36 protein-coding genes (2 of these 36 cut by a window edge) are annotated in these 57,671 nt (G+C 61.9%); 28 read left to right on the forward strand and 8 right to left on the reverse strand.

Annotation, left to right across the window (positions count from 1 at the left end):
• The 3 genes in view from AKL27_RS01725 to AKL27_RS01735 are tightly spaced (at most 51 nt apart) and all read left to right on the forward strand, a layout consistent with a single transcriptional unit that may run on beyond the window.
• Positions 1-593 carry the final stretch of an NAD(P)/FAD-dependent oxidoreductase gene (locus tag AKL27_RS01725; protein WP_050460882.1) on the forward strand. 724 nt of this gene lie to the left of the window's left edge, so only the last 593 of its 1,317 coding nucleotides appear in the window; its start codon lies beyond the left edge, outside the window; the stop codon is at positions 591-593.
• Positions 594-633: 40 nt separating this feature from the next.
• Complete coding sequence (gene argH, locus AKL27_RS01730; protein WP_198155859.1) at positions 634-2,133, forward strand: argininosuccinate lyase; 1,500 nt, start codon at positions 634-636, stop codon at positions 2,131-2,133.
• Between the two features lie 51 nt (positions 2,134-2,184).
• The gene (locus AKL27_RS01735; RefSeq protein ID WP_050461139.1) at positions 2,185-2,880 is read left to right on the forward strand and encodes an SDR family NAD(P)-dependent oxidoreductase; all 696 of its coding nucleotides are present in this window, start codon (positions 2,185-2,187) and stop codon (positions 2,878-2,880) included.
• A gap of 47 nt (positions 2,881-2,927) precedes the next feature.
• Here AKL27_RS01735 and AKL27_RS01740 read toward each other — a convergent pair whose 3' ends face one another.
• On the reverse strand, positions 2,928-4,139 hold the full coding sequence (locus AKL27_RS01740) for an IscS subfamily cysteine desulfurase (protein WP_050460885.1): 1,212 nt from the start codon (positions 4,137-4,139) through the stop codon (positions 2,928-2,930).
• 258 nt (positions 4,140-4,397) lie between these two features.
• Between AKL27_RS01740 and AKL27_RS01745 the strand changes: the two genes are divergently transcribed.
• The 13 genes from AKL27_RS01745 (at position 4,398) to AKL27_RS01805 (ending at position 16,951) form a co-directional block, all read left to right on the forward strand.
• Positions 4,398-5,327: a LysR family transcriptional regulator gene (locus AKL27_RS01745; protein ID WP_050460886.1), complete on the forward strand. Its 930-nt coding sequence runs from the start codon at positions 4,398-4,400 to the stop codon at positions 5,325-5,327.
• 69 nt (positions 5,328-5,396) lie between these two features.
• The gene (locus AKL27_RS01750; RefSeq protein ID WP_050460887.1) at positions 5,397-6,884 is read left to right on the forward strand and encodes an NAD(P)-binding domain-containing protein; all 1,488 of its coding nucleotides are present in this window, start codon (positions 5,397-5,399) and stop codon (positions 6,882-6,884) included.
• Entirely contained in the window at positions 6,881-7,855 is a 975-nt protein-coding gene (locus AKL27_RS01755) for an ABC transporter permease (RefSeq protein WP_050460888.1), read from the forward strand. Before AKL27_RS01750 ends, AKL27_RS01755 begins: the two co-directional genes overlap by 4 nt.
• 29 nt (positions 7,856-7,884) lie before the next feature.
• Complete coding sequence (locus tag AKL27_RS01760) at positions 7,885-8,820, forward strand: ABC transporter permease (protein WP_050461141.1); 936 nt, start codon at positions 7,885-7,887, stop codon at positions 8,818-8,820.
• Complete coding sequence (locus AKL27_RS01765) at positions 8,817-9,812, forward strand: ABC transporter ATP-binding protein (protein ID WP_050460889.1); 996 nt, start codon at positions 8,817-8,819, stop codon at positions 9,810-9,812. The genes AKL27_RS01760 and AKL27_RS01765 overlap by 4 nt, the downstream gene beginning before the upstream one ends.
• On the forward strand, positions 9,805-10,869 hold the full coding sequence (locus AKL27_RS01770) for an ABC transporter ATP-binding protein (protein ID WP_050460890.1): 1,065 nt from the start codon (positions 9,805-9,807) through the stop codon (positions 10,867-10,869). The genes AKL27_RS01765 and AKL27_RS01770 overlap by 8 nt, the downstream gene beginning before the upstream one ends.
• 38 nt (positions 10,870-10,907) lie before the next feature.
• Positions 10,908-12,482, forward strand: coding sequence for an ABC transporter substrate-binding protein (locus tag AKL27_RS01775; RefSeq protein ID WP_050460891.1), 1,575 nt, complete (start codon positions 10,908-10,910; stop codon positions 12,480-12,482).
• A 21-nt stretch (positions 12,483-12,503) separates the two neighbouring features.
• Positions 12,504-13,838, forward strand: coding sequence for an acyl-CoA thioester hydrolase/BAAT C-terminal domain-containing protein (locus AKL27_RS01780; protein ID WP_050460893.1), 1,335 nt, complete (start codon positions 12,504-12,506; stop codon positions 13,836-13,838).
• Complete coding sequence (locus tag AKL27_RS01785) at positions 13,835-14,383, forward strand: CMD domain protein (RefSeq protein ID WP_050460894.1); 549 nt, start codon at positions 13,835-13,837, stop codon at positions 14,381-14,383. Before AKL27_RS01780 ends, AKL27_RS01785 begins: the two co-directional genes overlap by 4 nt.
• The gene (locus AKL27_RS01790; protein ID WP_050460896.1) at positions 14,380-14,970 is read left to right on the forward strand and encodes a peroxidase-related enzyme; all 591 of its coding nucleotides are present in this window, start codon (positions 14,380-14,382) and stop codon (positions 14,968-14,970) included. The genes AKL27_RS01785 and AKL27_RS01790 overlap by 4 nt, the downstream gene beginning before the upstream one ends.
• Positions 14,971-15,000: 30 nt before the next feature.
• Positions 15,001-15,378 (forward strand): glycine cleavage system protein GcvH, encoded by a 378-nt coding sequence (gene gcvH / locus AKL27_RS01795; protein WP_050460897.1) that lies wholly within the window; start codon positions 15,001-15,003, stop codon positions 15,376-15,378.
• A 120-nt stretch (positions 15,379-15,498) separates the two neighbouring features.
• Positions 15,499-15,756: a helix-turn-helix domain-containing protein gene (locus AKL27_RS01800; protein WP_050460899.1), complete on the forward strand. Its 258-nt coding sequence runs from the start codon at positions 15,499-15,501 to the stop codon at positions 15,754-15,756.
• Complete coding sequence (locus tag AKL27_RS01805) at positions 15,749-16,951, forward strand: type II toxin-antitoxin system HipA family toxin (protein ID WP_050460901.1); 1,203 nt, start codon at positions 15,749-15,751, stop codon at positions 16,949-16,951. The genes AKL27_RS01800 and AKL27_RS01805 overlap by 8 nt, the downstream gene beginning before the upstream one ends.
• Before the next feature lie 38 nt (positions 16,952-16,989).
• Here AKL27_RS01805 and AKL27_RS01810 read toward each other — a convergent pair whose 3' ends face one another.
• The 5 genes from AKL27_RS01810 to AKL27_RS01830 form a co-directional block, all read right to left on the reverse strand.
• Positions 16,990-18,573: a methyl-accepting chemotaxis protein gene (locus AKL27_RS01810; RefSeq protein ID WP_083438827.1), complete on the reverse strand. Its 1,584-nt coding sequence runs from the start codon at positions 18,571-18,573 to the stop codon at positions 16,990-16,992.
• Between the two features lie 75 nt (positions 18,574-18,648).
• Positions 18,649-19,638: a M14 family metallopeptidase gene (locus AKL27_RS01815; protein WP_050460903.1), complete on the reverse strand. Its 990-nt coding sequence runs from the start codon at positions 19,636-19,638 to the stop codon at positions 18,649-18,651.
• A gap of 119 nt (positions 19,639-19,757) precedes the next feature.
• On the reverse strand, positions 19,758-21,089 hold the full coding sequence (locus tag AKL27_RS01820) for an MFS transporter (protein ID WP_050460904.1): 1,332 nt from the start codon (positions 21,087-21,089) through the stop codon (positions 19,758-19,760).
• A gap of 279 nt (positions 21,090-21,368) precedes the next feature.
• On the reverse strand, positions 21,369-22,283 hold the full coding sequence (locus tag AKL27_RS01825; RefSeq protein WP_050460905.1) for a LysR family transcriptional regulator: 915 nt from the start codon (positions 22,281-22,283) through the stop codon (positions 21,369-21,371).
• A 51-nt stretch (positions 22,284-22,334) separates the two neighbouring features.
• The gene (locus AKL27_RS01830; protein ID WP_050460907.1) at positions 22,335-23,165 is read right to left on the reverse strand and encodes a VOC family protein; all 831 of its coding nucleotides are present in this window, start codon (positions 23,163-23,165) and stop codon (positions 22,335-22,337) included.
• Between the two features lie 340 nt (positions 23,166-23,505).
• Here AKL27_RS01830 and AKL27_RS26980 point away from each other — a divergent pair, with 340 nt between their 5' ends.
• The 11 genes from AKL27_RS26980 to AKL27_RS01880 all read left to right on the forward strand — a co-directional run bounded on the left by AKL27_RS26980 (position 23,506) and on the right by AKL27_RS01880 (position 56,000).
• Positions 23,506-23,883: a c-type cytochrome gene (locus tag AKL27_RS26980; RefSeq protein ID WP_083438828.1), complete on the forward strand. Its 378-nt coding sequence runs from the start codon at positions 23,506-23,508 to the stop codon at positions 23,881-23,883.
• Positions 23,884-24,832: 949 nt separating this feature from the next.
• The gene (locus AKL27_RS01835; protein ID WP_050460909.1) at positions 24,833-28,828 is read left to right on the forward strand and encodes an SDR family NAD(P)-dependent oxidoreductase; all 3,996 of its coding nucleotides are present in this window, start codon (positions 24,833-24,835) and stop codon (positions 28,826-28,828) included.
• The gene (locus tag AKL27_RS01840) at positions 28,825-39,735 is read left to right on the forward strand and encodes a non-ribosomal peptide synthetase/type I polyketide synthase (RefSeq protein ID WP_232310864.1); all 10,911 of its coding nucleotides are present in this window, start codon (positions 28,825-28,827) and stop codon (positions 39,733-39,735) included. The genes AKL27_RS01835 and AKL27_RS01840 overlap by 4 nt, the downstream gene beginning before the upstream one ends.
• A complete protein-coding gene (locus AKL27_RS01845; protein WP_232310865.1) occupies positions 39,732-50,351 on the forward strand; it encodes a non-ribosomal peptide synthetase in 10,620 nt (3,539 codons plus the stop codon). The genes AKL27_RS01840 and AKL27_RS01845 overlap by 4 nt, the downstream gene beginning before the upstream one ends.
• Complete coding sequence (locus AKL27_RS01850; RefSeq protein ID WP_083438798.1) at positions 50,344-50,634, forward strand: MbtH family protein; 291 nt, start codon at positions 50,344-50,346, stop codon at positions 50,632-50,634. Before AKL27_RS01845 ends, AKL27_RS01850 begins: the two co-directional genes overlap by 8 nt.
• A gap of 247 nt (positions 50,635-50,881) precedes the next feature.
• Positions 50,882-51,445, forward strand: coding sequence for a YcjF family protein (locus AKL27_RS01855; RefSeq protein ID WP_083438799.1), 564 nt, complete (start codon positions 50,882-50,884; stop codon positions 51,443-51,445).
• Positions 51,446-51,649: 204 nt separating this feature from the next.
• On the forward strand, positions 51,650-52,375 hold the full coding sequence (locus tag AKL27_RS01860) for a thioesterase II family protein (RefSeq protein WP_198155860.1): 726 nt from the start codon (positions 51,650-51,652) through the stop codon (positions 52,373-52,375).
• A 31-nt stretch (positions 52,376-52,406) separates the two neighbouring features.
• Entirely contained in the window at positions 52,407-52,973 is a 567-nt protein-coding gene (locus AKL27_RS01865) for a hypothetical protein (RefSeq protein WP_232310866.1), read from the forward strand.
• 15 nt (positions 52,974-52,988) lie between these two features.
• Positions 52,989-53,186, forward strand: a complete 198-nt coding sequence (locus tag AKL27_RS01870) for a hypothetical protein (RefSeq protein WP_050460913.1) — start codon at positions 52,989-52,991, stop codon at positions 53,184-53,186.
• 4 nt (positions 53,187-53,190) lie between these two features.
• Complete coding sequence (locus tag AKL27_RS01875; protein WP_050460914.1) at positions 53,191-54,837, forward strand: cyclic peptide export ABC transporter; 1,647 nt, start codon at positions 53,191-53,193, stop codon at positions 54,835-54,837.
• Complete coding sequence (locus tag AKL27_RS01880; protein ID WP_050460916.1) at positions 54,834-56,000, forward strand: prohibitin family protein; 1,167 nt, start codon at positions 54,834-54,836, stop codon at positions 55,998-56,000. The genes AKL27_RS01875 and AKL27_RS01880 overlap by 4 nt, the downstream gene beginning before the upstream one ends.
• Before the next feature lie 25 nt (positions 56,001-56,025).
• On the opposite strand, the gene AKL27_RS01885 is transcribed toward AKL27_RS01880, so the two are convergent.
• Positions 56,026-56,415, reverse strand: coding sequence for a DUF697 domain-containing protein (locus tag AKL27_RS01885; RefSeq protein ID WP_157056749.1), 390 nt, complete (start codon positions 56,413-56,415; stop codon positions 56,026-56,028).
• Positions 56,416-56,482: 67 nt separating this feature from the next.
• Positions 56,483-57,256: a 4'-phosphopantetheinyl transferase family protein gene (locus AKL27_RS01890; protein WP_050460919.1), complete on the reverse strand. Its 774-nt coding sequence runs from the start codon at positions 57,254-57,256 to the stop codon at positions 56,483-56,485.
• 170 nt (positions 57,257-57,426) lie between these two features.
• Here AKL27_RS01890 and AKL27_RS01895 point away from each other — a divergent pair, with 170 nt between their 5' ends.
• Positions 57,427-57,671: the beginning of a homoserine O-succinyltransferase gene (locus AKL27_RS01895; RefSeq protein WP_050460920.1), read on the forward strand. Its footprint extends 682 nt past the window's final position; 245 of the gene's 927 nt are visible here — the first part of the coding sequence; the start codon lies at positions 57,427-57,429; the stop codon falls past the right edge of the window.

Genomic DNA, 57,671 nt, shown 5'->3' on the forward strand with positions numbered 1-57,671 from the left:
CGACCAATGGCTACACCGGCGGCGTGGTGCCGTATCTGCAACGCCGCGTAGTGCCGGTCGCCAGTTACCAGATCGCTACCGCGCCGCTGGCGCCGGACCTGATGGCCAAGCTGATTCCGGGCCGGCGCATGATCAGCGATTCCAAGCGCAATCTGTTTTACATCCGGCCCTCGCCGGATGGCACGCGCATCCTGTTCGGTTCACGGCCCACCATCAACGATATTCCCGAAGCAGAAGCGGCCTTGTTGTTGCATCGCAAACTGGTCGAGGTGTGGCCGGAGTTGCAAGAGGTCCAGGTCAGCAATTGCTGGAAAGGCTATGTCGCCATGACCTGGGACAAGATCGCGCATATCGGCGAAAAGGATGGGTTGCACTATGCCGTGGGTTGCAATGGCAACGGCGTGGCGCTGATGACTTACCTCGGCTCGCGCATTGCGCGCAAGGTGCTGGAGCGGCCGGATGCTGCCTGCGCCTTCGACGAGGGCAAGTTTCCCGGCAGTCCGCTGGGCGGCGCCCAAACCTGGGTGGTGCCGTTCGGCGCTGCACTGTACCGCATCGGTGATTGTTTCGATGCCATGGGCCGGCGCAATTGACATCGGGCTGCCGGCGGCATGGCGCACAGGAGGACAGGACATGAGTGACATTGGAAAACGTCTGGGGCAACTGCCGGCAGATGAGATTCGCGAGTACATCTACCGGCCGCAACTGACACAAGTCGATGACGATGATTTCAAGGCCATGCTGGACCTGAATCAGGCGCATCTGGTGATGTTGTCCGAATGCGGCCTGATTGACTGTGCCACCGCCCGCCGGCTGGCGCAGGCATTGCTGCAGATGCGGCAACTGGGGCCGGACCGGGAAGCTGTCGATACCTTGCTGGAAGATGCCTATTTCGCCTTCGAAACACGGCTGGCGGCGCTGGCCGGCGCACATGCGGCGGGCGCCTTGCATCTGGCGCGCAGCCGCAATGATATCGGTGCCACGCTGGATCGCCTGCGCGCCCGCACTTACGCCTTGCGCATCGCCGACAGTTTGCTGGAAGTGCGCACGCAATGCGTGACCCGGGCGTTCGCTTTCACCGATGTCATCATGCCCGGTTACACCCATTTGCAGCCGGCGCAGCCGGTATCGTTTGCCTATTACCTGTCCGGTTATGAAACCGCGCTGGAACGTGACAGCCAGCGCTTGATGGAAGCGCTGGTGCGCATTGATGAAAACGCGCTGGGAGTGGCTGCGCTGGCCGGCAGCAGCTTTGCCATCGACCGCCACCGCACGGCGCAGTTGTTGGGCTTTGAACGCATTACCCGGCATGGACTGGATACCGTCGCCTCGCGTGATTTCATGCTGGAGTTGCTGTCGGCGGTCAACTTGCTGGGTGTGACCTGGAGCCGTATAGCACAAGACTTTCATGTGTTTGTCAGCGACGAATTTGCGACGCTGGCGTTTCCGGACCGGGTCTCGGGCATTTCCAGCATCATGCCGCAAAAGAAGAATCCGATTGCGCTGGAATTTCTCCGGGCGCAATCGGCCCGCGCTACCGGCGCATTGATGGGCAGTCTCACAGCGGTGCGTGGCACGCATTTTTCGGTGTCGCTGGATGCCATTCGCGAAGGGCTGAGCGATGGCTGGGCGGTGCTCAAACATACCCCGAACAATTTGTCCGTGTTGCGGCTGGTGATGGAGAGTGTGCAACCGCGCGAAGCCGGCCTGGCAGAGCGCTGCAATCGCAATTTTTCCACTGCGACCGACCTTGCCGATGGCCTCGTGCGGCACTGCGGCTTGTCGTTTCGCGAGGCACATCATATTGTCGGCGGTGCCGTCCGGCTGGCGCTCGATCAAGGCCGTGACGCCACCGGCATCGATGCGGCATTGCTGGATCAGGCGGCGCTGTCCGAGATCGGCAAACCATTGGGGTTGGCCGACAGCGTGATCCGTCAGTGCCTGGATGCGCAGCAGGCATTAGCCCACAGAACCAGCCCCGGTGGCGCGGCGCCGGCAGCGGTACTGGCGCTGCTGGCCGAGTCGCAACAGCGATTGCAGCAGAGCCGGATCAGGATTGCCGCACGCCGGCAGGCGCTGGTGCAGGCCGGAGCGGTACTGAATACCGCAATCGAAACGCTGGCGGGGCATTGAACAGGTGCTGCGCTGCAGGCAAATCGCATCAATGACATTAAAGGGATGTTCATGGAAAAAGTAGCTCTTATTTCCGGCGCTTCGCGCGGTATCGGTCTTGCCGTTGCACACGAATTGCTGGCGCGTGGTTACCGCTTGTCGCTCGGGGTGCGCAATCCGGCGCTGCTGGCGCCGGTCTTTCCCGAGCGCGCGCGGGTATTGCTGCTGCCTTACGAAGCGCGCGACCTGAACTCGCCCAAAGCATGGGTGGCGGCAACGCTGGCCGCGTTCGGCCGGATCGATGTGGTGGTCAACAGTGCCGGCATTTGCAAGCATGTCGGACTGGAGGAGGGAACTGAAGAATTGCTGGAAGAAACGCTGGATATCAATGTGAAGGCGCCGTACCGGCTGCTGCAGGCGGCGTTTGCGGCGCTCAAAGTGTCAGGCGAGGGACGCGTGATCAATCTGGCCTCGTTGTCCGGCAAGCGGGTGCGCAATCTGAACATCGGCTATCAGATGTCCAAGCATGCCGCCGTCGCTCTGAATCACGGTGTACGCCGTGCCGGCTGGGAGCACGGCATCCGCGCCACTGCCATCTGTCCCGGTTACGTCAATACCGAACTGGCAACCGCCATCACCGATATGCCGCCAGCCGAGATGACCAGCGCCGCCGATCTGGCGAGCCTGATCGCGACCACCATCGCCTTGCCAAACACGGCTTCGGTGGCGGAGTTGCTGGTCAATTGCGCTTACGAGAATCTGATGTAGGCCGTTCTCCTGAGGCCACCGTCATGACGGCGGCGGCCTCAGTGTGTTCAATGTGTTACTGCCGTCTGACCTTGCAACAACTGCCGCAAGGTGGCGACGGTATAGTCGATTTCGGTTGCGGTGGTATAGCGCCCCAGTGAAAAACGGATGGCGCTGCGCGCCAGCTTGTCGCTGCGGCCGATGGCTGACAGCACGTAAGAGGGCGCGGCGTTGGCTGAATTACAGGCTGAGCCTGCCGACACTGCGATATCCAGTAATTGACCGGCCACCGACACATCACTGGTCAGATCGAAACTCAGGTTCAGATTGTGCGGCACGCGCGCCTGTGCGCAACCGTTCAACAGCACGCCCGGCAATTCTCGCAGCCCGTTCCACAACTGATCGCGCAACACGCGGATGCGGGCGCTTTCCTGTTCCTGCACACTGGCCGCGAGCGCAAACGCTTCGCCCATGCCGACGATCTGATGGGTCGCCAGCGTGCCTGAGCGCATGCCATTTTCATGACCGCCGCCGTCGATTTGCGCTTCCAGCTTCAAGGCCGGGTTGTGGCGCACGAACAATGCGCCGATGCCCTTGGGGCCGTAAATCTTGTGGGCGCTGAACGACATCAGGTCGACCTTCAGTGTGCTGAGGTCGATGGCGATCTTGCCGGCTGCCTGCACCGCATCAACATGGAACACGATACCGCGCGCGGCGCATATCTCGCCGAGTGCGGCGATGGGCTGGATCACGCCGATTTCATTATTGACCATCATGACCGACGCGATGATGGTGTCCGGCCGCAAAGCCGCTTCGAATTGCGCTGTCGTGATCAGGCCATCGGCCTGCGGTTGCAGATAGGTGACGTCGAAGCCGGCCCGCTCCAGCGTGTGCATGGTATCAAGCACCGCCTTGTGTTCGGTAGCGACGGTAATCAAGTGTTTGCCGCGCCCGGCTTCGCGCAACACGTGCGCCGCCCCCTTGAGCGCCAGGTTATTGGATTCGGTGGCACCCGAGGTCCAGACGATCTCGGCCGCTTGTGCGCCGACCAGCGCGGCTACTTGCTTGCGCGCCTTTTCCACCGCAGCCTTGGCTTCCCAGCCGAAAGAATGCGAACTGCTGGCCGGATTGCCGAATTTCTCCGTCAGGTAAGCGCACATCCTGGCCGCGACCACCGGGTCGACCGGCGTCGTCGCCGAATAGTCCAGGTAGATGGGAAATTGCAGAGCAGCCTTGTCGCTGACAAGGCTGGCGGAAGTACAGGCAGAGGAGGCATTCATGGCAATGAATCCGAAATGGTGAGGTGTTGAGCTTACGGTGTAATCAATAGATGAAAAACAAATATAAATGCATTTTAATATGCGATTTATGACTAACAAGAAAAAACCCGGGACACATCGCTGACATCCTCGATTGCCATGGGCCGCCAACGCGGCAGCGCCTGGTGCTGATTTTTCGTATTAACTTATGCAAAATGATTATACTTAAACAGAATGAAGATATGTCTATAATCCGAAAATCATATAAATCATAATAATATGGACCTCAATCAACTGGAAGCTTTTTCGGCAGTGATGACGATTGGCAGCGTGACCGGCGCCGGGCGCAGTCTCGGCCGTTCGCAGCCGGCCATCAGCAAGGCCATCCAGGATCTGGAAGGCGAACTTGGCTATGCCTTGTTCGACCGCAACGGTCCGCGTGTGACGCCGACCGACAAGGCGTTTCTGCTGTACGAAGAGGTGGAACGCTCATTGGTCGGCTTGCGTACCATCCGTGAACGGGCGCTCGAAATCGGCCGTGAGGAACAGTTGCCGATCCATCTGGTGGCAACCCCGGCGCTGGCCTCGACCATCGCGCCGGCGGCACTGAAACTGATCGAACCCCTCGGTTTGCCGGAACATATTCATTTGCGCAGCGCCTCGGCCGAACAAGTCGTGCATGCGGTGCTGCACCGCACCGTCAGTCTGGGACTGACCAGCTTGCCGGTGGCGCATCGCGGCCTTGACCTGCACTGGATCGGCCAGGCGCCGTGCGTGGTGGTGCTGCGCGCCGACAGTGAACTGGCGCAAGCCGACGTCGTGACACTTGACGCCTTGCGCGATCAGCGCATCATCACCATGTCCAATCGCTATCGCTTGCGGCAGCGCATCGACATGGCGCTCGGTCAGGACAAGCCCTTGAATGTGGCCATCGAAACCAATACCTCATTCAATGCCATCATGGCCGCCCATGCGGGTCTGGGCGTGGCGCTGGTGGAACCGATCACGGCGCTGGGCATGCCGATTGAAGGCCTGGCGGTGCGGCCGCTGGCGGTCAACGTGCCGTTTTATTTTGGTGTCGTGACGCCATTCGGCAAGCCGGTCGATGCCGTCACGCAAGCCTTGATCGCGGCCATCGAAACGGCAGCGCGCACTATCTTGCACGGCTTCGTCAAGCGTGGCGCCGGCGATCACGACGATTTGCTGTAAGCAGCAAGAAACGATTAGCAGAATTGAACATGCAGAACATTCATCAGCCACAGCGAAAGGACGCGCATCGTGTCTAGTGCCATTTCTCCCGCCACTCAGGCATCCGGCGCCAGCGGCCTGGCCGCGCTGGAAGCGCGCTTGCAACAAGACCTGGCGTGGCTCGACCTGCCGGCCAAAGCCTGGGTCCCGGCCAAGACCGTGGATAACCAGCCGGTGCTGGACGTGGCCATCATCGGCGGCGGTCAGGCCGGTATGGCTGCGGCCGTGTCGCTGTTGCATATGGGCATCAATGCGGTGATCTACGATCAGGCACCGGCCGGCTTTGAAGGGCCATGGGCCACCACGGCACGGATGGAAACCCTGCGTTCGCCGAAGAAGCTGACCGGGCCGGCGCTGGGCTTCGCGGCGCTGACGTTCCGCGCCTGGTTCGAAGCGCAATTCGGGCTGGAAGCCTGGGAGGCGCTGGACAAGATTCCACGTCTGCAATGGATGGATTACTTGCGCTGGTATCGCAAAGTAATGGCGCTCGATGTGCGCAACGAGCACCGCATCGAAGCGATTTTGCCGCGCGCCGATGGCGTGGTGGAACTGCACATCAATGCGCCGGCCGGCAAGTCGGTGGTACTGGCGCGACGGGTGGTGCTGGCCACCGGCCGCGACGGTCTCGGCGGCGCCTATCTGCCGCCGCTGGCGCAGAACCTGCCGCGTGCCTTGTGGGCGCATTCGTCGGACGAGATGGATTACAGCAAGCTGGCCGGCAAGCGGGTCGGCGTGATCGGTGCCGGGGCATCATCGATGGACAGTGCGGCGACCGCGCTGGAGGCGGGTGCCGCCAGCGTCGATATACTGATTCGTCGCAGCGTCATGCCGCGCATCAATAAAGGCAAGGGCGCCGGTAACCCGGGGCTGACATATGGCCATGTGAATCTGCCGGATGAGTGGAAATGGCGCATTCGCCATTACATCAATGCCCAGCAGATTCCGGCACCGAGCGGCAGCGTACAGCGCGTTTCGAAGTTCGATAATGCGCGTTTCATTTTCGGTGCCCCGATCGAGCGCGTCGACGTGCTCGACAACAGCTTGCGCATCACCACACCGCGCGGTGTGTTTGACGTCGATTTCCTGATTTTCTCGACCGGCTTTCGCATCGACTGGAGCGTGCGTCCGGAGTTCGCCGCGATGGCACCGCACATCCGTAGCTGGCGTTCGCGTTACACGCCGCCGGCAGGCGACGAAGATGCCGAGCTGTGCGACTCGCCCGATCTGGGGCCGGTATTCGAGTTTCAGCAAAAAGAGCCGGGCAGCTTGCCGGGACTGGAGCGCGTACACTGTTTTTGCGCGCCGGCCACCCTCAGCCACGGCACGCTGTCGGGTGATATTCCCGCCATCAGCGACGGTGCGCAGCGACTGGCGCAGGGCATCGCTTCCTTGCTGTACGCCGAAGATGTCGACAGCCATTATCAGAACTTGCAGGCCTATGCCGAGCCGGAACTGACCGGCGATGAATGGACGCCCTCGGAACCGACCGCACAAGAACGCCGGGGAGCCGGGCAATGAGCAGCGCCATCTTGCGCAGCGTGATGCAGGCCCTGGCAGTCCTGCTGCTGATGACGGTAATCGTCTTCTTCGGCCTGCACATGATCGGCAATCCGGTCGATATCCTGATCGGTCAGGACGTCGATCAGGTCGATCGTCTGCGCATCATCAAGGAACTTGGTCTGGATCAGCCGATCTGGCGCCAGTATCTGGCTTTCCTCAATGGCGCTCTGCATGGCAATCTCGGCAACAGTTTTGTCTATAACGAACCGGCCATCAAGCTGATTTTCCAACGCTTGCCGGCGACGCTGGAACTGGCTTTCGCCGCGCTGATTCTGGCGGTGCTGATCGGTATCCCGCTGGGATTGCTGGCCGGCCTGTTTCCGGACAGCCTGTTTTCGCGCATGGTCATGACCGGCAGCATTCTCGGTTTTTCGTTGCCGACGTTCTGGATCGGGCTGATGCTGATCATGGCGTTCAGCGTCTCGCTCGGCTGGTTGCCGTCGGGCGGACGCGGCGAGACGGCGGAGCTGTTCGGCATCCAGTGGTCATGGCTGACGGCGGATGGTTTGCGCCACCTGATCTTGCCGGCGCTCAATTTGTCGCTGTTCAAGATTTCACTGGTGATCCGGCTCACGCGCGCCAACGTGCGCGAGGTGCTGCCGATGGATTTCGTCAAATTCGCGCGCGCCAAAGGATTGTCGCCGTTGCGCGTGGTGGTGATGTATGTGTTGCGCAATACGCTGATTCCGCTGGTGACCATCCTCGGGCTGGAGTTCGGCTCGACCATTGCCTTTGCCGTCGTCACGGAAAGCATTTTCGCCTGGCCCGGTTCCGGCAAGCTGATTCTGGATAGCATCAATGCGCTTGACCGGCCGGTGATCGTGGCCTACATGATGGTGATCGTGTGCCTGTTCGTGACGCTCAATCTGGTGGTCGATGTGTTGTATAAAGTATTGGATCCGCGCGTGCGGGTGGAGGCCAAGGCATGAGTGACATTTCCACGCCATCCAGGCCGCCCATGACGCAGCAGGAAGTGCGCGCCAAAGTCGCCGCCTTGTCGGCCTTTCAGGCGCCGCACCGGGAATCGCCATGGCGCCGCGTGATGCGCAATTTCCTGGCATCGAAAGGGGCGATGTTCGGCCTCGCGGTGGCCGTGCTGCTGATGATTGCCGCACTGGCAGCGCCGTGGCTGACACCGCAAAATCCTTATGACCTGATGCAACTGGACGTGCTGGACGCGCGCCTGCCGCCGGGCACCGTCAATGGTCTCGGCACCTACACCTATTGGCTCGGCACCGACGGTCAGGGACGCGATTTGTATTCCGGCATCTTGTATGGCTTGCGCATCAGTGTCGGCATCGGTATCGGTTCGGCGGTACTGGCCGGCGTGATCGGCACCCTGATCGGTTTGCTGGCGGCGTATGTCGGCGGCAAGGTTGATTCGCTGCTGATGCGTCTGGCCGATCTGGTGCTGTCGTTCCCGTCGATTCTGGTGTCGATGCTGATTCTGGCGTATCTGGGCAAGGGTATCTTCAACGTCATGGTGACGTTGGTGGTGCTGGAGTGGGCTTACTATGCCCGCACCGCACGCGGCCAGGCGCTGGTCGAGCGACAAAAGGAATACGTCGAAGCGGCGCGCGGTCTGGGCGTATCCGGCTGGAGCATCATGGTGCGCCATATCTTGCCGAACTGCCTGCCGCCGCTGATCGTCATCGGTACCTTGCAGATCGCGCGTGCCATCACGCTGGAAGCGACACTGAGCTTTCTCGGCCTCGGCGTGCCGATCACCGAACCATCGCTCGGTTTGCTGATCGCCAATGGCTATCAATACATGTTGTCCGGTGAATACTGGATCAGTGTCTATCCCGGCATCGCGCTGCTGGTGGTGATCGTGGCCATCAATATGGTGGGCGACCGTCTGCGCGATGTCATGAATCCGAGGTGGCAAAAATGAGTGTGCCAACTCTGGTGGTGCGCAACCTGCGCACGCATTTCTTTACCCCGGATGGTGTGTTGCCGGCGGTCGACGATGTGTCGCTGACGCTGGAGCGCGGCCGCATTCTGGGACTGGTGGGCGAATCGGGCTCGGGCAAGACCGTGACCGGTTTTTCCATCCTCGGTTTGCTGGATGCGCCGGGTCGTATCGTCGGTGGTCAGATTCTGTTTCAAGGGCAGGATCTGGTGACGCTCGACAAGAAGTCGCTGCGCAACTTGCAAGGCAACCGCATCGCGATGATTTTTCAGGATCCGATGATGACGCTGAACCCGGTCCTGCGCGTGGAAGCGCAAATGATCGACGCCGTGTTGGCGCACAGCAAGGTCAGCCGCGAACAGGCGCGTGAACTGGCGCGCGATACGCTGGGCATGATGGGAATTGCCAGTCCGGAGGAGCGGCTGCGCGCATTTCCGCATCAATTGTCGGGCGGCATGCGGCAGCGCGTGGCGATTGCGATTGCCATGCTGCACAAGCCGGATCTGATCATTGCCGATGAACCGACTACCGCACTCGATGTCACGATTCAGGCGCAAATCTTGTCCGAAGTACAAAAGCTGGCGCGCCAGCATGGCACCGCGCTGATCTGGATCACGCACGATTTGTCGGTAGTGGCCGGACTGGCCGATGAGATTGCGGTCATGTATTCCGGTCGCATCGTTGAGCAAGGCAAAGTCGCCGACGTGCTGGACCAGCCGCAGCATCCTTACACCCAAGGCCTGATCGGCAGCCTGCCGGGCAATAACCGCCGTGGCGAACGCTTGCGACAGATTCCCGGCCTGACGCCGAATTTGCTGCATCTGCCGCCAACCTGCGCGTTTGCCGCACGTTGCGAACGTGTCAGCGAAGCCTGCCTGACGCGGCCGGAGATCACCGAGGCACTGGCCGGGCATTTCGTGCGTTGCTTCCATCCGGCCGTGACGTTGAATGCCATGGAGGTCCGCCATGGATGAGGTAAAAGACAAGATGATTCCGCTGGTGGAAGCGCGCCATGTCGACAAGCGTTTTGGCGAACGCAAGCCGCGTCCGTTCGAACCGCAACTGATCGCGCGCGGCTGGATGCGTCCGGCCGCCGTCACGCGCGCGCTGGATGCGGTGGATTTGCACGTGATGCCCGGCGAAGTGGTCGGACTGGTGGGCGAGTCCGGTTGCGGCAAGTCGACCTTGGGCCGGATCGTCAGCGGCTTGTTGGCGCCGTCCTCGGGCCAGGTGCTGGTTGAGGGCGTTGATCGCAACCAGCTCAGCGCGCGCGAAGCCCATGCCACGCGCCGCAAGGTGCAGATGATTTTCCAGAATCCCTATGCCAGCCTGAATCCGCGTCTGCGCGTCGATCAGATTGTGGGGGAGGCGGCCTTGATTCACGGCATGACCGACAAGGCCGGACTCGATGATTACGTCAGTGCGCAACTGCTGCGCGCCGGTCTCGATCCGGAATTGCGCGACCGTTATCCGCATCAGTTCAGTGGCGGTCAGCGGCAACGCATCGGCATCGCCCGCGCGCTGGCGGTGCAGCCGCAGATGCTGGTGTGCGATGAAGCGGTAGCGGCACTGGATGTCTCGATTCAGGCACAGATATTGAATCTGTTTACCGATCTGCGCGAACAACTGGGACTGACCTATCTGTTCATCAGCCACGACCTCGGCGTGGTCGAGCATGTCTCGGATCGGGTGGTCATCATGTATCTGGGGCGCATCGTCGAAAGCGCCGCGGTAGATGAACTGTTTGCGCATCCGAATCATCCCTACACCCAGGCCTTGCTGGCAGAAGTGCCGCGGCTGCAGGCGCGCAACAAGTCGTTCACGGCGATCAAGGGCGAGATTCCGAGTCCGCTGAAGCCGCCGGCCGGGTGCCATTTCCATCCGCGCTGTCCGCAGGCAATGGCGCGTTGCCGGCAGGAAGCGCCGGCATTGCGGGAAGTGGCGCCGGGACATATGAGTGCCTGCCATTTGAATGATCAGCCGGGCCGGCCAACAATATTGCCAGTACCGATAAGCACTGTTATTTCGTAGTCCGTATCTCTTATCCACCACCATCGAGGATGATGAACATGAAAAAAACGCTCCTTTCCAGCCTGTTGGCTGTTGCGCTGCTGGGCACGGCGGCGGCCGGCGTGCAGGCACAGACGCTCAATATCGCGTTCGCCGATCCGCTGTCGTCGCTCGATCCGCAATTGAACAACCATGCCGGCGACCGCTCGGTCGATCTGCATTTCTGGGACTTGCTGGTTGAAAACAACTACAACAAGTTGCAGCCCGGACTGGCCGTCAGCTGGAAGAATATCGATCCCAAAACCTGGGAATTCAAGCTGCGCCCCAACGTCAAGTGGCAAGATGGCAAACCGTTTACTGCCGAAGACGTGATCTTTTCGTATCAGCGCGCACGCGCCGTGCCGGGTAGCGTGGCAACCTTCGCCGGTTATCTGCGCACGGTGGAATCGGTGACGGCCAAGGATCCGCTGACGCTCATCATCAAGACCAATATCGCCAATCCGGACCTGCCGCTGAACCTGGCTTCGGTGCATATCGTCAGCAAGCATGTGGGCGAGAAATCGCAGACTGAAAACTACAACAGCGGCGCCGCCGTGGTTGGCAGCGGTCCTTACAAGTATGTCTCATACACGCCGGGCGACCGGGTCGTGATGGAGCGCAACAACGACTACTGGGGGCCGAAACAGATGTGGGAAAAGGTCAATTACCGCTACATCAATAACGCCGCTGCGCGTACCGCCGCCTTGTTGTCGGGCGACGTTGACGTGATCGACAAGGTATCGGTATCCGATCTGACCAGGCTGAAGCAATCGCCGAACGTCAAGGTATTCGCCTATAACGGTTTGCGCGTGCTGTTGCTGCAACCGAGCTTCCATGAAGGCGCCAACAAGTACATCACCGACAATAACGGCAAGCAGCTCGACAAGAATCCCTTGCTCGACGCCCGCGTGCGCAAGGCACTGTCACTGGCGATCAACCGCAAGGCGCTGGTCGACCGCATCCTGCAAGGTGCCGCTACCGAAGCCAATCAATGGATGCCGGCCGATACTTACGGTTACAACCCGGACATCAAGAACATTCCGAACGATGTCAATCAAGCCAAGAAATTGCTGGCCGATGCCGGTTACCCGCAAGGGTTCAAGCTGACCATCCACGTCCCGAATGATCGCTATCCGCAAGCGCCGGAAACCATGCAGGCCGTAGCGCAATTCTGGACCCGCATCGGCGTCAAGACACAGGTGGAAGTGTTGCCATGGGCCTCGTATTCGGCGCGCGCCAACAAGAATGAATTTGCCGTCAGTGTCTTGGCATGGGGCAACGGCACCGGGGAAGCCAGCTATGCGTTGGTCAATGTGCTGGCAACCGCCGATGCCAAGAAGGGTCTCGGCGCGTCCAACTGGAATCGCTACAGCAATCCGGCCATCGACAAGGCGCTGGCCGATTCGACCGCAGAGTTCGACGCTGCCAAGCGTGAAGCGATTCTGCGCAATGCCGCCAAGATCGTCTCCGACGATGCCGGCGTGATTCCGCTGTATCACTATCAGAACGTCTGGGCCGCCAGGAAGGGCTTGAAAGTCACGCCTGCCAGCAGCGACCGCACGACGGCGATGATGGTGACGCAAGACAAGAAGTAATTGGCCGCAGAGGAGCACATCATGGTCGCGCTGAACATTACCGTCACCCCCGCCGATGACTTGATTGACGTGCCGCGTCGCATTGTGGTGACCGGTGCGGTACCGGGCGGGCTGGTGCAGATCGCCAGTCATACCTTGCGTGCCGGCGTGCCGTGGCACAGCAGCGCACGCTTCGTGGCCGATGCCAACGGCCACGTCGATGTCACGCTGGCGCCGGCGGTCGACGGCAGCTATGGCGGAATCTCGGCCATGGGCTTGCTGTGGTCGCAAACACCGGCGCAGGAGGGCAAGCGCGAACTGTTTCATGCCGATGTGCAACAGCCGCTGACGACCACCTTGCAGGCCAGCGCCGTCGGTGCTGCTGCCGCTGATGTTGCCGAAACGACTCTGGTGCAACGCTTGTGCGCTGATGGCGTTACCCGCACGGAAGTACGCGAACAAGGGCTGGTGGGCAGCTTGTTTCTGCCGCCGGCCGGTGCCGGCCCATTCCCGGCCGTGATGATTCTCAACGGGTCCGGTGGCGGCATCAATGAACCGCGTGCCGCCTTGTATGCGTCGCGCGGGTATGCCGCTTTTGCGCTGGCGTATTTCAAGGCGCCGGGCTTGTCCGATTACATCTCCAATACGCCGCTGGAATATTTTGCCAAGGGGCTGGACTGGCTGCGCGCAACCGTCAAGCCCCTGCATGATTTTGTCGCCCTCAGCGGCCAGTCGCGCGGCGGCGAACTGGTGCTGCTGCTTGGCGCCACGTTCCCGGACAAGGTGTCGGCGGTATTGGCGTATGTGCCGAGTGCGCTGGTGCACAGCGGGCAGAATGCCTGTGATCCGGCTGTCGGACGCGAAGGCCCCACCTGGTTGCTGGACGGCAAACCCCTGACGCATCAATGGGAAAACAATCGCTGTGCCAGCTGGGCGCCGTTTGACGAAGGGGCGCCGCCGCACCGGCATGCGCTGGCCATGCTGACCGCCTTGCAGGACAAAGAGGCGGTCGCCAGAGCGCGCATCCCGGTGGAAAAGATTCAGGCGCCGGTACTGTTGTTGTCAGCGACCGATGACGGTTCGTGGCCTTCGAGCGTGTACGCCAAGATGGTCAGCGACAAACTGGAAGCGGTGGCGCATCCGCATGCGGTGCAATGGCACGACTATCAGGATGCCGGTCATGCGATTCTGTTTCCCACCGTGCCGACCACCCAAATCAGTTACGCCCACCCGGTTTCAAAACGCATCAGCACCGGCGGCGGCCAGCCGGCTGCCAATGCTTATGCCGATCATCACGCGTGGCAACACGCCCAGCAATTTTTACGGGATGCGCTTGCTGCCAGGCAGGCATCCCTTATTCGAAAGGAAGTTTCATGACGACGCAAGTGGAATACCACATCGATAACGATGTCATCGACCAGTTGGCCGGCCTGCAAGCCGGCAGCAGCCTGCATGCGCTGCGCCATCAGCGCGAAAAAGTCGCGCAGGCCAGCCAGGGCAGTTACGACACCTTGTTCGACCCGGCGCTGGCCGGCATCGGTCTCGATGAACGTCTGCTGGTGGCGCTGTATGCTTGCCGTCTGGCCGGCGCGGCCGACGTTGCCGCGCATTACCGCGCCCGGCTCGAAGCCTTGCCTGCGGATGCTACGCAACTGGCCGTAGCCGCCGCTGGTGAACCTGAACAATTGCCGGCCGGGCGTCTGCGCGCCATGCTGATTTTTACCCGCGCCCTGACCGAACGTCCGGTGGAAGGCGACAAGGCCGCATTGCACACGCTGCCGGCGGCCGGCATCAGCACGCCGGCGGTGGTCGCATTATCGCAACTGATCGCCTTCATTTCTTATCAGATCCGTGTCGTGGCCGGACTGAAAGCGATGAAACCGGCAAGCAACCAACCTGACTGCGGCGGAGAACAAGCATGAGCACCATCATCAAATCGCACGGCTTCACCAACGAAGTGCTGGACTGGCAAGCATGGCTGGATGTCATCGACATCGGGCACGCGACCGAAGACCAGATCAAGGTATTGGAAGAAAGCCATCCCAAGGCCAAGGTCTCGGATTACTACCTGTTCCTCGGCCATCAGCCGGAAATCCTGCGCCAGCGCTCGGCTGCTTTCAACGCCATCATGTATGCACCGGGCGGCATGTCGCGTGCCGAACGTGAACTCGGCTCGATGGTCGTGTCGCGCATCAATGGCTGCGTCTACTGCGCGTCGGTACATGCGCAGCGCTTCGAACAACTGGCCAAGCGCAACGACACCGTGCAACAGGTATTCGACGACCCGTATACCGCCGGTACCGATGCCCGCGAAAAAGCCATCGCGCAATTCTCCATCGCGCTGACCGAACGTCCGAATCAGGTTGACGCCGCCGCCATTCAGTCCTTGAAAGAGGTCGGCCTGAACGAACAGGAAATTCTCGACCTGATCCATTCGGTCGCGATTTTCGCGTGGGCCAACCGCCTGATGCTCAATCTCGGTGAACCGGTTTTCCCGGCGGCCGCGTAATTCGACACCCCACGACAACAGGAGACAAACATGCTGATACCCGACAATCTGGTCTACGCCGATACCCATGAATGGATCAGGCCGGAAGACGACGGCACGCTGACCATCGGCATCACCGACTTCGGCCAGGACCAGCTTGGCCCGCTGGTCTACGTCCAGACACCCGATATCGGCCGGGTGCTCACGCGCGGTGCCGACGCCGGCGTGGTGGAGTCGAACAAGACCGCGTCGGATGTCCATGCACCGGTCGACGGCGAAGTGATTGCCGTCAACCCGCAATTGGCGAATACGCCCGATGCCATCAATGGCGCACCTTACGAGCAATGGATCTTCAAGTTGCGACCGGCTGCGGCGTTCGATGCCACGGCATTTCTTGATGCGGCGGCTTATACCAAACTGATTGCCTGATCGCCATGAACAGCAAGGCGGCAGCAGCGCCATGCCCGCAAGTGGCGAATGATGCAATGGAAATGTGAGGTATTTTGCACTATTTATTGATTATTTAAATAAATGTGCTAAATTCTTCACATGAACATCCTGAATCTCGCTCACATCATTGCCACGCGCCGCCGCGCGCTCCAGCTAACCCAGGCGGAGCTGGCCGCGCGCGCCGATATCAGCCGGCGCACCCTGATCGATCTTGAAAACGGGTCTGGTTCCAGTGACATCGGCTTTCGCAAGATTGAACGCATTCTCAATGCACTCGGGTTGAGCATTGCCATCATCGAAGAACCGAAACGTCCGACCGAATCCGAGCTCAGCGCCATCTTCGCCGACGATGAATAAATCCCAGCCCCGGCCGCAGCGTCTGAAACAATTGTTCGTACATACCAGCCAGGGTCTGGCCGGGCGCCTTGCGCGCGAATCCCAGATAGTTTTCGGCTATCGTACCGACGATCCGGCCTGCGAGATCAGCCTGACGATGCCGCTGCGCGCAGAAACCTACGCGGCCAACATCTTGCCGGGCGTATTGCGGCAGAATCTGCCGGAAGGATATTTGCTGCACTGGATTCATGCCCGTTTCAGCAAGACCATGAAAATGGATGACTTCAATATTTTGGCGCTGACGGGCAGTGACATGATCGGCCGCGTCAGTGTCAGTCTGGATGCGCTTGGCGTCGAACATGCAAAACCGGAAGACCTGAGCGCATTGCTGGCCTGGAAGGGGACTGAAAGCCTGTTCGACTATCTGGCGGAAAAATACGCCGGCAGCTCCGGCATTTCAGGGGTGCAGCCAAAGGTGCTGGCTTCAGCCTATGGCGGCAAGGAAACCGTCGACAAAGGCGCGATGAAAGACCGCAGCCTGATCATCAAGGCCAGCGGCGCCGATTTTGATGGTCTGGCAGAAAATGAATTCCACTGCATGACGATGGGCAAGCTGGCGGGGCTGGATGTGCCGCAGTTCTGGCTGTCCGAAAACAAGGAAGTCTTCATCATCGAGCGTTTTGATATCGATCCCCAGAGTGGGACATACCTGGGCTTCGAAGACATGACGGCGCTGACCGGCAAGCAGAATGACGGCAAATACGACTCCAGTTACGAAAACGTCGCCAAAGCCATCGATATTTTCGCTAGCAACCGATACAAGACCCCATCGCTGACGGCATTCTTCAAGTCACTGGTGCTGTCCATGATCGTTCGCAACGGCGATGCCCATCTGAAAAATTTCGGCTTGCTGTACACCACGCCACAGACCGATGACGTCCGGCTGTCCCCGCTGTATGACATCGTCTGTACCACGGCATATATTCCGCGCGACACCATTGCCTTGAAAATGAACAAGGAAAAGGCATGGCCCTCGCGCGAGCAGCTTATCGCGTTCGGCAAGGCACACTGCAAACTGGACCGGCCGGCGGTCATCATTGATGAAATACTTGACGTGGTCGCCTCGTATGTGCCGGCGATCGAGACCGGTGAAATATGGCAAAAAATGCAGCCTGAGATTGCCAAAGGGTTGACGGTCCTGAGCACGCCCCGGTGAGGATGGCAGACTGAAAACTGCGCAAGCCAGCCGCAGCGTCAGGCGAGGTTTGGCCGGACCGGCGTTGTCTGGCCGGCATGATCCAGTGCAAAAACACTGACCAGTTGCGTCAGCGCCGCAGCCTGATGTTGCATGGAGGTGGCCGCTGCCGCTGCTTGTTCTACCAATGCGGCGTTCTGCTGCGTCATCTCGTCCATCTGCGTGATCGCGATGCTGACTTGCTCGATGCCGCTCGATTGTTCGCGACTGGCAACGCTGATGTCGTTGACCACGCCAGCGACCTGTTTGATGCTGTCGACGATGCGCGTCATGGTGGCGCCGGCTTGCGCTACCAGTTGACTGCCGTCGTCCACATTCTGTACCGAGGTACTGATCAGTTGCTTGATTTCCCGGGCGGCGGTGGCGCTGCGCTGCGCGAGGCTGCGCACTTCGCTGGCGACCACCGCAAAACCGCGACCCTGTTCGCCGGCACGGGCGGCTTCCACCGCCGCGTTCAACGCCAGAATGTTGGTCTGGAACGCAATGCCGTCAATGACGCTGATGATATCGACGATCTGGCGCGACGAACTGTTGATGGCGGTCATGGTATCGACCACGCGACCGACCACGTCGCCGCCTTCGATGGCAATCCCGGAGGCGGTGGCGGCAAGACGGCTGGCGGTATTGGCGTTGTCGGCGTTTTGACGCACGGTAGACGTCAGTTCTTCCATGGCTGAGGCGGTTTCTTCCAGCGCGCTGGCCTGTTGCTCGGTGCGCATCGACAAATCGCTGTTGCCGCTGCTGATTTCACCGGAGGCCACCATGATGGTATTGGTGCCGGCGCGCACGTTGCTGACGATGTTGCGCAAGCTGCCGCGCATGTCGTGCAGGGAAGTCAGCAGTTGGCCGACTTCATCGTCTTTGCCGGAAGAGTGGCGGTCGCCGCCGAGTGCCGCCGTCAGATCGCCATCCGCGACCCGGCGCGAAATGCCGACGGCGATATTGACCGGACGCGTGATGCCGAGCGTCAGATACCAGGCGCAGAAGCAGCCGAACAGCAACGCCACGCCTTCCAGTATCAGCAACAGACGACTGCTGTCGTCGGCAATCTGCTCGATATGGCGGGTGGTCTTGTCAATCTCGCGCTGTTCCAGTTCCAGCAGCTTGAGCATCGCATCCTGATAGCTTTTTGCCAACGGGACGAACTCCTGATCCAGCAGGCGATTGCCTTCATCGATGTTGCCGCCGGATTTCAAATCGAGAATGCGGTTGTGGGAAGCGAGGTAAACCTTGCGCCGTTCAGCGATGTTGTGGAACAGCGCTGTTTCTTCATCGCTGCGCAATAATTCACCGATCTCTTTTTGCAGGCGCGAGGAATTGTTGGTCGAGGCCTTGGCTTCATCGATGAAATACGTTTTCAAGGTGGTGTCGGCACTGCGCGAAATGGCAATCGTGCGCACCACGCCGGCACGCAGACTGCCGTACCAGCTGGCGATCAGGCGCTCCTTGCGCGCCGACTGCTCAACCATTGCGCGCGTCACCTCCGCCACCACTTGCAAACGCCAGATGCCGATGGCGGTCACCACCAATGACAGCAGCATGATTACCGCAAATCCCAATGTCAGACGCTTACCGATTTTCATGCTGCCCCAAGCTTTCAACATTTCCCCCAATGACGATGTCGCAGGTACCTGGTTGCAAGTACCTCCGTACCACTGCTAACGCGTGACGATATGGCCCAGACGCACGACCGTCACGCCCGGTCCGAGCTGGCGCAGCGACGGCATGACGATCACGCAGTTGTCGTATGGCGTGAGGACTTCGCGCGCGCCTTCGCGGGCGATGACGGTGCCGGCCTTGGGGATCACTTCCATGCCGTGATAGTCGTCGCAGAATTCGAAATCGTAGGAGGTCGCCACCACGGATTCGGTGACGCGGTAAAACCGTTGCGGCGACGGCTCGCCGGCCAGCATGAAGGTGCTCAGATCGCTGGCGCGCATGACGCCGGTGGCAATCAGGAAGCGACAGGCCGAATCCATCGCCACATCCTTGCTGCGCGCAGAAAAGTGCTGGCCGGTCTCGATCAGCAGGGCATTCCTGGTGCTGGCCGGGTCGCCGAAATCGGCATAATCGCGCATGCGTTTGCCATTCGGATGGCCGGCGTCGATGATGACGTGTGCCGGCGCGCCGACATCCGCGGAGAACTGAATGCCCTTGTCGAGCGGGCCACTGACGATCAGTGGCGGCGCTTCTTCATGCATCGAATGCAAATCCAGCATGTAGTCGACACTATCGATGATCGGCCGCAACTGGCGTGCCCGGCGCAGTTCGATGCTGTCTTCGGGGCCATCGAGACGGACTGACGACCACACCCGGTTCATGTCTTCGTCTACATAACGCGTGGCGTCCGGATCGCGGGCGTCGAAACGGCGATACGCCTCGACGTTGGCGAATCCCAGAGAAACACGACCTTGCAATGGGCGCAGGGTATCCCGCATCTGCAACAAACGGTCCACCGTAATGGCGCCGCTGACTTCGTTGCCATGCATCAGCGCCAGAATCATCACGTGCGGACCGGCGACACCGCTGTCGATACTGTGGACGAAATCCACGCCGGTATTACCGTGTTGCCATTTGGCGATATCCGGAAATTCAACCTCCAGCGGATAGTGCTTCAATTGTGCGCGTACTTGTTCCAGGGTTTTCATACTATTGCTCCGACGTTCAGGCACCCGACATCAGCCAATGCGCGCGGGCGCAAGCGGGCTGAGTATCTGGTCTGAATAAGTGAAAGAATCTGCAAGAATCTATATTGAGAACGCCGCCATCACGGCTGACGGCCCATCCGGCGTCCCAGCGTGATCACTGCGACCAGACTGATCAGCGCCGTGGCCACGACATAGAAACTGGGGGCCATCTTGTTCTCGGTGGCGGCGATCATCCAGGTGACGATCAGCGGGGCGAAACCGCCGAACAAGGTCACCGAGAAGTTGTAGCTGAGCGCCAGACCGGTACCGCGGGTCTGGGTCGGGAATATATCCGACAGCATGGCAGGAATCGGACCCAGGCAGGCGGCAATCAGGACGCCGACGATGCCTTGCACGATGATCAGCGTGGTCACGGTCGGCCACATGTTGAGCATCATGAACAGCGGATAGGAGGTCAGGCCGATCATCAGCATGGAAATCGTCAGCACGCGGAAGCGGCCGTAGCGATCCGACAGCGTACCGAAAACCGGTGCCGTCAGCATCAGCACCAGCCCGGTGATCAGCGCGCCAATGAACGATGAAGTCGCAGGAATATGCAATTGCTTGACCGCATAAGTCGGCATGTAGAGCTTATGTACATAGTTGAAGGCGGTAGCGCCGGCGACCACGCCGATGCCGAGCAGCAGCTTGATGCGGTCTTGCACCAGCACCGTCATCAACGGTGATTTTTCCGGCTTGGCGGCGGCGATGATTTGCTTGAATTCCGGTGTTTCATCGATCTGACTGCGGATGTAGAGACCAACCGGGCCGACCAGCAGGCCGAAACAGAATGCCACGCGCCAGCCCCAGGCGTTGAGTTGGGCTTCGGTCAGGTAATAACTGAGCAGGGCGCTGATGCCTGCCGCCAGCACCGTGGCCAGACCTTGTGTCGACAATTGCCAACTGGCAAAAAAGCCGCGCCGTTTGGCATCGGCATGCTCGACCATGAAAGCCGTCGCCGCGCCAAATTCGCCGCCGGTCGAAAAGCCTTGCAACAGCCGCGCGACGATGATGATCATCGGCGACAACATGCCGATCTGCTCATAGGTCGGGGCAAAGGCAATCATTGCCGTGCCCGCCATCATGATCATGATCGATGCCGTCAGTGAAGCCTTGCGGCCGGCCCGGTCAGCGTATGAGCCAAGCACGATGGCGCCGAGCGGGCGAATCACGAATGAAATACCGAAAGTGCCGACGCTCAGCAGCAATGAGGTGGTCTCATCCTGGGCCGGAAAGAACAGCTTGCCGATCACCACGGCAAAGTAGCCGTAGATCAACAGGTCGTAGAACTCCAATGCGTTCCCGATGCTGGCAGCGCAGATTTCTTTCCATGGATTTTTGCGCTTTGCCGTGGCTGACCCGGCGCGCTGCGGCGCGGCGGCGTGCGATGGCGATTCAAATTTGGCGGACATGCGATGACTCCCGTTCTCTCTCAATGCGACGCGTACTTCATGCCATGGCGAGCATGTCCGCGCCGCTTATTCTATGGCTCGAAAGCTGCAAGTTATCTGGTGAATCGCCCCGGAATGGTGCGTGATGCACGCTATTGCGAGTTTTTTCCAAACAGACTTGAAGGCATTTCAAGAACTTTGTGGGAGTATAGTGATCGCGTTTTTGTGCTTATTGCCGTTTCGGCACAGCTTTGTGCTTTTTGCTGCAGGCCGGGAGCGGGGCGACCTGGCCGGGCGATATCAGGAGCGGTCGATGGCGTCCGAGGCGACGCCATCCCAGATCGCATTCACCAGCGCGTTGTCGTTGCCGCGCACACGGTAGAGTGAAATATCGAAATTGACCCGCATCTCCGGCTCGCCGATAACCAGCAGCCGGCGGTCGTTGACATCCTCCTGTACCAACCGTTGCGGCAGCCACGCCACACCGACGCCGCGCCGCGCCATTTCGTGGATCGATTCATAGGAATCGGCTTCATACACCATGCGCAAGGAAATTTTCTTGGGCAGGCCGGCCAGATGTTTGGCCAATACGCCGCGCAAGGTCAGCGATTGCGAGAACGCCAGCCAAGGCGTCGGCGTCGCGGCGTTAGCCGCTGCCAGCTTGAATTTCGGCCGCCCTTTGGCATCGGCAGCCACTACCGGCAACAGGATTTCACGCGCCAGTGTCAGCGATTCGTAGCGCAAGGGATCGATCAGCAGCCGGGTAGTGGGACTGGAATAAATCACCAGCAAATCGGCATCGCCGGCGCCCAGCCGCAAAATGACTTCTTGGGCGCCGCCGGTGCTGACCGATACCGGAAACGGGCCGAAGCGTTGATTGATGCTGGCATACCAGTCAGGAAAAAAGGTCCGCGCCAGCGTGCGCCCGGTGGCCACGCGCAAGGTTTGCTCAACCGGACTGGAGCCATCCTGCAATTGTCCTCTGGCGGCATACAGCACATCCGTCGCATGTGTGGCGGCGTCGAGAAACAACTGCCCGGCAGGCGTCAGCGATACCGGGTGCGAGCGCGCCACCAGCTCGGCACCCACCCATTGCTCCAGCGCCTTGATGCGGCGGCCGAAAGCAGGGTGCGTGATGAAACGATTTTCGGCGGCGCGCGAAAAGCTGCGCATACGCGCCAGTTCGATGAAGTCTTCCAGCCAGCTTAGTTGCACGACATGCTCTTTTCTTTAAAAACCGACTCTTGAACGCGGCTTGCCACAGGCTCAGTCAACAAATTCGAACAGCGTCCGAAAAGCCGGCAGCGCCAGCCTGAGCATGTTCGCATCTTCCTGAATTGGCAAGCCGAGCGCGCGAGCACGGGCGGAAATGACACTGCGGTCGCCGCCACGCCAGCGGATGGCGGCAAAAAATGCGGCGCGTTGCGGTGTATGCCCGGCAAGTGCGCCAAAGCGCGCCGCCAACGCGCCGGCGTCGGCAAATTCCAACGCAAAGTCAGAACCCCAGCACCCCATGCGGGCGTAATCACTTGCCGCCTGCGCCGGGTCCTGATCCACCACCAGCAGACTGGCAATCCCGCGCACGCCGTTGGGGTGAGGCAGCCATTCCGGGCGCCATACCAGTTCCGGCGTCAGATGGCGACAGGCATACACGCGGCCGGCCGTAAATTGGCCAGGGCGCAAACGGACCGTAGAAAAACGCGCATCCAGCGGTTCGCCCGCCACCAGCACCGGCCGCGAAAAATGCTGAATCGGCTGTGCATCCAGCCCCATGGCAAGCCAGTCGTCGTGGCAAGCCTGTATGTCGTCCACGGCGTAGACCAGGCCATCGATGCCGACCGGACTGTCGAGAATTTCCTGGCGGATCTTGTCGCTGTCGCGCGGCTGGCCGATCAATTCCAGATAACCACCGGCCAGAACGATCAGGTGATTGACCGAGCCGAGGGTGTGGTAGCCGCGCGGCGTCACAATAAAGCCCAGGCCTTCGAACAGTGCCTGCGCATCATCGATGTCGTAATGGGTGTTGATGACCAGATGGTCAAGCGCAGCGGGATTTTGACTGATACCGGATGGCAGCGGGAGATGGCGATGGTTCATGGGGATGGGTTCACACGGAGATTGAGCGACTGACACTATTGTTCAGGCAGTTGATTTGATTCGGAATTGTACAGATGGCGTAAATATGGCGCAGCGGGATTGTCATTGCATGAAAACCATCAGTCTGTTTTGGATTCGTTCGACGACGATTGTGCTGCTTTGTCCATGTATAAAAGGAGACTCTTGCCTGCCGGTGTGTCACAACGCGACATCGCCGTATGTTGTCGCACTATCGTCTAAAATGCCGCTGCGGCACCGGACGATGGGGATATACGGCGTATCCATGCATGCTTGCCATCTCACTACAACAGGACGTGACTTGTCCAATATTGCTTCCAACATGAAAATAGTAGTCATTGCAGCGCTGGGAATGTTATCGCTGATTCAAACATCACTATCCTGCGCGGAGAATGCCAACGGGAAAAATCTCTATCTGCAGCGATGTGCCATGTGCCACGGAACGGATATCAAAGGCACGGGATCATTGGCGAATAAAAGCAATCCTCCGACACCTGATCTTACAAAAACCGCGTTCAAAAAACGATTGCTTGATTATCCGGGCGTCATTGTGTCCTCGGTAGTACTTCGTCCAAACGGAGACTTGATTCCAAAAACGTTGAAAGAGAACGGCGTGAAGCTGCCGCCGTACTCTTGGCGAGTCAAGGATCTGCGCGACTTGAATGAATACATGAGCGGCGTGATTTCAAAAAGCCGGTGATGCTGATCAGGACATCGCGTCGAATATGAACCAGCTCCGGCCCAGCGGGGCTGGTTCATACGTCGTTTCAATGACGATGCTGCTCAAAAAGCCAGTTTCGCCACCAATAACCTGGGTAGATATCTGCGTCCAACTGATGGTCCAGGCCATCATATTCCCTGAAGAAAATGCGTTGACCGCCGCGCTTTCTAATAAAGTGAGTTAACCTCTGGTCGGCAAAAATCGGGTTCTCTGTATCAGTAAACGATTCAAGGGGAACATAACCACGGTTTTCGGTATACGCAAACGCCGGGCATCAAGTTCTCGCAGCGCCAACTCGCCTATGTGGTGTGTTTTCGTCATCCACACCCAGCCTGCCGAAACATGCCAACCTGAGTATTTAGCGCGCAATGGATGTCGCCAAGCTTTCAATCGTCTGCTGTACCGCAGGTCCCAAGTGGTCGTCAGCTCTGCATGCGCCAGACATCGGATGTTTGCTATATCTCCCACACCCGTCGCGCGGCGTTGCCGATCGCTCCTGACGGGGCGCAACGGTACCGGCATGCCGGTCGAAATCAACAAGGTTGCAAACAGGAAATATGTTCACATCAATCCCAGTGATGCGATACCGCCGGCCGAATGGATATGCACGTTGTTACGGTGCGCTATGCCGGAAACATCTGATTTGTCCGGATATATTTTGAAAAAATGAGACAAGCAGTCAATTCCCGTAGCGATTCAGTGGCAATATTGCGTGCAGAAAATATCTGCATTTTTGCAATGGCAAACTTAAGCATTCCACGATGTCGGCACGCCTCATGATGAGCGCGGGACGATGGTTCGTTGAGTCGCAAAAAATAATGGCAAGATCAAATCACCCTTGCAGGAGGGGGCTTTGCTTGTTAATCGGATCGTTTACCGTAATAAACAAGCTTGCCGATGACAGGTCGGGAATGCTCAGGGGAGCGGGATGCTGGAACGTATTGTGTCGGAGAACACTATCATTGCCGCGCTCAGAACACGGCTGCTGGCAGTGCCGACGGTCTCTGCCGTCCATCTCGTCGCTGCCTTGACGAAGGGGGAGGAGGCGGGCGTGGGCCTGGCCGCCTATGTCGTCGGCGGTCAGCGCAAGGCGTTGGACGCCGCCATCGCGGACGCGGGGTATCCGGGGCCGGTGGCGCTGGTGCGCGTGCACGCGTTGCCGCTGCGGCCCGACGGCAGCGTGGATGATGCCGCCCTGACCGCATTGCCGGCCTGGGGCGGGGCATCGTTGCCGCCGACCGCCGTCTATCGGCCGCTGGCGTCGCTGCGGCAGCGCATCCATCTGGCCGATCTCCTGCCGGACTACCCCTTGCTGAGTTCCACTGTGCAGGAAACGCCGCTCGCCAGGATGCCGGCGAACGGTGCTGTCGACAAGCTGGCGGTTTCCCGTCGCCGGCCGCTTCCCGCGCAGCCGCGAATGCCGGCCAATCTGGCCGATGCATTGGCGCGCGCGGCGCAGCATCCCGAACTCGGCATTGTCCACGTCGGCGCCGATATGCGTGAAACCCGGGTCAGCTATGCCGAACTGTTCGATCAGGCGCGCCGGATACTGGGCGCCTTGCGCGCGCGCGGCGTTCGCAGCGGCGATGTGGTTCTGGTCGATGCCACAGACAGCCGCAGCCTGCTGCCGCTGTTCTGGGCCTGCCTGCTCGGCGCCATGGTGCCGGCGCCGTTCAAGGTTGCGGCGGCAGCAGCGGGCGGCGTATCACTCAAACGCCTGCGCGACTCCTGGGAAGTGCTGGGGCGGCCGTTCATTGCCGCCGATCCCGCCAGCTTGCAAGCGCTGGCGCCGCTGGGCGCGGATGCGCTGAGCGGGATGGCCTTGCTGGATACGTCCGAACTCGGTCGCGCCGACCGCGCAATCCCGTCGCCGGCAAGCGATCTGCAGGCCTTGTCCATGGTGTTCATGACCTCGGGAAGCACCGGTCTTCCCAAGGGTGTCATGCTGAGCCAGGCCAATGTACTGGCGATGATCGGTGGCGTAGCCGAACGCGGCGCGGCGCTGACGCCCGGCGCGACGACCATGAACTGGATGCCGCTTGACCATGTCGGCGGCCTGGGCTTCTTGTCGATCTTGCCGCTGGTGCTCGGCATGAACCAGATACAGGTCGACACCGCCACCGTGCTTGAAGCACCGATCCGCTGGCTGGATCTGGCGCATCGGCATCGGGTCTGCATGGTCTGGACGCCCAACTTTGCGTTCGAGCTGTTGCTGCAAGCGGCTTCTGCGCCCGGCGCGACGCGCGACTGGGACCTGTCGGGCCTGCGCATGATCCTCAACGGCGGCGAGGCCGTCTCCGACAGCGTGCTGACGGCTTTTACCACACGTTTTGCAGAGAACAAATTACCCGCCGGCGTGATCTGGCCGTCGTTCGGCATGACGGAAACCGTCAGCGGATTCTCCATGTCGCCGTGGGTGCCAGGCAACGGCGCGGTGGTTTCCCTCGGCCTGCCGATCTGCGGCGCCGCGCATCGCATCGTCGACCAGCATGGCGAAGTAGTCCCGGAAGGCATCATCGGTGCCGTCGAGCTGTCCGGCGACTCCTTGTTCATGGGGTATTTCGGGCGCGACGACCTGACGGCCGAAGCAATGCACGGCAACTGGTTCCGCTCCGGCGATATGGGCCTCATCCGCAATGACGAGCTGTTCGTGGTCGGGCGCATCAAGGAAATGATCATCGTCAACGGCGCCAATTTCTACAGCAGCGAAATTGAAGAAGTCGTGGCGCAGACGGAGGGCGTAGAGCGCATCAGCATCGCGGCGGTCGGGGTGCGCGCGCCGGCTGCACGGACGGATCAGCTGGCCTTGTTTTTCCATGTTTCCGGCGTTTCCGATATTGCCGGTGTGCGCGATGACGTCCTCAGGCGCGTCATGCAAGACATGCGCATGCGCCTGGGGAAGCAGCTGTCGCTGATGCCCGCGTATTTCATCCATGTGCCGGCCGATCGCCTTCCGCGCACCAATTCCGGCAAGGTTCAACGGATAGAACTCAAGCGCCTGCTGGAAGCCGGTATCTTCGATACCGAGATCAAACAATCCGCCTGCCTGCTGGAGGCTGCGGGCACCATTCCCCACTGGTTCTCCGAACCGTTCTGGAAAGCTTGCCCGATCGCTGTCGCGGCAGGCGAGCCGCTCCACGGGCCACGCATCGCCGTACTGGGAGATGCCTCCGCCGGTGACACCGCGATCCGGGCGGCGCTGGCGCAAGCGGCCGGCGATATCGACTGGCAGCAGTTTGTACTGGAAGAACAACCCGATCCTTTGCCGTCCCTGAGCGGTCTTTTCAATGTGATGGCGCAGCAGGGATTGCCCGACGTCATTCTGGTATTGCCCGGCTGGGCACGCTTGCCCCGGCTACTCTGGCTATGCCAGGCGCTGGCGGCAACCGCGCGAGGCAGCCGGCCTGCAAGACTGATCGCATGCGGCGGCGCTGATGCCGCCGGGCACGCTGCGGCGGCCGCTTTTTTGCGGACGGCGGCAGCGGAAATCGACGGTGTACATTGCATGCATATCCAGTTCGCAGGCAAAGACCTCGTCAGTGACGCCGGCATGATTCTCGGCGACCTGCGCAACCCCACGCGCGAAACGGAACTGGCCTACTTCAACGGTGCCCGCCACCGGCGACGCTGGCGCAACGTCGAGTTATCCAAGGCGGACCGCCCGGCATTGTGCTCCGGAGGCCTGCATCTGATCAGCGGCGGACTCGGCGGCATCGGGCTGTTGCTGGCGCGGCATCTGCTCGATCGTCACGACGCAAAATTGTTGATTGTCGGTCGTACCGAACCGGCACAGCTCGACGCCGCACGCGCCACAGCGCTGCAGGAGCTGGAACGCAGCGGCCGCGTGCTCTATGTCAGCGCCGATGTGGCCGACGCCGCTGCCTTGGGGGGCGCCGTAGCGCAGGCGCGTGAGCGCTGGCAGTGCGGACTGGACGGCATCCTGCATCTGGCAGGCGAGGGCCGGCAGAGCGAATTGCGCCGCGAAACGGCGGTAGCGCTGGCGCAGATGATGCACGCGAAAGTTGCCGGCAGCCGCGCCTTGCAAGCACTGGCCGCAGCGCATCCCGGTGCCTGGCTGGTTCTGGTCGGCTCCGTCGCCGGCATGGTCGCGGGCCGGCAGGATGCTGCTTATGCCGCCGCGAACGCCTGGCAGGCGGCGCTGGCGGAACAACTGACCGCGTCTGGCAATACGCGCTGCCATTACCTGGGATTTTCGTCGTGGCGTGATACCGGCATCAGCAAAAATGGCGCCCCGGTATCGATGCTGGAAGCGGCAGGTTACTTTTCGCTGGAACCGGCATATGCCATCGCCAGCTTCGAGATAGCGTTATCGGCATCCAGGCCGGTACTGGCAATCGGACTTGATTCCCGGCACGCGCGCCAGGCTGCGCTGCAAGACGCCGCCATAGCTGTGGACGAACCGGTGGTATTTCAAACCGACCTCGCTTCTGACCGCAGCCTGAATCTGCGTGACCACTTCGGGCGCAGCTTGCCGGTTCCGGTGAGGATGGTGGATGCGATACCGCACGATGCAACGGGCGCCATCGATCGCGATCAACTGGCCCGGATGGCAGGAGGATTCCTGCAGGCCGGCCGGCCCGGCAGCGAGTTTGAGCGCTACATGGCGCAATTGTGGAAGCAGATCCTCGACCTGTCTGCATGCGGCGTGCACGACGACTTTTTTGCGCTGGGCGGCAATTCGTTGCGCGCAGCGCAAATCACGGCCGCCACGCGCGAACGCTTCCGTCTCAACACAACGACCTCCGATCTGTTGCAAAACCCGAGCGTGGCAGGATTTTGCGCCCACGTGCAGCGTGGCGAAAGCAAGCCGGGCATCACCGAAGCCATCGCTCGCCGCTGGCTGGAAATAGAACAAATGACACCCGAACAAAAAGCGGCACGCGTTGCTGCGAGGACTGTATGACGATCCCTGAAATGCCGGCGATGGAGACTGGATTGGATGCGGCACTGGATGCAGCGCTGCTGGCCGACCTGTTGGCCGAGGACGGTTTCGCACTGCCCTCGGAGGAGCCCGCAATCCCTCGCCGCGCGACGTCTGCGCGCGTGCTGGCGACACCTGCCCAGCAACGGCTGTGGACGGTCGAACGCATCGACGGCGTGACCGGCGAATTCAATTTGGGCATGGATATCCGTTTCAATGCCCCGATCAACGTTGCCGCGCTGGAACGCGCTTTGCTGGTGCTGCTGCAACGTCACGAAGGCTTGCGTGCCGGCTTTTTCGATCATGATGACGGCACCCTCGAGCAAACCTTCGCGCAAGTCGACAGTTTCTTCCTGACGCAGCATGCCGTGCCCGCGACGTCATGGCCGTCTTTTTTGTGCGAGGCGGTTGCACAGCCTTTCGACCTCGCTGCCGACTTGCTGCTGCGGGCGCAACTCCTGCACGACGACGATACCGGGGACGGCGCGAGCGCCTTGCTGTTGACCTTCCATCACAGCATCATCGATATGTGGTCGGGACATCTGCTGCTGCGCGAACTGGTCATGCTGTATGCGCGCGAGCTGGGCGAACCGGTGGCGCTACCCGAGCCGGTGCAGTTCGGCGACTATGCGACGTGGCTGCGCGAGCCGCAACAAGCCGCTGCCCGCGAACAGCTGCACGGCTATTGGAAGACGCGGCTGGCGCAGTTGCCGCTAGCGCTGGAATTACCTTTTTCAGGGCCGCGCGGGCAAGCCGGCGCGACATTGTGCGAACGCATCCCGGTAGTCTTGCCGGCGCCGCTGACGGCCGCCATCAAACGCTTTGCCGATGCCACCGGAACCACGCCGTTCGTGGTAATCCTGGCGGCGTTCCATGCCATGCTGGCGCGCTTTTCCGGCATGGATGACATCGCCGTCGGCGTTCCGGTCGTCAACCGCCCGCGCCAGCAGGAGCAAGAAATTGTCGGTTTCTTGAGTGAGACCATGGTGTCGCGCAATGTGTCGGCGCGCAGCCAAAGCTTCGGTACCCTGGCCGAACAGGTGCGCGATCACATGCTGGAAGACTTGCGCCATCAGGGGCTGCCGTTCGACGAAGTGGTCAAGCTCGTCAATCCGGAGCGCCGCACAGGGCTTGCGCCGCTGTTCCAGGCCATGCTGGTGTTGCAGACGATGCCGCCGCTGCAGGCGCAAGCAGGCGCGGTGTGTGCGCACGCCGCATCCGTGCCGCTCCCCGCCGCCCGGGCGGACCTGCTGCTGGAACTGGAAGCCGGCGCAGAACACATCGAGGGCGGACTGGAGTATCGCAGCAACTTCATCGATCCGCAGGTCGCCGCCGCGATGGCGGTATCGTTTGAAGTCTTGCTGGAAGCGGCGCTGGCCGATCCGCAACTGCCGTTGTCGCAACTGCCGCTTCAACGCAGCGACGCGGCGCGCGCGATGCTGGCGCGCCTCAATCCGCCGTTGCCATCAATGCCGGCGGCGCCGCGCACACTGAGCGCCTGGTTTGCAGAGCAAGCCGCGCGCACGCCCGATGCGGTAGCGCTGATCGACGCCGAAGGCGGGGGCGAAACTACCTATGCCGAACTCGACCGCCGTTGCGACGCACTGGCCGCATATCTGGCGCAACTGGGCGTCGTTGCTGAAACGCCGGTCGCCGTCTGCCTGCCTCGTTCAGCGGATCTGGCCGTGGCCATCCTGGCGACCCTGCGCGCGGGCGGCGCCTTCGTCCCGATGGATCCGAATTTCCCCGCCGAGCGCCTGCGCTACATGCTCGACAGCAGCGGGGCGACGGTACTGATGACGACCGGTGCGCCGGACTGGCTTGCTGCCGACGTTCCCGCAGCACAGCAGCCCACATTGGTTGATCCGTCACAGGCATTCCCGCAGGCGTGCGCACCGCCGGACGTCAATCGCCCCGACAGCCTGCTGTACATCCTCTACACCTCGGGCTCGACCGGTCGCCCGAAAGCGGTGATGGGCTTGCACCAGGGTGCGGTGAACCGTATCGCCTGGATGCTGGAGCGTTATCCGTTCGAACCACGCGACCGCTATTGCCAAAAAACCACGCCGACTTTCGTCGATTTCGTCTGGGAGCTGTTCGGTCCGCTGCTGGGCGGCGTGCCGTCCGTGATCTTGTCGGCCGCCCAGGTGCGCGATCCGCGGGCGCTGGCGGCGGCCTTGCAGCGTTACAGAGTCACGCGCCTGACGCTGGTGCCATCGTTGCTGAAATCGCTGCTCGATCATGTCGCCGACGTCGGCAACGTGCTGGGCGGGCTGCGTCACTGCATCTGCAGCAGCGAGGCGTTTCCAGGCGATCTGGCCCGACGCTTTCTGGGCCTGTTGCCTGCTTGCCGCCTGCTCAATCTCTACGGATCGTCGGAGGCATCGGCAGATTCGACCTGCTACGACGTCGACACCGCCGAAGGGCCACAGGTGCCGATAGGCAGGCCGATCCCCGGGAATTTGCTGGCGATTCTCGATCCGGCCGGCAATGTGTTGCCGGTGGGCGCCGCGGGCGAAATCATGATCGGCGGTATCGGGCTGGCGCGCGGCTATCTCGGTCTCGATGGCAGCGAGCCGCGCTTTGTCACGGTGCCAGCAGGCGTCGCCGGCGGTCGCGCATTCCGCTCAGGCGACCTCGGACGCTGGCGTCCCGATGGCGGCATCGATTACATGGGACGACTTGATCGCCAGATGAAAATCCGCGGCGTGCGCATCGATCCCGAAGAAGTCCGCGCGGCGCTGCGCAGGTGCGCCGGTGTAGCGGATGCCGTCGTCGTGGCGCGCGAAATCATTACTGACGGTAGCGACGAACTGATACTCATGGCATACGTCGAAGCAAACGAATCGGTGGCGCCGGCGTTGCGGCGACGCCTCCAGCAGATCCTGCCGACAGCCTTGCAGCCGTCCCGTTACGTCTTTATGCCGGCCTTGCCGCTTAACGCCAACGGCAAAATCGATTTTCTGGCTTTGCCTGCTCCCGGCCGACAAGCGACGGCAGCGGCACAAGCACCGCAGACAGCAACCTCGATGACGCTGGAAGAAAATCTGCTGGCGGATATCTGGCGTCAGGTGACCGGTAGCCGTCCGCAACATCCGCAGGCCAATTTCTTCCAGTCGGGCGGCCATTCGCTCAGTGCGGTGCGACTGGTCGCAGCGGTAGAAAAAAATCTGGGCGTGCGCCTGCCGGTAACGGCCGTTTTTGACGCGTCAAGCTTGGGCGGCATGGCATTGGAAGTGCGCCGTGCGCAGCGTGGCGCCGGACTGCCGGAGGTGCTGGCCGGCGGCCCGCACCGGCGTGCGCGCGCTTCGCTCAATCAGGAACGTCTGTGGCTCATCGAACAATCCGGACAACAACGCGGTGCCTACAATCAGGCGGTGGTTTACCGGCTGCGCGGCCAGCTGGACGCCGAACGTCTGGCGACTGCATTCAGGCGCGTGATGCAACGCCACGAAGCGCTGCGCACGCGGCTCGTCCTTGCCGACGGCGTGCTGTGGCAGGAGGTCGAAGTCTCGCCTGAATTCGACCTGAAAAGGATAGCTGTGGGCGACAACCGGCAGCAGATCGCGCCATTGCTACAGGAATTTTCAGAAAGATTTTTCTCACTGGCGGAAGACCTGCCGCTGCGCGCCGCCCTGATCCGGCTCGGGCCTGCCGAACACCTGCTGGCGATCGTCGCGCATCACACCGCCTTCGATGGCGGCTCCGGACGGGTGATTGTCGACGCGCTGGGACAAGCCTACAGCGATGCGCTGGATCCTGCTCCCGCAGCCTTGCAGCAAATCGATTTTTCCGAATGGCAGCGCCGTTGCGACGAACAGGGTGCTTTCGAGGTGCAGTACAACTACTGGCGCGACCAGCTTGCCGGTGCGCCTGCCGTGCTCGGACTGGCCTTGAGCCGGATGCCGGAACAACGTGACTTCCGCCTTGGCCGCGTGCCGGTCGCACTTGGCCGGGAGCGCAGCGAACGCCTGCAACAGGCGGCCAATGACGCCGGACTGAGCGTCTTCGCGTTGTTGCTCGGCGTGTGGGGATTGACGCTGGCGCATTTTGGCGGCGAGCAGGAAGTCGTGGTCGGTATTCCCGTGGCCGGTCGCAGCCGCAGCGGGCTGGACGACATCGTCGGCTTCCTTGCCAATACGCTGCCGATGCGCCTGGATTGCAGCGCCGCCAATCTGGCCGGGTTCGGCCGTCACGTCCAGCAACGCGTCGCCGCAGGACTGCAACACCAGGACATCTCTTTCAGCCGGATCGTCGAAGCCGCCGGCGTCGAGCGCATTCCCCAGCGGCCACCTTTGCTGCAGGCGATGTTCGTGCTGGCCGATCTGCGCCAGTGGCAATTGCAGCTGGACGCCATCGACGCGGTGGCGGAACCCTGGTCGGCGCCGCTGGCGCGCACGGATCTCAGCATGGCTTTGCATCAGGATGCGCAAGGCATCGCGGGAGAACTGGAATACGCCGCCGACGTCATTGTCCCCGCGCTGGCTGAGCGTATCGGCGCGGGCTTCGTGCATCTGCTGGACGCCTTGCTGACGCAGCCCGATGTGCCGCCGCTGTCGCACTCGTTGCTTGATGCACAGGCGCGTGCCTTGCTGGCGCAGTTCGGCCGGGCGCACACCGTGTTGCCGCCGGCAATCGTGCCGATGCGCTTGCACGACTTGCTGTACGCCAGCGTGCAGCGCAACGGCGACGCGCCGGCGCTGGCGACGCCCGAGGGCGAGCTCAGCTACCGGCAACTGGACCGGTTATCCGGCGACTTTGCTCGGCGTCTGCGTACCGCAGGCCTCAATCCCGGGAATCGCGTCGCATTGATCGGCGAGCGATCCATCGGCCTGATCGCTGCGCTACTGGGTATCTCAAAAGCCGGCTGTGTGTTCGTGCCCATCGATCCGGGCTACCCCTCCACACGTATCGGGCAGATGCTGCACGATGCCGGCGTCGCGCTGGTGGTTGGTGATCGTCCGGCAGACTGGAACGCGGCGCATTGGATGCGCTTGCCGGTATTGGAGGACTTGTCTGGCTTGCTCGGGCAGGACGAATCAAAGCATTCCAACGGCGCGTTCGACCAGGACTTCGCCGCAACCGCCTGTGTCATTTTCACCTCCGGCTCCACCGGCCGTCCGAAAGGCGTGGCGCTGGCGCATCATGCCTTGTGCCGTCTGGCGCAAAGCGCCGTGACTGAATTTTCTGTAACGCCGGAAAGCCGCATTCTGCAACTGGCCGCCTTCGGTTTCGATGTGGCGGTTTCCGATATCGTGTTTGCGCTGGCTGCCGGCGCCTGCCTGTGCCTGGCGCCGCGCGAACGCCTGTTGCCCGGTTCGCCGCTGCTGCAGACGCTGGACGCAATGCATATCACGCATCTGCAAATACCGGCGGCGCTGCTGGCGGCGATGCCGGCGGCGCCGTTGCCCCGCTTGCACACGCTGATTGTCGGCGGCGAGTTGTGTCCCGCTGCGACGGCGTCGCAATGGCAGCAAGGCCGCGATCTGTTCATCGCCTACGGTCCGACCGAAACGACGGTGACCGTAACCGCCGGCCGCTATGCGGGTGCTGACGCGCCTTTGCAGATCGGCCGCCCGTTGGGTGATGCACGCATCTATGTGCTGGACGAGCAGGGCGCGCCGGCGCCAATCGGCGTCGCCGGTGAATTGTGCATCGGCGGACCGGGGGTGAGCGCCGGCTACCTCAATAATCCAGCGCTGACGCAGGAACGTTTTCAGCCGGATCCGTATTCCGCCGATCCGCTGGCGCGCCTGTATCGCAGTGGCGACCGTGCACGCTGGCGTGAAGACGGCGCGCTGGATTTCCTCGGTCGCAGCGACCGCGAGTTCAAGCTGCGTGGTTTCCGTATTGCGCCGGCCGAAATCGAAGCCGCCTTGTTGCAGCAGGCCGGTGTGACTCAGGCGCTGGCGATGCTGCGCCCCGACAGCGCCGGAGAGCGACGTCTGGTGGCCTATGTCGTTGGTGCCGCCGACACGGATGCCGCGACGCTGCGCAGCGAACTGCGGCGTAGCTTGCCGTCCTTCATGGTGCCCGATTTCATCTCGATTCTGGACGGCATGCCGCTCACCGGCAACGGCAAAATCGATGTGAGCGCCTTGCCGCTGTCTGCCCTTGAGCGAGAAAGCTCCGTACCAGGTAATACCGAGAGCCGCGAGGGTAATGATTACCTGGCGCGTGTCGCCGGCCTGTGGCGGCAGGTGCTGAACCTCAAGGACATCGCGCCGGATGCCAATTTCTTCGACGTGGGCGGTCATTCACTGTTGCTGGTTCGTTTGCACGACCTGTTGACGGCTGAGTTCGGCACGGTGGCATCGATCAGCGATCTGTTCCGTTTTCCTACCATCCGCAGTCTCGCGGCGCATTTGTCCGGTCATGGAGAAATCCGGGAGACCGGGAAAACGGTGCGCGCGCCGTTGCCCGAGCAGGTGGACATCGCCGTCATCGGCATGGCGTGCCGTTTCCCGGGTGCGCCCGATATCGAGGCCTTCTGGCAACTGCTGGTTGAAGGCCGTGAAGGCATCGGTCGCCACGATCCGGCATCGCTGGCGGCGGCAGGACGCACTGCCGAGGTGCTGCAACAAGCCAATTTCGTTGCCGCCGGCGGCGTGATCGGGCAGGCGGATTGTTTCGATGCCGACTTCTTCGGTCTCGGTCCGCGCGATGCCGTCACGCTGGATCCGCAGCATCGCGTCGCGCTGGAATGCGCCTGGCACGCGCTGGAGCATGGCGGCTATGCAGCCGTGGAATCCCGAGGCGAGGTCGACGTTGGCGTCTTCGTGGGCGTGGGCGTGAATACCTATTTGCAGGGACAGTTGTTTGCCGCTGGCCCGATGCCCGAAAGCGCCGACAGCTATCATGCGATGTCGGGCAACGACAAGGATTTCGGCGCGACGCGGATTGCCTACCATCTGGACCTCAAGGGGCCTGCGCTGGCCGTACAGACCGCATGCTCGTCATCGCTGACGGCGCTCGACATGGCCTGCCGTTCGTTGCGCAGCGGCGCTGCGGGCATGGCGCTGGCGGGTGGTGTGGCAATACGCTTTCCGCAAGGCCGCGGTTATCTTCATGAGCCGGGCATGATCCTGTCGCCCGATGGGCATTGCAAACCGTTTTCCGCCGATGCGCGCGGCACCGTTCCCAGCGGCGGCGTCGGCATGGTGCTGCTCAAGCCGCTGGCGCAGGCGCAAGCCGATGGCGACAATGTGCTGGCAGTGATCCGCGGCAGTGCCGTCAACAACGATGGCGGGCGCAAGGTCGGTTACGCCGCTCCCGGCGTGGACGGCCAGGCTGCGGTGATTGCCTCGGCATTGAAGCAGGCCGGACTGGAGCCGGGCGACATCGACTATATCGAGGCCCACGGCACCGGCACCGAGCTGGGCGACCCGGTCGAAGTTACCGCCTTGACGCGGGTCTTCGGCGGACGGCAACGGCCGCTGGCGCTGGGTTCTGTCAAGAGCAACATCGGCCATGCCGACGCCGCCGCCGGCGTCGCCGGCCTGATCAAGACGATTCTGGCCTTGCAGCACGGCATGCTGCCGCCTAGTCTGCATTTTTCGGCGCCCAATCCACATGTCGATTTCACAGCAGCGGCGCTCAACGTGGTCGACACCCTGCAAGCGTGGCCCGTGCAGGAAAACGGCGGTCCGCGCCGTGCCGGTGTCAGCGCCTTCGGCATCGGCGGCACCAACGTGCACGTGGTGCTGGAACAGGCGCCTGCGCGCTTGCAAGCCGCCTCCGCAAGGATATCGCCGCAAGTGTTGCCGCCGGTGTTACAGGTATTGCCGCTTTCAGCGCGCACGCCGGCAAGCCTGCGCAGCAGCATGCTGGCGCTCGCCAATGTCTTGCAGAACCAGTCACAATTGGCCTTGTGCGACGTCGCCTTCACCTTGCAACAGGGACGTGCCGCCTTCGGCTGCCGCCACGCCATCGTTGCATCCAGCAACGAAGAAGCCATAATCGCGCTGCGTCTGGCAGCAGAACAGTCCGGCACGGCGCCGGTGACAACGGTCAAAGGAGCCGCGCGGCTTGCCTTCCTGTTCCCGGGACAGGGCAGCCAATATCCTCGCATGGCGCAAGCGCTGTATGAGAGCGACGCCGGCTATCGATCCTGGTTCGACCGCTGCGCCGTCGCGCTGTTGCCGCATGTGGGGCAAGATATCCGCACCGTGCTGTACGGCGTTGCGGCCGACGATTCCTTTGCTGTTGATGCACTCAGGCAGACCGCACTGGCCCAGCCGGTGCTGTTCTCGGTGATGTACGCGCTGGCGCGCAGCCTGCAGGCGCGCGGCGTCGAAGCCGTCGCCATGCTGGGACACAGCCTCGGCGAATACGTCGCGGCATGCCTGGCCGGCGTGTTTGCACTGGATGACGCCTTGGCGTTGGTTGCCCTACGCGGCCGCCTGATGCAGGCCTTGCCCGGCGGTGCGATGCTGGCAGTGCAAGCAGACGAAACCCAGGCCCACGCGCTGATGCGTGATTGCGGCAACGCGCTCAGCCTGGCTGCCGTCAACGGTCCCGGACAGTGCGTGTTGTCCGGCGCGACGGACGCCATTGATGCATTGCTAGCAAGGCTGAAAGAAATCAACGTGCCGGCCGTGCGCCTCGACACCTCGCACGCCTTCCACTCGGCAGCCATGGATCCGGTGCTGTCGGCTTTTGTTGCTCAGTTCGACCGCATCACCCTGAAGCCGCCGCAACTCCGCTTCATTTCGAATGTCACCGGTACCTGGATCAGCGATGCGGATGCCGTCGACCCTGATTATTGGGCGCGCCATTTGCGTCAGGCTGTACGTTTCGGCGACGGTCTCGACACCATGCAGCGCGACGGCGTTGACCTGCTGCTCGAAGTCGGGCCCGGCAACGCCTTGCAAAAGCTGGCGCACAGCGGTGGCTGGTCGGCGGCGCAATTGATTGCGCTGGGCATGAACCGGCAAGCGCCGCAGCAGGCATCTGCGCTGGAGGATATTGTGGTGCAGCTGTGGACGCGCGGCGCATTGATCGACTGGCGCAAAGGCAACGCAAGCCGGTCGGAAAGTGGCGATGCAGGCACGCCATCGCGCGTTGCGCTGCCCGGCTATGTGTTTGAACGCACGCGTCACTGGCCGGCGCCGCACTCGGCTGTCGCCGCGACGGTGAGTCCACAGGAGCGGCGCGCCGATATCGCAGACTGGTTCTACCTGCCGGGCTGGCAACGCGCGCCGCAGTTGTCGGCGATGGCAACATCAAGCGCGCCGGACGTCTGGCTACTGCTGGGTGCTGAAACCGTTGCCGGCCGCGCCTTGACGACCGGCTTGCGCGCAACCGGCCAACAGGTTGTCGAAGTCAGGGCGGCAGCCGCATTCGAGGCGTTCTCGTCGCAAGACTACGCCATTAGTCCCGCCAGTGAAGCTGATTATCGCCAGCTGTTGGACAGCGTCACACCGACCCGCGTCGTGTCTCTCTGGGCCAGTGTTGTACAGCCTTTCGAGACGGCGCAGGAACGTGGCTTTGCCAGCGTGATGCTGTTGGCGCAGGCCATCGGCGAGGACTCGCGGGCGCGCGCACTGCAACTCGACATCGTCACATGCGGTGCCGCAGATGTCAGCGGCGACGAGCCGTTGGCGGCCTCGCTCGGCACACTGCTGGGCCTGGCTAAAATCCTTCCTGTGGAATATCGCAGCCTGACTTGCCGTCTCATCGATATCGAGGCAGAGGGCTCCGCTCCTATGTTGCTGAACGAACTTTTGCACGCAACAACAGCGCCGCAGGTCGCGCTGCGCCGCCGCCATCGCTGGGTGCCGCAGTTGCAGCCGGTAAGACTCCCCGCGCCGGAAGCAGGCGGCGATCGCCTGCGCAGGCAAGGCTGCTACCTGATCACCGGTGCCTTCGGTGGCATGGGAGCGACCATTGCGCGCGATCTCGCCGCGCGTTACCGCGCACGCCTCGTTTTGCTGGGGCGCCATGTCGACCGCGCGCTGGTCGCCGAACTCGAAAAAGAGGGAATCGAGGTTTTCGCAAGCGCCTGTGACGTTGCCGACGCCGCTGCGCTGACGCCGGCGATGGCGTCGGCGCATGCACGTTTCGGCGTTATCCACGGCGTATTCCATTGCGCCGGCGTGGCCGATCTCGGCGGCATCATCCAGAACCGCAGCATCGCGTCGATGCATCAGGTGATGGCCGCGAAAGTGCAGGGAACGGTATTGCTGGATCGCTTGCTGGAAGGCGATGCGCTGGATTTCATGGTGCTGTTTTCGACGCTCGGCAGCTTGCTGCCGCAGGCCAAGTTCGGCCAGGCCGCGTATGCCGTCGCCAACGAATTCCTCGATCTGTTCGCGCATGAGCGCAATGCGCGCGGAGGCGGGTTTACCACCGTACTCAACTGGGACGACTGGAGCGAGGCCGGTATGACCGTCGCGGCTTACCGCCGTCATGGCCAGGCCGCGCCCGATAGCAAGGAAGCGATGCGTTCGCAGGAAGGCATTGAGGTCTTGCGCAGGGTGCTGGCGTCGCCGCACGCGCGCGTCGTCGTATCGATACGCGACTTGCCAGACCTGATGGCGCGCGCCGATGGGCTGTTGGATAAACTGTCCACGCCGACGCCTCTGTCTCCGGTCGGCACCGGCATGTCGGCGCTTGCGGACGCAAGCTGCATGACAGATACGGAAGCAAAGCTGGCCGCCACCTGGCGCAGCATTCTGGGTGTAGTGGACATCACGCGCGAAGCAAATTTCTTTGAACTGGGCGGGCATTCGCTGATCGGCATGCGCTTGCTGGCGTTCGTGCGCGAAAGCTTCGGCGTCGATCTGAACATCACCGCCGTGTTCGAGCATGCCACGCTCGCCGCGCTGGCCGGCCATATTGATCAATGCCGTTCCGGCGACGACGGCATCGAGGAGTTTACGATTTGAACGGTGTTGAACATTTGATGGCGCAATTGGCGGCGCTCGGCTTCACGCTGACCTGCTCAGGCAGTGATCTGCGCGTGCGCGGCCCGGCAGGCGCCTTGTCGCCGGCGCTGCGGGCAGAGCTCGGTGCGCGCAAGGCCGCGCTGATTGCGCATTTGCAGGCGGTATCCGAGTCGTCTCCCACAATGTCTTTCCCCGAGCTGGTACGCAGTCCGGTACAGCGGACGACGGCGCCGCTGTCGTTCAATCAGCGCCGTTTGTGGTTTCTGGATCGTCTTGAAGGCGGCGGCAGTGCCTTTGTCATCATGGCCGGATGGCGGCTCAAGGGCACGCTCGACCGGTCCGCGCTGGAACGCGCCCTGGGCGCACTCACGGCGCGCCATGAATTGTTGCGCAGCGTGATCCGCGATGAAGGCGTCGAGCCGGAGCTGCATATCCTCCCGATGACGCCGTTTGCGCTGACGGTCGAAACACCGGCTGCCAGAAGTAGCCACGCGTTGGCCGAGCAGGCACTGCTGGCACGCGAGGCGGCCATGCCTTTCGACCTGACTGCCGCGCCACCCTTACGCGTCAGCCTGTTGCAACTGGAGCCGCACCGCCATGTGCTGTCGCTGGCGATGCATCACATCGTTTCCGACCACTGGTCCATGGGCGTGCTGATCCGGGAACTGGGCATGCTATACGCACTGGAAACCGGCGCATCATCAATCAGTCCGGCCGCGCTGGCGATCCAGTATTCCGACTATGCCGTGTGGCAGCGTGCAATGTTCAATGAAGAACGACTGCAGCCTCATCTGCACTATTGGCGCCAACAGTTGGCCGGCGTCGTCACTGAACTGGCGTTGCCTCTGGACCGGCCGCGTCCTGCCGAACGCGGCAATACCGGCGCGATGCATCAGTTGCGTCTGGCGCGCGGCAGCGTGCAAAAGGTGCAGGCCTTTGGCTTGCGCCTCGGCGCGACACCGTTCATGGTGCTGCTGGCGGTGTATGCACAGGTCTTGTCGCGCTGGTCGGGACAGGATGAAGTGGTGATCGGATGCCCGGTCGGCAATCGCGACCGCAACGAGACGCATGGACTGGTGGGATTCTTCGTGGACACCATGCCGCTGCGGATCAGCTTGCATGGCGACCCCGACCTTGCCGAGCTGATCCGCCGCATAAGGACTATCTGCCTGGAGGCCTTCGAACACCAGCAGGCGCCGTTCGAGCGCATCGTCCAGGCGGTGCGTCCGGAACGCGCGCTGAACAAGGCACCGCTGTTTCAGACCATGTTCATGCAGCAAAGCGATGTCAGTGCGCAACTGGTCTTGGCCGGATTGCAGGTGGCAGCGGTGCCGCCGGCAGCAGGCGCTCCCGAACTGGATCTCAACTTTTTCGTACATCTCGACGGCGACGATTATCTCTGCGTGATGGAGTACGACGCCGATTTGTTCGATCAGGCCAGCATTGCCGAATTTTGCAATCAATACGCCTACGTGCTGCAGCAAGCCAGCGTCGATGCGTCCACGCCATTGTCCTGTATTCAACTTGCACCTCCATCCGCACCGGTGTTGCCGGCGCAAGCGCCGGCGCCATTGCTGCCGCAGATGATCGCCGACAGTATGCGGCGCCACGCTGACCGGATTGCAGTGGAAGAGGGCGCAATCCGGCTGACATATCGGGAACTGGGACTCAGGGTGGCACTGTTGGCGCAAGATCTGGCTGACGCAGGCGTGCAGCCCGGCGCCGTGGTCGGCCTCGGATTTTCTTCCTCGGCGTCGCTGGTGGTGGCGATGCTGGCCGCGTGGCGTGTCGGGGCGGGTTATGCTGTCCTGAGCCCGCAGCAGCCGGCAGCGCGGCGCGCACAGATGATCGCCGCTGCCGGTATTGCGCTGGTGGTGACAACCAAGGCCGAAGAGAGCGGCTGGCCGGTACCGGTGTTGTTGTCGGATTTGCGGGCATCCGTGTCAGATTCTTCATTCATGGCCGGGTGCGGCAGCGTCGGTGCCGGGTTTGTGCAACGGCAGGCGCTGGCCTATGTCTGCTTTACCTCCGGCTCTTCGGGGACGCCAAAGGGCGTGGCCGTGACGCACGCCAATCTCGCCAATCATGCACGCGCAGTGGCGCAGGATTTCGGTTTGCGCGAAAATGACCGGGTCATGCAATTTGCTGCCGCCGATTTCGATGTCGCTGCCGAAGAAATTTTCCCGACGTTGGCGTCCGGCGCTTGCGTGGTGATTCGCGCAGAGAGCGTCACCGACAGCATCGACGCGTTCCAGGAACACGTGGAGCAAGCAGGCTTGAGCGTATTGAACTTGCCGGCGGCATTCTGGCATGAGTGGGTCCGCGCGCTCGGTCAGACGCGCCGTGCACCGCCGGCTTGCCTGCGTCTGGTGGTGACCGGCAGCGACCGGGTGTTTGCCCGCCGCTGGCGCGAATGGCAGGCGCTATGCGCACATCCGGTTGCATTTCGCAGTGGTTATGGCCCGACTGAGGCGACCATTACCTCTTCCTTTTTCAATCCAGCCGACCAGCCGCTGCCTCCGGCCGCCGGCGTATTGCCCGTCGGCCGGGCGATTGTCAACGTCGTGCTGGAAATCGTCGATGGCCGGGGGCTGGCCGTGCCGCCTGGCGTGATCGGCGAAATCCTCATCAGCGGCGCCGGGGTCGCGCAAGGCTATGTCGGCCAGCCTGAGCAGACTGCCGCCGCGTTCCGGCCGCATCCGCTGGATTCCGCCTTGCGCAGCTACCGCAGCGGCGACCTGGGACGCCGCCGTCTTGACGGTACGCTGGAGTTCATCGGCCGCAAAGACCAGCAGGCCAAGGTACGCGGCTATCGTATCGAACTGGCGGAGATCGAAGCGGCCATGATGGCGCATCCCAAGGTTCGCGAAGCGGCCGTGCTGATGCGGGCTGATAGCGCAGACACTGCAGGTTCGGGCCAATTGCTGGCTGTCGCAGGCGGTGCTTCGGAACTGGAGCCGGGCCTGCTGCGTGCGTGGCTGGGCGAGCGCCTGCCTGCCTACATGGTACCGGCGCTGTGCGTCATATTGCCGCGGTTGCCGCGCACCGCATCGGGAAAAACCGACCGGCGCGCCTTGCTGGAGCTGGACATCACGAACGAGTTCGCGTCCCAGCACGATGCATCGGCCGTGATCGCCACCGCTACGGCGGCTGAGGCGCCGCTGGCCGCATTGTTCGCCCAGGTGCTGGACCGGCCCGCGGTCGGGCCTTGCGACAATTTCTTCGAGCTCGGCATCGACTCCATCCGCAGCCTGCAAGTCGTGTCGCGCGCACGCCAGTTGCAGCTGAACCTGACGGTACGCGACATTTTTCGTTTCCAGACGGTACGCGAGCTGATGCATGCGTTGCAATCGCGCCGGCAAGGAATGTCAGGCGACATGCTATCTCTGCCCGCCGCCGACGAAGACAATGAGGGGGAGGTGCAGGCGACGCCGATTCAGGCCTGGTTCTTCGAACAGGCGGGAGAACATCGCGCCCATTACAACCAGTCGATCGTGCTGAAAACGCCGGCGCAGGTCGATCCCGCTGCACTTGAGCGCGCGCTGGAGGCAGTAGTGGCGCGCCATCCGATGTTGCGCTTGCAAGCCAATGGAGAAATCCTGCAGATTGCCGCATCCGTACCGGGACCTGTCCTGCGCGTGCTGGACGGCGCTTCCGCCGAATTGCCGGCGCGCCTGGCAGCCTATGAGCAGGCCCAGCGCGGCATGGATCTGCGTACCGGCCGCGTGCTGCAGGCGGTCCTGGTCAAGCCTGCCGGACGGCTGATGATCGCAGTGCATCACCTGGCCATCGATGCCTATTCCTGGTCGGTGTTGCTGGATGATCTGAGTCTTGCCTACCCACAGGCATTGCGCGGCGAAGTTTCCTTGCCCGCAGCGACTGCGTCCTACCGCACCTGGTCGCGCAAATTGCACGCGCTGGCCGCCACGCCGGTGGCGCAAGCGGCGGTCGATTACTTCCTCACGCGTTTCGCCGATCAGGGGCTTTCCGTGTTGCCGGCGCATCTGCCGGCCGGAACCGCGGGCGCGGCAGAAATCTTGCCGCTGTCGCTCGACAGCGAGACCACGACGCTCCTGCTGCAAGTAGCACCCGGCGTTTTTCATGCGCGCGTGGACGAACTGCTCATGGCGGCACTGTTCATCGGCGCCGCTCGTATCGGCCTGAAGGGTTCTCTGTTGATCGATCTGGAGCGCAATGGCCGCGTCGACCTGTTTGAAGACCTCGATCTGTCCGATGTGGTGGGCTGGTTTACCGCCGTGCAACCGGTGCTGTTGCAGTGGCCGGAAGGAGAATGCGATCCTGCCGGGATCGTGATGCAAGTGTGTGAGCGCGTACGCGAATCGCCGTGCCAGGGGCTGGCGATGGGCGTCATGCGCTACCTGTCGACCGATGCCGGGCAGCGCGCCGCTTTGCAAAGTCTGCCGGCGGCAAAGATCCTGCTCAATTATCTCGGCAGGCTGGATATCGAAACTCGCGAATCGATCGAAACCGTCCACAGCGATGGCGGCAACGGCTTCTGCGCCCTCGACGAAGACAGCGGACAAGCACAGAGCGAATCCTTCGCACGCAGCCACGTCATTGAAATCAATGCGGGCATCCGCGCCGGCTGTCTCAGCGGCGCCGTCAGTTTTCCTGCGGGCGCCGCCGAGCGCGAACGCATCGGCGCGTGGTTGCGTGAAGTGATGGCAGCGCTGCGCGATATCGCCGCTGCCGCCGAGCGCCGTGCTTGCTCACGCCAGGACAGCGTGGAAGAAGAACTGCCCTTGACGCCTTTGCAGCAAGGCATTGTATTCCACAGCCTGCGCGACCCCGACATCTACTGCAATCAGCTCTGCCTGACACTGGACGGTGAACTGGACCCCGGTGCCATGCGCCGCGCGTGGGAACAAGCGCTGCAGCGCCACAGCATGTTGCGCACCAGCTTTCATTGGCGCGATCTGCCGGCCATGCGCCAGCGCGTGCACGCCGGGCTGGCATTGCCATGGTCCGCCGCCGACTGGCGCGGCCTGGAAGATACGGCGCGCGCAGCTGCGCTGGACGAGCTGATGCGCGCTGACGTGGCGCGTGGATTCACGCTGGAGCAAGCGCCACTGCTGCGATTGCAGTTGTTGCAGGTCGGCGATACGCGCCATGAGCTGGTATGGAGTTCGCATCACCTGCTATTGGATGGCTGGTCGGTGTCGGTGCTGCTGGCCGACATCTTTGCGCTGTATCGCCAGGCGCTGGGCGATTCCCGGATACGCCTGAAAGCGGCGCCACGTTTCTCCGACTATGTGCACTGGCAGGAGCGGCGCAGGGGGCATAACGGATCTGACGGGGGCGCACGCAACGACGACATCGCGTTCTGGCAGCGTGCCTTGCAAGGAATCGAAGAGCCGACCTCGCTGGCTTTCGCGATGCGGGCCGGCGATGCGATGCCGACGCGAGCCGACAAAAACGCGGAGAAGCAAGCCGAGATACCAGCCGCAGTCCACACAATGGAATTGTCCGCGGTGCGCACGCAAGCCGTGCAGAAGTTGGCGCAGCGCGCGCACACCACGCTCGGCACGGTGTTGCAGGCGGCTTGGGGATTGCTGCTGGCACGCTGCAGCGCAAGCCGGGACGTGGTTTTTGGCGTCACTGTCTCAGGCCGGCCGGCGGAACTCGAGGGCATCGAAGAGATGATCGGCATGCTCATCGCCACTGTCCCGGCGCGCCTGACGATTCCATCTGCAACACCGCTGACCGACTGGCTGGCGCAATTGCAGGAGCAGCATCTGGAGCGCGAGCAGCATGCCGGCGCGTCGCTGACAGAGATTCGCCAGGCGGCATCCTTGCCCGGCAATCAGGAGTTGTTCCAGACGCTGCTGCTGGTGCAGAATTATCCGAAGGCGCAATCCATGGCTGGCGGCGGAGTGAGACTGGCCGACGTGCAAGTGAGGGAACGCACCAACTATCCGCTGACACTGGTCTGCAATCCCGGCGCAAGCCTGCGCCTGGCCTTGCATCGCGACGGCAGCATTCCCGCTGCGGCCGCCGAACGTTTGCTGGCCCAGCTGGGACGCTTGCTGGACAATATGGCCGCGCATCCGGAATGGCCGGCGGCGCGCTTACTGGCGCTGGACGATCTCGATGCGCAAGCGGCATTGCTGGCGGGAAGAGGTCCGGTCGAAGCGATCGCACCGGCCTTCCTGCCGCAGCAAATCGATGAATGGGCAAGACATTCCCCGGGCGCCATCGCCTTGCGTGATCAGGAAGGCAGTCTGAGTTATGCCGCATTGCGGGTCGAATCGATGCGACTGGCGCGGCATCTGCGAACGCTCGGTGTGGGCAGCGAAAAGAAGGTCGCGCTGTGCTTGCCGCGATCCTCGCGTTACGTGATTGCGGTCATCGGCATCCTGCGCTGCGGGGGTGCCTTTGTCCCGCTTGATCCCGCCTATCCGGCAGCGCGCCGGCGCTTCATGCTGGAAGACAGCGGCGCGTGCTTGTTGATCGCGGATGGCGCGTGCGCAAGGGAATTGCAGGCCGAGGCGATCACGCAGGATCCGGACATGTTGTTTGCGGCGTCGGATATTGTTCCTGTCCTGAGCGCCCTGAACGATATCCCGGATGACCTCGACTTCCCACCGCCTGAGGCGCAGGCACTGGCTTATGTGATTTACACCTCGGGCTCGACCGGTACGCCCAAGGGCGTCGGCAATACCCACGGCGGCCTGCGCTCGCTGGCGCATGCTCAGCGCGGCACCTTCGGCTTGCTGCCGGACGCACGTGTGTTGCAGTTTGCTTCTTTGTCGTTCGATGCGTCGATCTGGGAAATGACGATGGCCTTCGGCGCAGGCGCTGCCTTGATCGTGCCCGACGCCGCTACCGCCCGCGTCGGTGACGGACTGGAACAGTTCATGCGGCATCAGCGGATCAGCGCGGCGACCTTGCCGCCGACTGCGTTGGCGACGATGGATCAAAGCCGCCTGCCGGATTTGCAGACACTGGTGGTCGCGGGCGAAAGCTGTGCACCCGAACTGGTCCTGCGCTGGGGGCCCGGACGGCGTTTCTACAACGGCTACGGGCCGTCCGAAGCATCGGTTGCAGTCAGCGTCGAGGCATGGTCTGACAGCGGCCCCAACAGCGGACAACTGCTGGTCGGCCGACCGCTGCCGAACATGCAGCTGCACGTGCTGGATGCCGACATGCAACTGCTGCCGCCCGGTGTCATCGGCGAACTCTATATCGGCGGGGCAGGGCTGGCGCGCGGTTATCTGAACCGGCCGCGCCTGACCGCTGCGAGCTTCTTGCCGGATCCTTACGGTGCGCCGGGGGCGCGCCTGTACAAAACCGGCGACCGCGGCTATCGTCTCGCCGACGGCAGGGTGCAGTTTGTCGGGCGCAATGACCACCAGATCAAGCTGCGCGGTTTTCGTATCGAGTTGAGCGAAATCGAGGCGGCGTTGATGCAACATGCCGAGGTACGCCACGCCGCGGTGCTGGTGCGTCATTACGGCGAGGGCGAAAACGACCGCCGTCTGACGGCCTGTCTGGAGACGCGCGCGCCGATAGCGAATGACGTCTTGCGGGATTTCCTCGCTGAACAACTGCCGCCGCACATGCTTCCCGCCTGTTTCATCGTGCTGCCATCCATGCCGCTGACCGTCAACGGCAAGATCGACCGCAAGGCGCTGGAAGCGATGCCGGAAACCACTGCGCAGCCATTGGAAGCCGCCGCCGGCGATTATGCCGGCGAGACCGAACGGCAATTGGCCGGTATCTGGGCGCAGGTGCTCAATGTGGCGCAGGTGCAGCGCGAACACAACTTCTTTGAACTGGGCGGCGATTCGATTCTCGCGATCCAGGTGGTATCCAAAGCCAACAGGCAAGGCGTCGCACTGACGCTCAACCAGATCATGGATCCCGATTCGTCGACGCTGGCAGCGCTGGCGGCACAGGTGGACGCCGCCGGACGGACGCTGGAACGCCAGCCGGCATCAGCACAAGTATCGGCGCCAACAAGCGGCCCAGTGCCGCTGACGCCGATCCAGCATTGGTTCCTGCATCAGGATGCACCCGATCGGCATCACTACAACCAGAGCTTCCTGCTGGAAGTGCCGGCCGGACTGGATGCACAGGCATTGCGCCTCGCATTGGAGGCCGTTTGCGCGCGCCATGATGCGCTGCGGCTGCGCTTCACGCAGGTCGACGGCGTCTGGCATCAACATCTCAGCGAGCATGCCGCGACGCTGCTGGAAGTCGTGCCGCCGCCAGCGGAGACGGCCGGCTGGCGCGCATTGCTGGAACAAGGCGCAGCGCACAACCAGACGCGCCTGAATATCGAACAGGGGCCCTTGCTGCGGCTTGTGCTGTACGTGGCACCGGCCGGCGAGCCCATGGCCCGCTTGCATGTCGTTGCGCATCACCTTGTGATTGATGCCGTGTCGTGGCGCGTCTTGCTGGAAGACCTGTTCGACGCCTACGCGCAAGCGCAGACATCTTCGTCCATCGGCTTGCCGTCTGCCTCCGGTAACGGCGCGCACGCTTCTTTTGTCCTGTGGGCGGCGGCAGTGGAACGCCATGCGGTATCTCCGCAAGCGCTGGGCGAATTGCGCTACTGGCTGGAACAGCCGCGCCATTCAGCGCGCTTGCCGTTGTTGCGTACCGATATCGCCGCGACGGCCGGCGCTGCGCAGACCACCAGCTTTGCATTGGACGAGAGCGTCACCAGCGTGCTGGTGCGGGAGCTTCCGCGCAGCCATGGCGCCCAGGTACAAGAGATTTTGCTGACCGCCTTGAGCGTGGCGCTGGATGAACTGATCGGCGGCTCAGCTGGAAGCGGCTCCGGTATCGGCATAGCGCTCGAATCTCACGGCCGCGACATTATGCTGGAAGGCATCGATGTCGGTGGCATCCCCGGCTGGTTCACCGTGCTGGCACCGTGGACCATGCCGCTCGGCGAGCATCGCATCGACAAGATCCGCGAAGCGCTCAAGGCGATGCCACGGCACGGCTTCAGTTTCGGGGTGCTGCGTTTCCTCTCGCCCGATGCGGCAGTACGCGCGATGCTGGCGGCATTGCCGGTGCCCGAAATCGCCTTCAACTACCTCGGCCAATGGGATACGGCCTGGCCCGACAGCTTGCCTGTACGGCCTGCACCGGAAGCCGATGGTGCAGGTTTTGCGCCCTCGACACCGCGTCCGTATGTATTGGAAGTCAATGCCTTGATTGCCGGCGGACGCTTGCAACTGGACCTCACTTTCGATCCGCGTGTGTTGCCGCAGGCCTTTGCGGATCGGCTATGCGCCGCCATGCGCGACTGGCTGCAGGCGCTAACGCGGGATGTTCCTGCCGCGGCGGCAGCGGCAGACGTCGCCGTGGCAGCTTGCGCTTTGGCACCGCAGCAAGCCGCCATGCTGGCGCATGCCATGGCGTATCCGGATTCTTCTGCCTATGTGGTGCAATTCACGGCGCGCTTGCCGGCGGAACTGGACAGCGGCAGCTTCATCGCCGCCTGGCAAGCCGCGCTGGTGCGGCATCTGTCGCTACGCGCCCACTTCACCATCGGCGAGAACGGCAAGGCGCGACAGCATTTCGGCGAAGCGGTGCCGCTTGCCTGGCAACGGGAGGACTGGACCGGTTTGCCGGACGAAGATCTCGGCGCCGCCATTGACGCTTATTGCCTGCAGGAGCGGCGGCGCGGCTTCGACCTGGCCAAGCCGCCGCTAATGCGTTTTTCCTTGCTGCAGACGGCGACCGGTCAGCATTTCGTCTGGACCTATCATCATATTCTGATCGACGGCTGGTCGATGCCGGTACTGCTCAGCGAAGTCATGGCCGCCTACGGCAAACAATTAACAGCGGTGCCGGCCCCGGATTTTCGTGTCTTCCTGCTTTGGCTGGAACGTCAGGATGCGGCAGCGGCGCGCGACTTCTGGCGCGCCGAACTGGCCGCGATGACACCGTCGCGCTGGCCGGCGGAGCAGGGGGTTGCCTGCAGCGGCCGTTTTGCGGAAATGACATGGCAACCGCAAGCCGGAACCGGTGCGCGCCTTGGCATGTTTGCGCGCCGGCATCGCTTGTCGGCGCCGAGCATTTTCATGTTGGCATGGGCGCTGGTGCTGGCACGCCACAGCAGGGCGGACGAGGTTTGCTTCGGCGTCACTTCGGTCTTGCGTCCCGCCGAGGTCGACGGTATCGAAACCATGGTCGGGAATCTGATCAACACGCCGCCCTTGCGTTGCAAGATCGATCCCGACACTGGTTTTGTCGAGGCCTGCCTGCAGTTGCAGCGCCGGCGCGTCGCGACCACCGCGCACGCGATGCTGGCGTTGCCGGAAATTGCACAGTGCGCCGGTTTGTCCGACGGCGACGCTTTGTTCGGTACCGCGCTGCGCATTCAGAACTATCCCTTGGGCGAGGTCGGAAGCGGCAACGCCGCGCTGCAGGTGAGCGACGTCGCCATTTGCGACTACTGGCATCACCCATTCAATCTGGAAGTCACACCGGGAGATCATTTGAATCTGATTGCAGTGTATGACGCAGGACTGGTGCCGCAGGTGAAAGCCGAGGCCATGCTGCGCTCTTACGCCATGCTTCTTGAATCACTGGACGAATCGGCGTTGGGACTTCTGATGGAGGGGATGCATGGCTGACAGGCAAACCGCCGACGAGATCGCCCCGGGCGCAGATACCTTCGTGGTCGTGGCGAACGGGCAGGGCCAGTATTCGGTCTGGCCCGCACAACGCAAGTTGCCGGCCGGATGGCGCGTCGTAAGCGAGCCGGCGTCACAGGAGTGCTGCCTGGACCGGATTGACGACTTATGGATCGATATGCGGCCGGCCGGACTGAAGCACACACAGGGTGAACCAGGGTTCGCAGAACGGACGGAAACAGATATTTCTCCGGGTGATCAGCAAGGAGGAGCTTGCATGTGAGATGAACTCAGATGGCAACTACGTTTTTTGTTGGGAATTTGTTGAATATATTGGCGCTATGCCCAATAATTTCTGCGGCCCGCGTATATTGTGCATGCGTTGTCCGTGTATCGAGCATTGACCATGTGTTCGACTGATTTCCCGATATTGACGCTCTGTCATATGCGGCAGAGTCTTTTCCCGAAGCCTTGAGCTATCCGTCAGGTCTCATGCGCGTCAGGGCGTTTAATTTATGAAGGAGATGGCAATGAAAACTACCGATCAGGCAGAAGAAACGATCACGGCAGAAGCACCAGCAGCAGACCAGGCTACCGAGCAGGCCGCAAAACTGACCCCGGCCGAAGTCCAGAACGAGGCGCTCCATTCCATCAAAAATCACGCAATGACTGCCATGGGCGTGGGCATCCTGCCGATTCCGGGTCTTGACCTGATCGCGCTGACCGGCGTGCAACTGAGCCTGCTGCGCAAGATAGGCAACCTGTACGGTTTCAGGCTGTCCGATGAAACCGGCAAAAAACTGCTGGGTGCGGTGCTCGGCGGGTACTTGCCGCTGATGATTGCCGGACCGGTCAGCAGCGTCCTGAAGTTCATCCCGGGCGTCGGCATCGCCGCAGGCGTCCTGGCGCAATCGACGCTGGCGGGCGCAACTACTTATGCGGTCGGCAAACTGTTCCTGCAACACTTTGCATCGGGCGGCAGCTTGCTCGACGTCGATACGAAAGAGATGGGGCAAAAGCTGAAGCAGCATGTTCAGGAGGGCAAGGAGTTCCTGAAGAAGCATGCTCCCGGGGCCAAGAAAGACACAGTCTGATTGCTGCCGGCACGATTTGCGGGGAATCCGGCAGGAAATCCTGCAAGAAACTGCGTGCCGGGAGTGAATGCACTTCCGGTATTTTTTACGCGCCCCCTGGCGGCCGCATGCATCCCGTGGAATGACTATTTTTCGATGACTGCACCAGAGAAATCACGTGCTTGGTTTCCTTTCGGCATGGGCCGGGAGGATGCGCACACACGCTTGTTTTGCCTGCCCTTCGCGGGCGGAGGCGCATCGAATTTTCTACCCTGGCGCGCCCGACTGGCAGAGGCCGGCATCGGCGTGGCCCCGGTGCAGTATCCCGGCCACGAGACACGCCTGGGCGAAACGCCTTTGCACGCATGGGAAGACATGCTGGCGGCCTTGCAGGAAGCGCTTGCCCCCGCGCTTGATCGTCCCTATGCCTTGTTCGGCTACAGCATGGGCGCGCGTCTTGCCTTTGCGCTGGCTGCCAGACTGGTCGCCGCCGGTACGCCGCCGGTGCAACTGATCATCGCGGCGCACCTGCCGCCGGATATGCCGTCGCCGGCCTTGCAGGCAGCGGGCATGGATGACGAGTCGTTCAAAGCGCTGTTGCTGCAATACGGCGGGATTCCTGTGGCGATGGCGCGCGAACAGGGGTTCTGGGATCTCACGTTGCCGGTCATGCGGGCCGACTTTGCGCTCGCCGCCGCGCCGCTGGACCTCGACGCGTATACCAGCGCTGGATCCGCAGCGTATCCGATCGCGGCCTATGCCGGCGTCGACGACGTGCATGCCGGTGCCAAGGCGATGGCCGGCTGGCGGCGTTTCACAAGCGCCGGTTTCGTCCTGAGAGAATTTGCCGGAGATCATTTTTTTCTCCGCAGCGCCGATGTCTGTCCGGCGTTGAATACCGACCTGGCGCTGGCGCGGTCGGCCGATTTATCATCACTTGTCTCCGTCTGAGCGGAGCCGCACAATGAACAACAAAAGAATATTGCTGCCGGTCGTCGCGCTGCACGCAAGAAGGACCAGCCGGTCGACACTGATCGCAACGCTGGTCGGATTAGCCGCACTGACCGGTGTGCTGCCGGTGCAAGCCCGTGCACAGGACGCCAGCCATCATCTTGGCGCGGGTGCTTTCGTGTCTGATCAGCCGCTGCAGGAGCTGCTCAAGAAACGCCGTCCGAAAGGGCTGATCTACCTGGCGGTGCCGCAGGCGATCATGGTCGCCAGTGAAGGCGGCAACAAAAAGCCGAGTTGTTCGCCGCAGATCCAGTTGACCAATTCGTCCAACCAGACGCTGGAAGAGCTCGTCGTCGGCATCCGCTACAAGAAGGCGGGCAAGACCATCGGCAGTACCTTGTCGCGCTTTTATCTGATCAAGACCGGCAAGCAGGACGTGCACTATTTCCCGAGCGTGCTGGACACCTCCGCTTGCGAAGAAACGACCGGCGAAGCCGAAGTCATTCAATGCTTGTACGAAACCGGCGAGAGCTGCGCCCAAGACGTGCGGGCGTTGGAATACGGTGCAGTGCCACTAAAAATTCAAGACAAGAAATAACAAGGAGCCGTCATCATGCCTGTCGCATTTTTAATCTATGTCGTGTTGTGCCTGCTGGTTGCATTCATCGCGCGCAGAAGCAAGCTTGGATCGCTGCGCACGCTGGTGCTTGCGTTTTTGCTGACGCCGCTGGTGGCGTTTATCTACGTATTGCTGTTCGCTGCCCTTGACGACAAGAGCAAGCCATATTCCCACGAGCCGGCAGAGCGCTGATCTGATGCGTCTGACCGAACTTCTTGTCCGCGATGCGCGGACCTCGCTGCAACGCCTCGGACTGATGGCGCTGCTGGCCGGCGCGGCCAGCACCGGCATACTGGCGATCGTCAATTCTGCGGCCGCCTCGCAGGCCGGCCACGGCAACCATCTGGTTGCCGTCGCGCTCTACGGGATCGCCTTGCTGGTGTATATCTTCAGCCAACGCTATGTCTTGCAGACGACCACCGACGAGGTTGAGCGGATCGTCGACGAGCGTCGCCGCAGCCTGATCCGCAAATTGGCCGACTGCGAACTGCTGGGGGTCGAAAAGATCGGCCACGGCGCCATTTTTTCCGCCATCAACGCCGATACGCAGACCATCTCGCAGACTGCCGGCAGCCTGATCCTCGGCGTCCAGGCGGTGATGATGATCTTCTGGACCACGATCTACATTGCAACCTTGTCGCTGCCTGCACTGGCGCTGGTGGCCGTGGTTCTGCTGGTGGCGGCACGCCTGTACCGCAAGCGCGGCGAACGCGCCGGCATCGACTTGCGGCGCGCCCACGAAGAAGTGGTCGCCCTGCATGAAATGGTCGAAGGGCTGCTGGCCGGTTTCAAGGAAGTGAAGCTGTCCAGCCGGCGTGCCGCCGAATTGCTGCAGGATGCGGTCATGGTGTCCGGCCGGACGGCGTTCTTCCGCTCCCTGGCGCAGCGCGCGCTGGGCGTGAATTTCGTTTTTTCGCAAGTCGCCATATTCATCTTGCTGGGCACGCTGGTGTTTATCTTGCCGGCATTGAGCAGCACCTTCGCCGACAGCACGGTGAAGGTGCTCACGGCAGTGCTGTTTCTTGTCGGCCCGGTGTCCGGCGTGATTTCTGCTGCGCCGCAGATCACGGTAGCCAATGCGGCAGCAGAGAATCTGTTGAAACTGGAAAAATTGTTCGACGAGAACGTCGAAAAAGGCATCGTCGCCGACGACGCGCGAGAAGTCGCGGCACCGGCATTTTCAGATTTCAGCAGCATCGACTTGCGGCATCTGACCTTTGCGCGAGGCGAGGGCAGCGAACGCTTTGTGGTCGGCCCGATCGACCTGAGCATACGGCGCGGCGAGACTTTGTTCATTACCGGCGGCAACGGCTCCGGCAAGACGACTTTCATCAAGATGCTGACCGGCCTGTATCCGGCGGATTCCGGTGAAATCCTGGTTGACGGCAGGCTGGTGGACAGGGCCGACATGCAGCGTTATCGCAACATCTTCGGCGCAGTGTTTTCCGATTTCCATCTGTTCCCGACGCTGTATGGCGTCGAACGCATCGACCGTGAACGCGCGGCAAGCCTGATCGATGAGATGGAAGTCGAAAACAAAGTGCATCTGGACGGCCGCCGCTTTTCCACCGTCGATCTGTCGACCGGGCAGCGCAAGCGGCTCGCCCTGGTGGCGACACAGCTGGAACATCCGCCGATCATGGTGCTCGACGAATGGGCCGCCGATCAGGATCCGCATTTTCGCGCCAAGTTCTACCAGCTTGTCTTGCCGCGCTTGCGCGCCGCCGGCATCACCGTCATCGCCATTACCCACGACGACAAATATTTCCATCACGCCGATCGCCGACTCCACCTTGAGGACGGTCGCGTTACCAGTATCTCCAGCAAGGGAGCAGCAACATGAGCACCATCGAAGAATTCCACCCTCCGGCAGCATCCGCCTGGCAACGATTGCGCCGGCGCCTGCAGTTTTTCAGCAACGACCTGCTGATTGTGGCCATCATCCTTGTGGTGTTGCTGGCGTTTCTGCTGCCGTCGATGATCGTCACGATTCCGGCCGGCCATCTCGGCGTGTTGTGGAAACGCTTCAGCGGCGGCACCGTGATCGACCACGTCGAGAAGGAAGGCACACATCTTATGCTCCCGTGGGACGAGATGTACATCTACGACGCGCGCCTGCAGAGCGTGGAACGCGAATTCGAAGTCTTGTCGTCCGACGGCCTGAAGCTGATGGCGACGCTGGCCTGGCGATTCCGGGTGATCCCCGAACACCTCGGCGAGCTGCATAAATACGCCGGCCCGGAGTACGCCGAGACGCTGCTGGGTCAGTCAGTCGGCGCCCGCGCCCGCGACGTGATTGCGATCTATCGTCCGGAGGATATCTACACCAGCCATCGCTTGGAAATCCAGAACCAAATATCCGAATCAGTGCGCTATGACATCAAGAATCGCTTCAACACGGAACTGCGCTCCGGCCAGAATTGGATCCTGATCGAAGACGTGCTGGTCAAGCGCATCGTGCTGCCGGACGGTGTGGAAGACGCCATCGTACGCAAGAATGTGGCGCGCCACGAGGTCGAACAGTATGCCCTGATTGTCGAGAAGGAACAGCAGGAGAGCGAACGCAAGCGCGTGGAAGCGCTCGGCATCCGCAACTTCCAGGAAATCATCAGTGGCGGTATGTCGGATGCCTACCTGCGCTGGCGCGGCATCGAAGCGACGCTGGAGCTGGCCCGGTCGGAAAACGCCAAAGTGGTCGTGATCGGCAACGAAAAGACCGGCGGCTTGCCGTTAATTTCGATCAACGGCGATGGTGTGCCGCAGGAGAAGAAGAACGCCAAGGGCAAGCCAGCTACGCCGCGCGCCGATCTGGGCAAGGGCGACACTGGACTCGAACTGAAATCTGGAAGCCTCACCGGCAAGGGCGCGGGAGTGCCAGAAAAGCGCTCTTCAATAAAGCGTGAACCCGCCGCCGGTAAACCAGTTGCGCCGATCCCGGACTTGCAGGCGCGAGAAAGCCATCACAAGGAGCAACGCCCCTCGCTCGACCAATCTCCATTACGTTAGGCCGCCCGGGCGCCGGGTCAAGCTATCATTTCAGACAATGAGGCTTGATTTCGGCAGGCGAGGGCAGATCAATGCGTCCGGTGGCGATCAGGCGCTCCAGCAGCACTTCACCGAGAACGTAGGTATATGCCGCGCTCAGGCCCACCGATGGCAGCGGGCCGGCAAAGTAACTGGCGAAAGAGAGGTAGCGCAATGCGGTCGCGCTGATGCTGCCTGACGAAAATCCTCCCAGGATGCCGCTAATGACGTCGCGCGCCGCACCACGATTAAATTCGGCACCGTAAATTCCACACAGCTTCTTCGCCATCCTGATCTGCACCGACATAGACGCGACCATGTCGAGCAAAGGCACGGGAATGACCATGCTGACGCCGGCCATGGACGTGTGCCGGACGATCACTTCCTGCGCGTGCAAGCGACACTATCCGGTTTTGGTAATTGGGGTGGGTGCATTCATGTTTTCTCCTCCGGACGGTGGACGATCACGTCGATCCGGTGCCAATCTTGAGTTGCCAGATGTGAATCTGGCTGCAGTCGCCATGAGCGGAAACCGCGCCGACATGATCTGGCGTCGGCGGCAGATCGACGCAATGCCAATTCGGCAACTCGGTGCCGGGCGGGGCATGCCTGAGCCAGTCGATCGTGCCGATGCCGCAGTCTACGGCATAAGAATCCAGTGGCAGCGACAGGCCGTGCCCGACGGCCTTTGCCACCGCCTCCTTGCGGATCCAGCAACGCATCATCGCCTGCGGCGGATCGGATGCATCGAGTATCGATTGCCGTTCCTGCGGATGGAGCAACCCCGCGATGTCGGCAAAATCGGCGGGCGCCTGCGAAGACTCTATATCGATCCCGATCTCGCAATCGCGCGCCAGCGCCAGCCACACCTGCATTCCCGAATGGCTGATATTGCCCTGTAGCGAGGCACCGGGAAAGACCGGTTTCCCCCAGGGGTTAAGATCGAATTCCTGTATACCGCGCATGACGCCATAAGCAAGCGCAGCTTGGCGCAGCAGGGCGCGGCCATACAAATGCCTTAGCGCATCCCCGGTGTACAGGAAACGTCCGGCGCGCTCTTGCTCCGCCACAGACGTATATTCGTAGCAGCAATTCGGTATCGCAGCAAACAGCGCCGGCGCCAGCGTGACGCCGATACACAGCGCGGCATGGGGAGGCAGCACGGGAAACGCAATTTCCAGCGCAGCTTGAGCGGAAAGTACTGCCGGAGGGATCATCTGCAAAACGGGTGCAGCCATGGCGAATGGTTTCGATTATCGGTATGGTTGAACAAAGATGGCGTAGTTGAATTCAGCTGACAGTGTCTGCGCGGGGACGACTGCCCGACGGTTTTTTAAAAGGTGAGACGCACGGTATAGCCGCTAAAAATACCGATGATACTATGCCGGATAAAAGACCACGGACGCCCATGCCCATCAAAATCCCCAAAGGTTTGCCTGCACTATCCGCGCTCGAAAAGGAGGGTGTCATGGTAATGGACGAGGCGGGCCCCACATTTCAGTATCACCGGCCGTTGCGCATCGGTTTGCTGAACCTCATGCCCGACAAGATCAATACTGAAATCCAAATTGCCCGCCTGCTGGGAGCCACGCCATTGCAGGTCGAACTGACTCTCATCAAGACTTCCAGCTACGTTCCCAAGAACACTTCAAG

It is taken from the genome of Herbaspirillum autotrophicum, assembly GCF_001189915.1.
Classification (GTDB): domain Bacteria; phylum Pseudomonadota; class Gammaproteobacteria; order Burkholderiales; family Burkholderiaceae_D; genus Herbaspirillum; species Herbaspirillum autotrophicum.

Excerpts from the sequence above, each read along its gene's own strand:
- argH (WP_198155859.1), top strand. The coding sequence starts at position 634 with ATGAGTGACATTGGAAAACGTCTGGGGCAACTGCCGGCAGATGAGATT.
- AKL27_RS01735 (WP_050461139.1), top strand. The coding sequence starts at position 2,185 with ATGGAAAAAGTAGCTCTTATTTCCGGCGCTTCGCGCGGTATCGGTCTT.
- AKL27_RS01740 (WP_050460885.1), bottom strand. The coding sequence starts at position 4,139 with ATGAATGCCTCCTCTGCCTGTACTTCCGCCAGCCTTGTCAGCGACAAG.
- AKL27_RS01745 (WP_050460886.1), top strand. The coding sequence starts at position 4,398 with ATGGACCTCAATCAACTGGAAGCTTTTTCGGCAGTGATGACGATTGGC.
- AKL27_RS01755 (WP_050460888.1), top strand. The coding sequence starts at position 6,881 with ATGAGCAGCGCCATCTTGCGCAGCGTGATGCAGGCCCTGGCAGTCCTG.
- AKL27_RS01760 (WP_050461141.1), top strand. The coding sequence starts at position 7,885 with ATGACGCAGCAGGAAGTGCGCGCCAAAGTCGCCGCCTTGTCGGCCTTT.
- AKL27_RS01765 (WP_050460889.1), top strand. The coding sequence starts at position 8,817 with ATGAGTGTGCCAACTCTGGTGGTGCGCAACCTGCGCACGCATTTCTTT.
- AKL27_RS01770 (WP_050460890.1), top strand. The coding sequence starts at position 9,805 with ATGGATGAGGTAAAAGACAAGATGATTCCGCTGGTGGAAGCGCGCCAT.
- AKL27_RS01775 (WP_050460891.1), top strand. The coding sequence starts at position 10,908 with ATGAAAAAAACGCTCCTTTCCAGCCTGTTGGCTGTTGCGCTGCTGGGC.
- AKL27_RS01780 (WP_050460893.1), top strand. The coding sequence starts at position 12,504 with ATGGTCGCGCTGAACATTACCGTCACCCCCGCCGATGACTTGATTGAC.
- AKL27_RS01785 (WP_050460894.1), top strand. The coding sequence starts at position 13,835 with ATGACGACGCAAGTGGAATACCACATCGATAACGATGTCATCGACCAG.
- AKL27_RS01790 (WP_050460896.1), top strand. The coding sequence starts at position 14,380 with ATGAGCACCATCATCAAATCGCACGGCTTCACCAACGAAGTGCTGGAC.
- gcvH (WP_050460897.1), top strand. The coding sequence starts at position 15,001 with ATGCTGATACCCGACAATCTGGTCTACGCCGATACCCATGAATGGATC.
- AKL27_RS01800 (WP_050460899.1), top strand. The coding sequence starts at position 15,499 with ATGAACATCCTGAATCTCGCTCACATCATTGCCACGCGCCGCCGCGCG.
- AKL27_RS01805 (WP_050460901.1), top strand. The coding sequence starts at position 15,749 with ATGAATAAATCCCAGCCCCGGCCGCAGCGTCTGAAACAATTGTTCGTA.
- AKL27_RS01810 (WP_083438827.1), bottom strand. The coding sequence starts at position 18,573 with ATGAAAATCGGTAAGCGTCTGACATTGGGATTTGCGGTAATCATGCTG.
- AKL27_RS01815 (WP_050460903.1), bottom strand. The coding sequence starts at position 19,638 with ATGAAAACCCTGGAACAAGTACGCGCACAATTGAAGCACTATCCGCTG.
- AKL27_RS01820 (WP_050460904.1), bottom strand. The coding sequence starts at position 21,089 with ATGTCCGCCAAATTTGAATCGCCATCGCACGCCGCCGCGCCGCAGCGC.
- AKL27_RS01830 (WP_050460907.1), bottom strand. The coding sequence starts at position 23,165 with ATGAACCATCGCCATCTCCCGCTGCCATCCGGTATCAGTCAAAATCCC.
- AKL27_RS26980 (WP_083438828.1), top strand. The coding sequence starts at position 23,506 with ATGAAAATAGTAGTCATTGCAGCGCTGGGAATGTTATCGCTGATTCAA.
- AKL27_RS01835 (WP_050460909.1), top strand. The coding sequence starts at position 24,833 with ATGCTGGAACGTATTGTGTCGGAGAACACTATCATTGCCGCGCTCAGA.
- AKL27_RS01840 (WP_232310864.1), top strand. The coding sequence starts at position 28,825 with ATGACGATCCCTGAAATGCCGGCGATGGAGACTGGATTGGATGCGGCA.
- AKL27_RS01850 (WP_083438798.1), top strand. The coding sequence starts at position 50,344 with ATGGCTGACAGGCAAACCGCCGACGAGATCGCCCCGGGCGCAGATACC.
- AKL27_RS01855 (WP_083438799.1), top strand. The coding sequence starts at position 50,882 with ATGAAAACTACCGATCAGGCAGAAGAAACGATCACGGCAGAAGCACCA.
- AKL27_RS01870 (WP_050460913.1), top strand. The coding sequence starts at position 52,989 with ATGCCTGTCGCATTTTTAATCTATGTCGTGTTGTGCCTGCTGGTTGCA.
- AKL27_RS01875 (WP_050460914.1), top strand. The coding sequence starts at position 53,191 with ATGCGTCTGACCGAACTTCTTGTCCGCGATGCGCGGACCTCGCTGCAA.
- AKL27_RS01880 (WP_050460916.1), top strand. The coding sequence starts at position 54,834 with ATGAGCACCATCGAAGAATTCCACCCTCCGGCAGCATCCGCCTGGCAA.
- AKL27_RS01890 (WP_050460919.1), bottom strand. The coding sequence starts at position 57,256 with ATGGCTGCACCCGTTTTGCAGATGATCCCTCCGGCAGTACTTTCCGCT.